This window comes from Labrenzia sp. 5N (genome assembly GCF_012395805.1).
Lineage (GTDB): Bacteria > Pseudomonadota > Alphaproteobacteria > Rhizobiales > Stappiaceae > Roseibium > Roseibium algicola.
On the sequence record NZ_JAAZTM010000006.1, the window covers coordinates 1 to 54,822 of the forward strand.

Below are 54,822 nucleotides of genomic sequence, written 5' to 3' on the forward strand. Positions count from 1 at the left end.
CTATGAACCTTCGTGCGTAGCGCAACAAACGGTGGCTTTGCAGATCGGACCGAAAAACCCGTGATAGTCCGCCTTGGCGACGCAAAGCAGCCCTTCCCGCGTCCTACCGCCCCAGAAACCGGAACGGTTCTGCTTCCTGGAAGTGCGCGTTGGCCATGCCGGAGTAGATGTTGGTCTGGTTGGGGCCGAGGTCTAGTTTCATGACCTTGCCGGTTTCCGGCGAAAAGTCGGCCTGGCTGAAATCGATCCAGAAGATGTTCGGGGTCACCACGGATTCGAAGAAGTAGAGCTTGCGCTTCTGGTCGGCGACGGTGCGCCAGCGGGTGGAGGAGATGTTCGGCTGGTCGGGCGTGGTGATGCCGAGCGGCACGGAGACATTGCGGATGACGCCGAAGACGCTGGCAATCGTCTCGACCGGGCTTTCGGTTCTCGGGATGGCGTCGACATAAAACGATGCGCGGGCAAAGCGGTCCGCCGCACGGTTGGTGCCCGGCAGCATGACGGTGCCGCCGATTTCCTTCCAGTACTGGTTCAGGGCCAGCTGCTCTTCGAAGGTCGGCGAGTTGGTCATCACCTGGTAGGCGCGGCTGTGGTGGATCACCTGCTTGCCGCCGATATATTCCACGATGGCGCTGTCGCCGCTTGCGTCCGACAGGGACAGGTGCAGGGTGGCGAGGCGTTCTTCGCCTGGAACATTGTCGCTGAAGAGCGTGAAGGGTTCGGCCTCCAGCGCGCGGACTGCCTCTTCAACGGTCGCGAAATTGTCGAGCACATATTGCGCCCAGGCGGCGATCGTCAGGCCGGGTTTGGAGCTGTCGTATTCTGGATACTCGGATTCCACCAGCCACAGTACATTGGCGACAAGCCCGGCTTCGTTCATGCCGTCAGTCGTTGAAATGTCGTAACCGGAGGCAATGACACTGCCGTACTTCGAGGTCCATTCCAGGGAGTTTTCACCGGCTTCGCCATTGCGCTTCATGCCGCGCGGGAACAGCCAGAGGTTCGTGCCGACATCGGTTTTCCAGTCCATCGAGCGGGCGGTGATCACCTGCTCGCTGGCACCGAGATAGACCACCCGGGTGCAGGCATCCGCAAGGCGTGGCGCCAGCAGGCCAGACGAGGCGATGGCCAATGCGCAGGCTGCCGTTACCGTGGTCTTGCCGATCTTCATGCGCCGTCTCCTTGCGGTTTGCCGATGGGGTGCCGAGTCGTCCCCGGCACAACTGGTGATATAGGGGCGGCCAGGTGTGACGCTGTCAAGACAGGCCGGCGATTGTGTGCCGGTTCGTCGGCAAACGGAAATGGCCCGCAGTGTTGCCACTGCGGGCCCCGGACACGGAGCATGGGCGAGTTGGGTGAAACCCGTCCGGTCAAAGCGTCCGAAACAGGTTGACCGTGAAAAAGGCAAGCCCGGCCGTGACCGCGATCGCACCAACCGCGATGACGGGTTCCATCGCCGTATGGCCAAGCGCATAGGCGGCCAGCGCCGCCATCATCACCGGCAGACCAAGCGCATGAAGCCAGAAGTGCAGGCGGGCAAACCTGTTGTCCGCCATGGCCGGGATCACCGTGTAGAGGAGCCCGGTCAGGGCCAGGGTTGCCCAGCCGAGAAGGTTGGTGTGCACATGAACCGGCGAGAGCGCGTGGTCATGGCTTGCCGCCATGACGATGCCGAGCACCAGTCCGATCAGCATCCAGAGAGCGGCAAGCCGGAACAGCCAGGCGGCCAGGGATGGGATGCGGGTGGTCAAGTCTTTCGTCCTTTCGAGGAAGGCTTTGCCTTTGGGTACAAGCGGGGTGATGAAACCGGTGCGGACCGGGGTAGAACGTGAGGGAGGAAGAAAGCCCGGGCAGGGCTTTCGTCAGGTGTCGAGGCTGGGGAGGTGCCGTCAGACCTGCCAGGCGAGGCGCAACCGCTCGCGGATATCGCCGAGCCTTTCTGCCGGCTCGTTGGCGAAGACGAAACGCAGGTAGCGTCCGGCGATGTCCGCGCTGCCCCAGCCGGCCATCGGTGTTGCCGCGATCCGCCCCTTTTCGAACAGCAGCCGGGAGGCTTCCACTGGGGAGTAACCAAGCTCGGCGGTGTCGATCAACAGAGACCATCCGCCATCCGGGCGCACGACGGGCAGGTCCGACAGTGCCTGCAGGATGATGTCCCGGCGGGCTTTCCAGGTTGCCGTCGCAGCGGCGATGCCGTCGTCTTTCGCGGTGATGGCGGCCGCAGCGCCGGGCATTGCGATGCCGACCTGGCAGACGACGTTGGTGAGGCTGACAAGGCCGATGTCCGCCATGATCGGGGCGGGGCCGACCGTCCAGCCGACCCGCCAGCCGATCATCCGGTATTCCTTGGAAACGCAGCCCACCGTTATCGTGCGCTCCGCCATGCCATCCAGGCTGGCCGGGTGGATCACCGGCTTGCCGGTGTAGAGAATCCGCTCCATGGCGGCGTCGTGCAGCAGGAACGCGCCGGTGTGCATCACGACTTCCGCAATGGCGTTCCATTCCTCGGCCGTGTGGACGATGCCAGTCGGCATGGACGGGCTCATGGTCAAAACGGCCCGGGTTCTGTCGCTGGCTGCGCGGCGCAGTTCTTCCAGATCAAGACGCCAGCCGCCGTCGACCACCCTTAGCGGAACCAGCTTCGGAACGCCGCCGGCAAGGCGGATGCGGTTGAGCAGGCCCGCGTAGGCGGGATCGGTGATGATGACCTCGTCGCCCGGCTCCAGGATTGCCAGCAGGGCATTGAGGATGCCGGACAGGCCGCCCGCCGAAATGACGCATTGGGTATTCCAGTCGTAGGGCTGGCCGGTGGTGGCCGATATCCGGCTGGTTGCGGCCCTGCGGATGTCATTCGTCCCCAGGACCGGCAGATAGCTGTTGGCGTCATCCCGGCCGATGGCAGCCAGCGTTGCTTCCAGCGCCTCCTCCGGCGGGCGAAGGTCCGTATCCAGGTTCTCCAGCCGAAGCATGTCGGAATTTCCGACGTCATCGGCGGCCTGTCCCATCTTGTCCACGCCAATTCCCGGAATGTCCTTCAATCGCGAGACGGTCATCTGCAATATCCATTTTTGTATCCAAATTTGAAAACTGGATACATATTTGCCGGATTGCAGTCAAGTCGCTGATTGTTTACGAAGGCGGTAGGACCCAGCCGGACGGACAGATGACAGAGCGGACAAGCGCAAAAAGAACCGGAGATCAGGCCATTCGGGTGGCCGATGCCCTGCGGGAAAAGATCGTCTCGGGCGAGCTGAAACCGGGCGAGGCGCTGCGCCAGGAACGGCTGGCGGTGTTGTTCGACACCAGCCGAATGCCTGTTCGCGATGCGCTGCGCCTGCTGGAGGCTGAAGGGCTGGTGCAGATGCCGCCGAACAAGGGCGCCATCGTTGCCCCGCTTGATCCGGAAGAATTCAGGGAAGTTTACGAAATGCGGGCGGCGCTGGAGACACTGGCCTTGCGCCTTGCCATTCCGGAGCTGACCAACAGCCAGATCGACCGGGTCGCAGCCATTCAGGACAAGGCCGAGGCGTCGGACCTGGAAAACTTCGGAGCCTTGAACAAGGCGTTTCATTTCGCGCTGTATGAGCCCTGCGCAAGACCGCGGTTGCTGGCACAGATTGCCGCGCTCAATGAAACCGGCGACCGGTACTTGCGGCTTGCGGCGGCGCAGCTCGACTACACCCGGCGCTCTCATCAGGAACACCGGGACCTGCTTGAAGCCTGCCGCCGCCGGGACGGCGCGGAAGCCTGCGAAATCCTGAGGCGTCATATCGAGGCTGCCGGAGAGGCACTGGTCGAGCGCCTGTCTGCAAGACTGCCCGCGCCGTGAAGGTGATCAGATGCGGCAGGTTGCGTCTGTCTCCCGCTGGCGAGGAAATGAATGTCTCGAAAAATCTACCGGATTGAAGCGGCAGCTGAGGCCGATGCGGAAAGGCTTGCCGACATTCGCGTCGAGGCAATGCGGCCAAGCCTCGAAGCCGTCGGGCGGTTTGACCCTCTCCGGGCCAGGGACCGTTTCCTGGGCAGCTTTGTTGCCACAGACACAAGGATCATCCTGGTGGAAGAAGGCATAGCCGGCTTTTTTGTCGTGCGCAGGCACGCCGACCATTTCTATCTCGACCATCTTTATGTCAGCCCGGCCTATCAGGGGCTTGGGCTTGGCCGAGATATCGTCGAGGGCCTGAAGGCTGAGGCAGAAGCGATGGGACTGCCGATCCGGCTGATGGCCCTCAACGGCAGTCCCGCCAATGATTTTTACCTCGCCTGCGGGTTCCGGTTCGTCTCGCAGGACGCATTGGACACTGTCTACGCCTGGATGCCCGGCGCTTGATCCCCGGCACTTGATCCCCGTCGGCCTGGCATCCGGATGTTGATGACAATCGGTCGGAGCCGCCGAAACGCTATTTCTTCAGGTCCACGACAACCTCTTCAAGCTCTCCCTGAAAATCGAATGGCGCCTGATAGTCGGTCGTGACCGCCGTTCCGGTGTCTGTTCCCACATCCTGGTTTTCCGACAGCGAGTATTTGAACGGAGTGGTCTGTGCGATCTGACCCGTGCCGACAGGGCTGCCGTCGACGGAAAGGGTCAAGGTGCCGCTCTTGCCCATTTCCTCGCCGCCCTCATAGGTGAAGTCCATCTTCAGCTCGCGCTCGCCGGCCGGCACCGCGTCATCGCTTTCAACGGAATAGACCGCAACATCGATATAGTTGTGGGCCGCCTTCAGCTTGCCGTCCTTGAGATAAAACGCCCAGCCTCCGGTGTTCCCGCCCTGGGTGAAGATCATGCCGTTGGCGTTGTCCTCGATTTTGACGCGGGCGGTTACAGAAAAGGATTTGTTCTTCAGGTCTGGCGCCGAGGATTCCGGCAGTCCTGCAAGAACGCCCGCGTAGGTGAAGCTCGTACGATCGCTGGCAAGGTTCGGCTTGCCGGTTTCCTCCGCGCTGAAGCGTTCAGCCCCGCGCCAGTCCAGCGGCAGAGCCTTGTTGGCGGAAGCTTCCGCCCACCAGAGGGCTTTCAGCTCTTCAAGCTTGTCCGGGTTGTCCGCAGCAATGTCCCGTGCCTGGCTGAAATCTTCATCGAGATTATAAAGCTCCCATTTGGCCTTGAAGGGATCGAACGCGCCGCGCACGGGATCCCAGGGTTCGAACGCCAGGGAAGCGGCCCACCAGCCATCCTTGTAGATGCCCCGGTTCACGAACATCTCGAAATACTGGCTGGTTCGGACTTCTTCGGCCCCGGCATCGTCCAGCGTGCTCAGGAAGCTCTTGCCCTGGATCGGTGTCTGGGTTGTTCCGTTGACGCTGCGCGGCTCTGGAATGCCGGCCGCTTCAAGGATGGTCGGGGCAATGTCGATGACATGCAGGAACTGCGTCCGCGTTTCGCCTTGTCTGGAGAAGCGGGCAGGCCATTTCACGATCATCGGGTTGCGTACGCCGCCCAGGTGGCTTGCTACCTGCTTCGTCCACTGAAAGGGCGCATCCACCGCCCAGGCCCAGCCGGCCGGGAAGTGGTTGAAATGAAGTTCCGTTCCGATCTCGTCCATCCGGCTCAGCATGTCGTCGGTGGTCATCAGATAGGCGTTGAAGAAAGCATTCTCGTTCAAGGTACCGTCAAAGCCGCCTTCCGCGGACGCCCCGTTATCGCCGACGATGTAGATGATCATCGTGTTTTCGGCATCCGGCAATGTGGCCACATAGTCGAGCACGCGTCCGACTTCATGGTCGACCTGCTGGCCGTAGGCGGCAAAGACCTCCATCATCCGCGTATAGAGCTTCTTCTGGTCGTCGTTCAGGCTGTCCCAGGCGGGCAGGCTGCCCGGGCGGGAGGTCAGCTCGGTGTTTTCGGGAATGATCCCCATGTCCTTCTGGCGCTGGAAGGTCTGCTCACGATAGGCGTCCCAGCCCATGTCGAACTTGCCCTTGAAGGTGTCGATCAGCTCCTTGGGAGCCTGGTGCGGCGCATGGGTTGCAGCCGGTGCCAGATAGGCGAACCAGGGTTTGCCTGGTTGAATGGCTTCCAGCGTCTTCAGCCAGTTGATTGTCTGGTCTGCGAGATCGGTGCTGAGGTAATAGTCGTCCCCGTCCGGCGTTCCGATCGGCGTCTGGTTCTCGAAAAGATAAGGACGGACCTGATTGGTGTCGCCAGCCATGAACCCGTAGAAATAGTCGAAGCCAAGGCCGTTCGGCCAACGGTCGAACGGGCCTGCCGCGCTTGTCTCGTAGATCGGCGTGTTGTGGTTCTTGCCGATCCAGGCTGTCGCATAGCCGTTCTGGCGCAGGATCTCGGCAACCGAGACGGTGTCTTTCGGAATGATGCCGGTATAGCCATCATAACCGGTGGCAAGCTCGGTGATGACACCGGTGCCGGCAACGTTGTGGTTTCGCCCGGTTAAAAGTGCTGCCCGGGTGGGGGAGCAGAGCGCCGTTGTATGAAAGCGGGTGAAGGTCAGGCCTTCCTCGGCAAGCTTGTCCATCGCCGGTGATGGCACTCCGCCGCCGGTGACGGTGAACTGGCCGAAACCGACATCATCCAGCAGGATCAGAAGCACGTTGGGAGCGCCTTCGGGAGCTGACACGGCTGCAGGAAACTCAGCCGGTGCTGCGTTCAGATAGGTCGTGCCCACATCACCGCGAAACTTCTGCTCCGCATAGGGGAGGGTTACCTGTCCATCCTCTGCTCCAATGGGGCCGTCGGCTGCCAGGGCGCTGCCGATTGCAAGACAACCTGCGGCCATCGCCGGAAGCATCAAGAAAGTTGAAAAAATGCCGGGTTTCTTCATCAGACCACTCCATGGGTTCAAGGCCGGTCAATGCAGTGAAATAGCGGGGCGCGGACCGCTGCGTAGAGGTTTCGCGACAACGGGCGACCACAAGGCAATAAGGAACGAAACGGAATGCAATTCCACCTTAGGAAGTATATCTGAAAACTGCACGCTTTTCAGGTGGAATTGGTAAATGCGGGCGACCCGGGCCGAGAGGCCGGCCGAATGGACCTGATATTGCCCGGTCCGGTGTTGTGATGTCAGCTCGTTGCCGGACTGCGCAGCTTGTCCGCCACGAATTCTCCGAATGCCTGCGTTGCAGCCGAGGGATTTGGCGACGCATAAGCCAGCGTGACGCCGATGCCGGGAAGTGGCGGCAGGCCGGCCTCCACGATGTGGAGATCGTGCGGCACCGCGGAGCGGGTCACCACACTGATGGCCTGGCCGGACCGGGCAATCGCCAACAGGCCCGCGAGGCCATTGCTGGCAAAGGCGATGCGATAGGCCTTGCCTGCCTGATCCATGGCGGTGCGGGCGGCGCGATGGTCCAATGTGTCCGGCGCCGAAAGCGCAAGCGGCACAACATCCTTTTGCAGGACCTCCGGATCGGGACGATTGGCCACCCAGACAAAGCTTTCCGGCCTCAGGATGCGGGCGGAGGCGTCTTCGCCGGGAACGGAAATCAGGGCAAGATCGACCCGCCTGCGCTGCAGCTGAAGGTGCAATTCCGTTGTCGGAGCACAGACCACCTCGATCTCGACATCGCCATGCCGCGCGCCAAACCCTTTCAGAAGATCGGGAAAGAAGGCGGTCAGATAGTCTTCCGGGCAGCCGAAACTGATTAGGCCATGCAGGCCTGCCCCCGGCAGGGTGGCAAGTGCTTCGTCGTGGACGGCAAGAATGCGTTCCGCCTGGACCAGAAACCTGTCCCCTGCTGCCGTCAGTTCCACACCCCCGCGTGTGCGGCGCAGGATCTGCTGACCGACAATCGCCTCCAGCCGGTTCATCTGCATGCTGACGGCGGATTGTGTCCGCCCCACTTGCCGCGCTGCGGTGCTGATCGAGCCGCTGCGGGCGACTTCCATGAAACTGCGCAGCAAGGCGATTTCCAGAACAGGCATGAGATATCAATCCAATTGAATATCATAATCTAAATTATGAATTTTATTGAATGCAAGGCTTCTCCTAAACTTGCTGCAGTCAATTCAGCCGGCCGGATCAGGAGACGCATCATGGCATTGGAAAGCGCCAGCAACAGCACGGATACCGGGTTCTGGTCCGACGTGTCGGATCACGTCCTGCGGTATGGCCCTGTGTTCGAACAACGTGTCATCGAACGTGCCGAAGGCAGTTATGTCTACGACAGCTCAGGCGCACCAATCCTCGATTTCACGTCCGGTCAGATGAGTTCCATCCTGGGGCATTCCCATCCGGATATCGTGCGCACCGTGCGCGAGCAGATCGGCCAGCTCGACCACCTGTTCAGCGGCATGCTGTCCCGCCCTGTCGTCGACCTGTCGAAGCGCCTCGGGTCTCTCGTGCCTGGTCTGGAAAAGGTGCTGCTCCTGTCCACAGGGGCGGAATCCAACGAGGCCGCCATCCGTCTGGCAAAGCTGGTTACCGGCAAGCACGAGATCGTGGCCTTTACCAAGAGCTGGCACGGCATGACCGGGGCAGCGGCTTCCGCCACCTACAGTCACAACCGGCGGGGTTACGGGCCGGTCAATCCGGGGTCGTTTGCAATTCCCGCCCCCAATGCCTACCGGCCGCGGTTTACCGATGCGAACGGCAATCTGGACTGGAAGACCGAGCTGGACGATGCCTTCGCGCTGGTCGACAGCCAGTCCACCGGCAATCTCGCTGCCTTCATTGCCGAGCCGATCCTGTCGTCAGGCGGCATCATCGAATTGCCGGAGGGCTATCTCGCGGCACTGCGCCAGAAGTGCGACGAGCGCGGGATGCTGCTGATCCTGGACGAGGCCCAGACCGGTATCGGCCGGACGGGGCATATGTTCGCCTTCCAGCGGGACGGCGTGACACCGGACATCCTGACCTTGTCCAAGACCCTGGGTGCCGGATTGCCGCTTTCCGCCGTGCTGACGAGCCGTGCCATCGAGGAAGAAGCGCACCGGAAAGGGTTCGTGTTCCTGACCACCCATGTGTCCGATCCTCTGCCCGCTGCTGTCGGACTGGCGGTGATGGATGTGGTGGAACGGGATGGACTGATCGGCCGTGCTGTTTCGGCGGGCCAGCGCCTGCAAGCCGGACTGGAAGGCTTGAAGCAGCGTTTTGAGAGTGTTGGCGATGTGCGCGGCCGTGGGCTGCTGCTCGGGCTGGAGATCGTGACCGACAGGGCCAGCCGCCAGCCGGATCTCGCGATGGCAGACCGGATCGGCGCCGAGGCAATGGCACGCGGGCTCAGCATGAACATCGTCAAACTGCCAGCCATGGGCGCGGTCTTCCGCATCGCCCCGCCATTGACGATCTCGGATGACGAGATCGATCAGGGGCTGGACATCATGGCGTCGGCGATTGAAGCGGCTCGGGCCTGAGATGGCCGCTTAGGGTATGAGGCGATGCAGGGGAGCGTCAGCGCTCCTCTGCGGTCTGGCTCCTGCCGGTGAAATCGCTGTGCGGGATCCGCTCAATAAAGCGTTTTCCGGTAGGTCTCCTCCAGCGCAGCATCCAGCTTCTGCATTTCCTTTTCATCCGGCGCGCCGGTCGTCTGGTCCAGAATGATCTTGGAAAGCGATGGCATTTCGCTGCGGTCCTGCTGGTGTTCGGGATCCCAGAGGTGTGAGCGCCGGAACGCCTTGGCGCAGTGCAGGAAGACCTCGCTCACCTTCACGACAATGGCGAGCCTGGGCGCACGGTCCTTCACGCTCATGGTTTGAAGAAGATCCGGATCGGTTACAAGCGTTGCCCTGCCGTTGACGCGCAAGGTCTCGTCATATCCCGGAACCAGGAACAGGAGCCCGACATTCGGGTTGGCGACAATATTTGCCAGACTGTCGAGGCGGTTGTTTCCCGGACGGTCCGGAATGGCAAGTGTTTGCGGGTCGAGAACCTTGACGAAGCCGACCGGATCGCCGCGCGGACTGACATCCGCCTTGCCGTCCGTGTTCTGCGTGCCGAGGCACAGAAACGGCGAGCGGGCGATGAAGTCCCGAGCATGCTTGTCCAGTGCGCTCAGGCACTTTTTTGCTGCCAGCGGCGATAGCTCGGAATAGTGGCTCCGGAGTGTTTCCTCGTCCGAAATGACGAACTCCGGTTTGATCTTGTAGGCTTCCATCACGCTATCCCTCGACCTTGATCCCTGTGTGGCCCAGCACTGCCGGTCTTGGCCCGGTGGCTGATCCTGCGTTCGACTTGGCGAACACTGGGCCAATCTGCGTGGAAGGTATCATAAACTGAGGTGCGTACATCAGAAATTGATGGGCCGCTCATCGTAAGGTGGCAAGGGGCGGGTGGGGCACGTGATGTCCAACCCGTTGTTGCCGTCTGACCCGTGCGATGAAGCGTTTGCAGGGGCTGGTGCTAGTCCAGTCTGACCGCCTCGATCCTGCCTTCCAGCATATGCGGCAGGTAAAGGACGTCATCGTGGGCGGAAATATCCGCAAGGCCGGCTGGCTCGCTCATGATCTCGTTCGATTTACCGTCAGCATCAATCTTGAAGACCTTGCCGTTGATCCAGTCGTTGAGGACGAGCTTGCCGTTCAGCCGTGCGATGCCATCGATGTTGCCGATGTCCCGCGCCACGACGCTGATAGCCTTGGTGGCAGGATCAATGGCAAGCAGGCTGCCGGGTGCTTCAGTGGTGAAATCGTTCTTGAGGCCCTTGCCCCAGGCCCCGACAAGCAGGCGGCCGTTGTCCCAGTAAAGGCCATTGGGGTGATTGAGCTCGGGGCTTTCCAGCCATTTTTCAAAAGCGCCATCCGCGTAGCGCCAGATGGTGTTCGTCATCATGTCGGAAACGAAGATTTCGTCGCCGCTGGTGGTCACATCATTCAGGAAGACCGAGCCTTCTGCAGGCAATGACTGCAGCAATTTGCCGGTCTGGGCGTCGACGACGCGCAAACTGGTGAGATCGGCAGCGAAGACCTTGCCGTTCATCAGCGCCAGTCCCTTGGGAGCGTCCATTCCGGTTGCCCATTTGGCGTCGATGATTTTCCCGTCCGTGGACAGAAGCGCCAGATGGCCGTTGCCGTCGACCGCATTCGGCGCGCCTTCCATGACACTGACGATGAGCCGATTGCCCGCAGCGTCAAAGGCTACGGATTCAGGCATGTCGAAGCCGTCCGTCGACCAGAGTGAACCGGCTGATGAGGGGAGCGTTGAAAGGCCGAGCAGCAGCGCTGCGGCCAAGGGTTTGAAGGTCTGCATGGGAAGTCCTTTCGCAAAGTTGAACTGGACCTCTCCTGCAGAAGGCGAACTTTTCTTGCAATTGATGATGATATGGTATCAAAAAACGATACTCAAACCGTCTAATTCGGGATCAGGAATATGCGCGGTGATACCTTCAAGATCTTGCAGGGTGTGCTGAAGGCACGTGGCATGACCTATGCGGATCTCGCAAGCCGGATGGAAATATCGGAACCGACAGTCAAGCGGATCTTCGCCGGGCACGATTGCAAGCTAAGCCGGTTGCTGGAGATCTGCGAAATTCTGGAGGTGCCGCTGGCGGACGTATTGCACCGGGCAGAGCGGAATTCGGAAGAGGCAAGCGTCCTGCCGGTGGCAACGGAAGCGCGGCTCGCTGCGGATCCGTCGCTTTTCTATCTCTTCATCCTGCTGCGTGAGCCGATCCCGCAACAGGAAATCGAGCGCCGTTTTGATCTCTCGGGAGAGGACATGTTCCGACTGGGGCGGGTGCTGGAGGCGCTGGGGCTGGCAGAAGTGCATCCAGGCAACCGCATCAAGATCACGCGCAAGGAGCCTTTCAGGTTCCGTCCGGACGGGCCGCTAATCCCGCTGCTGAAGGAAATCAACATGCGCTTCCTGGGGCAGGTGATTGCCAATCCGGGTGGCAATCAGTCCCTGTTCTTCACGCTCTCCCGCCGCATGCTGCCGGACACGGGGGCGTTCATCCTGCGCGAGATCGAAACCCTGAAGGAGACCATCGCCGAGCTGGCCCGTCAGGACCAGCTGGTCTCGCGCGAGGAAGACCTGACCACCTTCAAGCTGACCGGAGCCTTCGCCCCCGTTTCCTTTCCGGACATTCTGACGATCGAACCGGGCCGGTGATAAGCGTCAGGTCCAGAATTTAGGCGTTTCCCGGGTTGCTTCCCAATACCCTTTGGCGTGCAGCCACATGGCCTGGCACTGGGCCTCGTGCCAGCCGATGACAAAACCGATGGCCTGGTTGGTTGCCAGGGCATTTGCACCGCTGACCTTGCATTTCACCGGCAGTTGTTCAGCCATGGCGACATCGTTGAGATAGCCGAAGATATCCTGCAGCTTCTTCATCCGCTTCAGGAAGGGCTTCACGGTGTCTTTCGGATAGAGGCAGCCGAAGAATTCGATGCCGTAACGCATCTTCTTCATCGCCTTTCGCATTTCGTGGCGTTCGGGAACGGTAAGTTCTTCCAGTCGCTTGCCGTATTTCAGAACCTTCTTCCACTGCTTGGCAAGTGCTTCGCCGGCGTGAGTCTCCACGGGCTGGGCCAGAAGCTGCGTCTGGCCGAAGTTTTCCGGGTCCAGCCAGCCGCGCCCCTCGGTGTAGGCTGCAAGGTCGAGCAGGAAACCGTTGACCTCTTCCGATTTCAGGTGATCCGTCAGCGTGGTGCGGGTGCTTTCGTCCCGGAGGGCGTTGAGATTTTCCAGAAGAGCGTCAAAGGAAAGGGTTGCGGGCGCCCTGTCGACCAGGGGCATAACGATCTCATCGACCAGGACGTCGAGATCCCGCAGGGAACCGGCTTCGTTGGCAATGACCTTCGCGGTCCTGTCGAGCGGTGCCATGGTCGCCGGGTTCAGGATTGGCCGGAACAGGCGAAACGCACTGCGCAGGCGGCGCAGGCCCACCCGTAGCTGATGCGGGCCTTCCGGATCGTCCGACGACAGGACGGCAAGCCGGTTTTCGGAAATCTGGGTCAGGCAAGAACGCAGCACGTCGCGAAAGGCGTGCTCGGTGGTGATGCCGCTGTCGAAGGTAACCATCTCGGCAAAATAGGGTGCCCGTTCCGCAGGCGCGGTGCCCTCGGCAAAACGGTACCCGCGCTCGGCCTTGCTATAGGGCGAAAAGCGGAAGGGGATATCTTTCAAAAGAGCCTTGGCCGCCTCGAATAGGGCAAGGCTGGGGCCGGACTTCAGTTCCATTTCGAGTTCGGTCAGCGGCTGGCTGCCGCTGCCGGCCAGAATATTACCGCTGTCGAAGGCGAGTTCGATGAAGGTGCCGTCACTGTCCCGGGTCAGATTGCGCACGGTGCGCTTCATCACCGTTTCAAAGCACTCCGACAGGGGGGCATCGCCGATGATTTCCAGAAGACGGTCGTGGACGGCGGGGTCTTCGATGACGGAGAAATCGAGGGCACGGCCCTTGACCGGATGTTCGGCTTCCACCGGCGAGGACAGGCCGCCCATGACGCCCGTGCCGAGCTTGACGGTCTGAACCCAGCTGTTGCCGGACTTGCGCACGCGAAGGGAAATCCTGGCCTTGCGAAGCGCCTGGTCCGGCGTGTCGAAATAGATCGACTGCAACGTCTTGTTCACGGCGCGGCTGGCAGTGAATCCGTCTATGGAACCGGCGCGTTTCAAAGCGTCCTGTGCCGTCGTTTCCAGCTCGAGCTTAAGCTCGATTTCACGTCCTGATTTGCTCATGCTGAATTTCTAGCCAAGCCATTTCTGCTTGTCCAGAAAAAGCGCACAATTTGCGCCTTTGTTTGCAGGCTAACAAATTCGCCCGCCGAAAGGCGCAGGGCGCCTTTCTTTCAAGACTTCATTCGGGGACGCGAACCCGAAATTTTAGCCGAAAAGTTTCTTCCCGACGCCTTTCAATCTCTCGAGGATGCGGGACTGATAATGCAGATACCAGGGTACCGGCTTCTGATTGAACGCGAGCTTGCGAATGTAGGTCGGCACTTCCCAAACGGCGGAGGTGCCTGCCGGGAAGAACAGGGTCACGCCGGGCTTGCCTTCATAGACATGGCCGGCCTCGTCGGTGATCCGGACTCCGCCTTCCAGGAACATGACCGACTCATCCCAGCCGTAGTGCCAGCGGAACTTGCCGGCAGTGCACGACCAGTGGCAGGCATCTCCCCAGCCGAACTTGTGTCTGGCCAGCACGGCGCACATGGCTTTCGGGTCGCCTTCAAGCACCCATTCGGGTCGGATCGGCGCTGGCATCAACTGTGATTTGTCAACGAAGGACTGTGTGAAAGCCTGCCCGTGCCGAGCAGCTTCGTTCACAGCAGAAGTTTTCGTGCGTTTCGCCTCTTGAAGGCCGCCAGCCAGTGTCATCCGTTTCTCCCAAACTTGTCTGACTGTCCACTTGCGCGAGCAGCAGTTGCAAACAGCTTAAATATGCGCCGGATTTCACCCTCTGAGGCTGTGTGGCAGGCGAAATCGCAGCCCAGAGTTAAGGGGGCGTAAAGGGAGAAGCTCAAATTCGATCAAATGCAGCACCCGCCGCACTTGCTGGCGGAAAGCCGCGGCGCGCTGGAACCGCTTGCATCGGACAAGGCCCCATGATAGGCACCCAATCCGATACCGGATTGCCCCCCTGGCGGAACTGGTAGACGCGCCGGATTCAAAATCCGGTTCCTTCGGGAGTGCCGGTTCGATTCCGGCGGGGGGCACCATCTCCAGCGGTTTGAATTGCCGCAGGAATGCGACGGAGTGGTTCGAGGTTTGCCTCCCACCGGCACAGGTAACCAGCTACTTCAGCGTCACCGTGTCGAAGGCCAGGGAAGCGCTGGTCTGGTAGATGTCTTCCACTTTCTTGATGCGGCCCTGACGCGGGTGGCCGATTGCAATGCCGACGATGCCTCTCTGGCTGTCGGGCTTTGCCAGCGCGACCAGCCGCACGAGGAGCTGGTCGCCTTCCTTGTTGATGAAGTTGCCGACGATTTCGGACGCAGGCAGATCGCCCAGTGTGATCTGGCGGCGGACATTCAGCCGTGTATCGTCTGTGGTGCCGAGCTGTTTCAAGAGCTCGATGGCAATATAGTCGCCCACCTCGAGGCGCTTTTGAGGATCATCGGTCTTCATGGTGTAGGTGACGATCTGCAGGGACGAATAGATGCGTTTGGTTTCGTCGTCGGTGGTGAAGTAGATCTTGATCGGACCGCCGCCGGCCGGTTTCGCCTGGGCCAGAATTTGCTGTGCCTCGCGCCGGGGTGCGGCAAGACTGAACGGGACGGGAACCTCGACATCGTGTTTTGCGCCGAACGCCGCATCCACCGTGTAGACCGTCGACAGGGTTACGCCCTGGGCTTCAAAAGGCGTCAGCTTGACCGATCCTTCCAGCTCGACCTGCTGGGCAACTGCCGCAGCTGGCGCGCCCATCGCGAGAACCATTGCCAGTCTGGCGATGCTTGAGGCCGTTCCGTTCATGTCCCCCTCCCAACGTCGTGCGAAACCTGGCGAGGTTTCAATGCTACCAGATACGGGCGAAAAGTCTGCCCTGCGTCTCGTTGCGCGGTTTTGAGGTGGCTTCACATCAGGCTGGGATCGTATGTGCCGGTGGCTACGCGAAAACGTGCTGCTGGCGGCGCGCATTTCCCTAGGTGACTTTTTGCAGCGCAGCGGCTAAGGGAAGCGCCATGATCAGACGCCTCTACGACTGGACCTTGTCCCTTGCCGCCGGACCGCGTGCGCCTGCCGCACTCGGCACCGTATCCTTTGTCGAAAGCTCGGTGTTTCCGATCCCGCCGGATATCCTGCTGATCCCGATGGTGATTGCCCGGCGCGAGAAAGCCTGGTGGTACGCGCTGCTGTGCACGCTGACGTCGGTCGCCGGCGGTATCCTGGGATATCTGATCGGCCTGTTCCTGTTCGAACAGGTGGCGGTGCCGATCCTGACTTTCTACGGCAAGATGGGGTTTGTCGAAGAGTTCAAGGACATCTATCATCAGTACGGCTGGTGGTTCGTCTTTATCGCCGGGCTGACGCCGTTTCCCTACAAGGTGATCACCATTGCCTCCGGTGCGCTGGGGCTCAGCCTGCCGGTGTTCATTGCCGCGAGCATCGTTTCTCGGGGGATCCGGTTCTTTGTCGTCGCCGGATTGCTCTATCTGTTCGGCCCGCCGATCCGCGATTTCATCGAAAAGCGGCTTGGTCTCATGTTCACCATATTTGTGGTGCTGCTGGTCGGCGGATTTGTTGTGCTTAGGTATATCTGACAATAAGAGGGTGAGATGACAGCCGACCGGATTTCGCGCAATCTGACGAGGCTCTTGCTGGTGGGCGGCCTGGCGGCGATCGCGACCGCCTGGGGCTTTCAGCTGATTGGCGGCTATGTGCCCTGCAAGCTGTGCCTCGAGCAGCGCATTCCCTATTACGTCGGCCTTCCCCTGGCCTTGCTAGCTCTTTTCCTGATGCAGGCCAGGCGGACCGGGTTGGCGTTGGCTCTGCTTCTGGTCGTTGCGGCCGTGTTTGCCTATGGTTCCGGCCTCGGTATCTACCAGTCCGGCGCCGAGTGGCAGTTCTGGGACGGCCCGAGCGATTGCGGTGGCGGCACCTCGACGCCAACGTCTGCGGCCAACATGCTGCAGGCGTTGAAATCGACGCGCGTCGTCAGCTGCACCGAGGCTAGCTGGCGCATGTTCGGCCTGTCCTTTGCCGGCTGGAACGCGGTTGCATCCGGCGGGCTTGCCCTTCTGGCGCTTTTGGCCGCTTTCGGGTTGAAACGCCGTGGCAACACGGCCAGTGTAGGTGCATGAGCGAGAACAAGCACCCGAAGGAAAAACTGCGCGATGAAGCGCTCCGCACACTCGACCGGGTGAATGCGGAGAGCGAGACCGTTGCCGGTTCAACCTTCGTCCGCATGGCCGACCGGGCAAAGGATCACCTGAGCGCCGCCGACAAGGACGAAGACGACCGGATCGAGGTTTGGGGCAGCCGGATCGGCCGAGGTCTCGGGCTTGTGTTCGCAATCGGACTGGCGATTTATCTACTGGTCACCTACGTACTGCCCAACACCTGAATGAACCGATCCGTCAAAGGAACCGATATGGCATCCGTCCGGCCGGTCAGCCACAGCAGCTGGACCGAACGCAAAGCACCTGACCTGGAAGACTTCGAGGCGATGGCGAGCGAGATCCTCTCCGGGCTTCCGGATGATCTTCTGCTGCGCTGTGGTCACCTGCAGATCAGCCTTGCGGACTATGCGCCCGACGACGTTCTGGATGAACTGCGCATCGAGGATCCGCACGACCTTCTGGGCCTGTTCGAAGGCCAGGGGCTGAGCGAAGGCGAAGAAACCGTGATGACCGGGCAAATGCCCAATCGCATCTGGCTCTTCCGCCGGCCGATCCTCGACTACTGGGCCGCGATGGACGAGACGCTGGGCGATGTGGTTGCCCATGTGCTGATCCACGAGATCGGGCATCATTTCGGCCTGTCCGACCAGGATATGGAGCGCATCGAGGCGGCAGCGGAACGCTAATTCTGACCCTTGCAACGAAAAAGGCCTCCCGCGTCTTGCGACACTCGGGAGGCCTTTTGGTTTCGTCCGTTTGGAAGCGCTTATTCAGCGGCTTCCTTCTGGGCGCGTGCGATCGATTCAACGATCAGCCGCTTTGCGGATTCGACACCTTCAACACCGGTGATCTTCACCCACTTGCCCGGCTCCAGATCCTTGTAGTGTTCAAAGAAATGCTTCACCTGGGCAACGGTGATTTCCGGAAGGTCGGTCACGTCGTTGATGTTGTCGTAGCGCTTGCTGAGCTTGTGGGACGGAACCGCGAGGATCTTTTCGTCCTGGCCGGATTCGTCTTCCATCAGCAGTACGCCGATCGGACGGCAGCTCATGATGGCGCCCGGAACGATCGGGCGCTGGTTGACCACGATCACGTCGATCGGGTCGCCATCGCCACACAGGGTGTGGGGAACGAAGCCGTAGTTGCCCGGGTACCGCATCGGAGTGTACAGGAAGCGGTCGACGTACATCGCACCGGCTTCTTTATCCATCTCGTATTTGATCGGCTCGCCGCCAACGGAGACCTCGATAATGACGTTGATGTCTTCCGGCGGATTCTTGCCAATCGGCACAGCGTCGATACGCATTTAGGAAACTCCTGTTATTCGTTGCTGCGTCTATCGCAATCCCGCCGAAGAAGTTCAAGTCCTTTATTTTTGCATTGCACCTAATTGATTAACATGCGTCTATTCGCGCGGCAGGCTCTGGAGGAGATAGATTTATGAAACGGCTTACTGTTTCCCTTTTGATGCTCGGCGGATTGCTTGTGTCTCTGCAGGCCGCAGGGGCAGCGTCGATCGACAGTGCCTATACCAAGATCCTGCTGGACAGCTGCCCGCTGATAGAAGCCGGGGACGAGGAAGAAGGCACCTTCGGCGGTGCCTGGCAGTGCCCCGGCTACAAGGGAGCAGGCGTCTATGTTGCCGAGGGCGACCTGCGCATGTTCGTCTCCTTCGGTCCCGACGCCGCCAACGAGCCTGCGGCAGGCCAGACCCTGCCCAATTTCAACACGGTCAACGAAACGCTGGAATGGCGCCTCAGGGGTGGTGTTCCGTTTGCGACCATCCTGCGCTGGTTTCCGAGCCTCGATGAGGGGTCCAGGACTGGCAGCGTGCTGATCGTGACCCAGCTGCAGCCCGGCGGCGGCACCTGCCAGATTGCCCGGATCGATGCCCAGGCCAACAAGAATGCCAACGATTTGGCGCGCCAGGCTGCCGATACCATGGCCGGTTCTTTCGACTGCACGCAGCCGCCGCAGATCCTCGGCAATCCCGGAATTCTCTATTAGGCAGGTGCCCTGCGGCTCAGGTGCTGATTTGCGGCCAGGCGTAGATGCTGAGCTCCAGCCTGCGACCGCCGATCCTGTACCAGGACTTTGCCGCGAGCTTGCCACCGACGGCCTTGTAGAAAGCGCGCGCGGGCTCGTTGGCGCTCAATACCTGCACCGCGACACCGGGCATGCTCTTCGCCGACAGCGTTTCCCGCACATTCTGGAAAAGGGCCCGGCCGAAACCGAGGCCCTGATATTCCGGCTTCAGATAAAGCTCGTAGATTTCGCCATCCATGCCGGTGTCCCTCAGTCGGCACGGCCCATAGGTCGCGTAACCGGCGGGAATTTCGGCGATGCTGAGGATCTTGATGTCGACACCCCTGGCAAGGGCGCCACGCCACCAGCTGCTGCCGCGGCGCGAAATCATCTTCTGAAGATCGACACCGTGCAAGACGCCGCGATAGGCGCCCAGCCAGGCTTCGCTATGGATGCCGGCGAGTGCCTCACAATCGGCGGTTCGGGCCGCGCGCAGATCTATCAGGTCGGTTGTCATGCTTTTAGAAAGATACAACAAGCAATCCGACGGAAAAGAGGCAATCGCGTCGTAGAAACGCCAATTATGCCGATTTCATTGCGTTCGGCATCCGGGAGTTGATCGGCCGGAGGGGCAACACGGTAATAGTGCCGAGACCTCTCCGGTCGAACCTTGTCAAAAGGCCTCAGGCGTTGGCGCCCTGCCGCAGCCGGGCGAGAATTTCCTCGGCCAGATCCTGCCGCACCTTGCCAAGCGATTTCAGCTCGTTGGCCACCAGGTCGATTTCCTCGCCGGTCGCGCCCACCATCAGGGCAACGTTCTGGGCGTGCAGGGCCATGTGGCCCTTCTGGATGCCGGTGGTGGCAAGGGCGCGCAATGCGCCGAAATTCTGCGCAAGGCCGACGGCAACGATGATCCGGGCCAGTTCGTCTGCCGTGGTCACGCCGAGAATTTTCAGGTTCGCCTGCGCGGTGGGGTGGATCTTGGTTGCGCCACCGACCAGTCCGACAGCCATCGGCAGTTCCAGGATGCCGACAAGATTGCCGTCGCCGTCCTTTTCCCAGCGGGACATCGAGCGGTAGCGGCCATCTTTCGACGCGAACGCATGAGCACCTGCCTCCACGGCTCTGGTATCGTTGCCGGTTGCCAGAACCACCGCGCTGATGCCGTTCATGATGCCCTTGTTATGGGTGGCTGCCCGATAGGGGTCGGCATCGGCAAAGTGATAGGCCGACAGCATGTCGTCCCGAACCTTTTCACCTCCGATTTCCTCCAGCGGCCAGACAGCACGCACGCGTGCCACGCGGCGGTCGGCGAGGTTGGTCAGGATGCGCAGGAGACTGCGGGCGCCGGTCCATTCTTCCAGCTTGGGTGCAAGGGCCTCGGCCATGCTGTTGACGGCGTTGGCGCCCATCGCGTCGCGCGTGTCGACGATGATGTGAACGATGGTCATCGGCCCTTCGGCAGTGTCGATGACCCTTATGTCGAGGTCACGGAAGCCGCCGCCGAGCTTCACCAGAAGCGGATCGATCTCTTCGCAGATGGTGCGGATGTCGTCGATGCGTTCAAAAACCTGCAGGCGGACGTTTTCAGGGTCGCTGGCGCCCAGAAGCTGGATCTGGGCTGCCATCAGCGGGCCGCTTGTGGAGGTCTTGAAGCCACCGGTCGGCCGGCAGCGCTTGGCCGAGTTGCACACGGCGGCGATGACGGAGGATTCCTCGCTGGCCATCGGCACCAGAACGTCCCGTCCGTCCACGGTCATGTTGGTCGCGATACCGACAGGAATGGACATGGAAGAAATGGCGTTTTCGACAAGGCGGTCGGCCAGTTCGATGTTTCCGGATGCCGCTTCCACAAGGTCGGAGACGGACTTGTTGTCGAGATTCGCCTGGCGCTGGACTGCCTGGAGCCGGCCGGCCGGGTCCAGCTTGTGAAAACCTTCAATACGGGACGAAGTGACGTCACTCATCGGGGGAAACCTGTCTGTCAATTGATCATGGATTGCGGCAGCCACAACACCAGCTCCGGAAACAGGGCGCAGATGAAGATACCGATGGCTTGCAGCAGGATGAAGGGAACGATGGCACGGTAGACCGTGCCCATGCCGATGCCGGTGGGCAGGACGCCCTTCATGTAGAAGAGCGTGTAGCCGAAGGGCGGGGAGATGTAGGCCATCTGTGCCGAAACGAGGAACAGGATGCCGAACCAGAGCCGGTCGAACTCGAGGAAGTCGATCACCGGCAGGAAGACGGGCACGCACAAGAGGATGATGCCCATTTCGTCCAGGAACATGCCGAGGAAGAACAGAATGCCCAGCATGATGGCGAGGACGATCCAGCGGTTGGCATCGAGATCCTGAATGAAGGACAGGAGGAAGTCCGCGCCGCCGGTGCCGGTGAAGATCGCCACAAAGGCCCGCGCACCGATGGTGATCCAGAGGATCATGGCCGTTACCTTGACCACGTCGAGGGCAACGCCGGATATGAGCTCCCAACCGAACCGGCGCTCGATGAGCGACGACAGGAACGCCAGAAAGACGCCGACGGCGGCTGCTTCCGTGGGTGTTGCAATGCCCATGTAGATCGTGCCCAGGACGCCGACGATGATCAGCAGCGGCAGGATGAGGGATTTCAGCGAGGCAATGCGCTCTTCCCAGGTGGCCGGGGCGTCGTTGTCCGGACGCGGGGCGATGGACGGGTTGAGTGCGGACCGCAGAACGATATAGCCGATATAGAGCGAGGCGAGCAGCAGGCCCGGCACCACGCCGGCGATGAACATCTGGCCGATAGAGGCCTGTGCGGTCACGGCATAGACGATGGTGATCACCGAGGGCGGGATCAGGATGCCGAGCGTTCCGCCGGCGCAGATCGTCCCGATCGCGAGCTCCGGACTATATTTGCGCTTCAGCATGGAGGGCAGGGCCAGCATGCCCATGGCAGCAACCGCGGCACCGACGATGCCCGTCATGGCGGCGATGATCGTGCAGATGGCGATGGTGCCCACCGCCAGGCCACCCGGCAACCGCCGCGACCAGAGTTCCATGGCCCGGTAAAGGCTTTCGATAACACCGGAACGCTGAAGGATGCTGGCCATCATCACATAAAGCGGGATCGCGAGGAGCGATTCCGACGTCATGGTGGAGTAGAGGTTGAGGACGGTAACGGAGAGGGCGGCGGGGCCCCACAGCGTTAGCGTGAAAACGAGCGCAAGTGCGCCGAGCGTGAAGGCAAGCGGCAGGCCGGTGAGCAGCAGGCCCACAAGGCTGGCGAACATGATGGCAAGAACGAATTCGGAGCTCATGCGCTTGCTCCCGTCTGTTCCTGCGCCGGGCGCGTTGCGTTGCAGGCTTCAACAAGGGCCTGCAAAAACAGGAGCGCAAAGGACAGCGGCACGACGAATTTCAGCCACCAGACGGGTGGGTTCCAGGCGGAAAAGCTGGTTTCGCCGAGGGAGTAGGCGTTGATTGCAAGCGGCCAGCTGACCCAGGCAAAAACGCCTGCAAACACAGCAATGACGGCATAGGAGAACACGTCGAGAGCCACTTTCGGCAATCCCGTCAGTTTTTCGCTGAAGATGTCGACGGCGACGTGGCCCTTCAGGTGCAGAAGGTAAGGTCCGGCCAGCATGAAATGCGGACCGAAGATCAACGTGCTGGCTTCCATGGCCCACACCGTCGGCGCATCGAACAGGTATCTTGCGACCACTTCGAAAAGCAGGATCGGCACCACCGCGAAGATGAGCGCCGCCGCAAGGAGGAAGAACAACCGGTTGACGCCGGTGACGATGGAACTGACGGATTTCATGAAGCTGAGCATTTGCCGATCGAAAGGACGACCGGACGGCAGACGGCAGGGAGGTGCCGTCTACCGTCCGGTGGGAGGAAGGGTCAGATCAGCCCGAGAGCTGTCATGAACTCAATCTGGCTCGCAAGCACGCGATTCGCCAGATCGTCTTCCTTGGTAGCCTTTTTCCAGGACTCGACAGCCTTGGACCGGTTGGCCGCGACATCGGCCGGGTCGAGCTGGATGATCTCGACGCCTTGTTCGCCGTATTTCTTCAGGACGTCGACATTCTGCACCATGATGTGCTGGCGCAGCGATCCGGAGATCTCCCGAGCCGCAACGGCAAGCGCCGCCTTGTAGTCGTCTGGCAGCGCGTCATAGGCGCCCTGGTTGGCGACATAGCTGGTGGCGGTGGTCGGCTGGTGCACGCCCGGCAGGATGATGAACTTGGCGACTTCGCCAAGGCCTGCTTCGTAGTTGGCGGTGAGATCGCCGCGGTCAGCAAAATCGATCAGGCCTTTTTCAAGCGCCGTATAGACTTCCGCCGTCGGCAGCGGGGTCACGGAAACGCCCTGGTCGGCCATGACCGCGGAAGCGAGCCCGACAAAGCGGCCCTTCTTGCCGGCCATGTCGGCGATGGTTTCCATCTTGACGGTCGAGTGGATCGGTTCTTCGCCATAGACGGTGGGGGCAATGTAGAAGAGACCGGCCCTTGCATAGGCTTCGCGGGCGAGATCCAGACCACCCTTTTCGTAGAACCAGGCTTCATACTGGTCGGACTCGGGGAAGCCGAACGGGATGGTGGACGTGAAGGCGAATGCCGGGATCTTGCCGGCTTCGTAGCCGTCGAAGGTCTTCATCAGCTGGAAGGCGCCGGCGCGAACGGCATCGAATGCCTGGTTGGCAGGCACGAGCTGGCCGGCGGAGAACAGTGTGATCTTGAAGTTGCCGTCGGTCAGTTCGCTGACGCGCTCGACAAATTTCTTCTCGAATTCGAAAGGTGTGGTGCCGGCGTCCCAGAGAGCCTGCATGCGCCACTCGACCGCATCCTGTGCCTTGGCCGCAATCGGTGCTGCGAGGGCGCTGCCGCCAACGGCTGCACCTGCAAGAAGGCTGCGTCTACTTACTTTGGTCATTTTTCCCTCCCAAGGAAATTGCCATTTGCTGGCGTAATGGGGCAAACTGTCATAAAAATGATTGGGACAATCAAGGGACAGTTGTTGGATTTATGGGCAGCACTGTCCCAGTAAATTTTGAGGGACAATGAGGGTTACAGGTAGCGGTCGGAAACTGTCTCGCGTCGATCAGATCGTCGAGAAAGTCGCGCTGATGCTGGAGGCAGGGGCGTACAAGACGTTTGAGCGGTTGCCTTCCATTCGTCAGGCCGCGCGGGAGAACGGCGTTTCGAAAAACACGATGGCGGAAGCTTACGACCGGCTGGTCGCCCGGGGGCTACTGGAAGCGCGGGCCGGCTCCGGATACTACATGTCACAGGTCGGACCGGCTTCCAAGACCCCGCCAGCGCCACATGTCACGGCTGCTGTCGACGGCATGTCGTTGCTGCGGGAGCAGCTGGAACAGCATTATGAAGTGCGTCCGGGAGATGGGCGCCCGCCGCCGTCGTGGATGGAGGGGGCGGAGCTGCGCCGCCATTTCGCCAACGCCAAGACGCCCTTTCCCGAAGCGATCGAATTCGGCTACGGCAGTTCGTGGGGATATGGTCCGCTGAGGGACCGGCTGCGGATGCAATTGCTGGAGCGGTCGATCCCGGCCGATCCACAAGGGCTTCTTTTGACCCATGGCGTCAACCATGGACTGGATCTGATCATCCGGCATCTGACGGAGCCTGGCGATACGGTTTTTGTCGATGAGCCGGGCTATTATCCGCTCTTTTCCAAGCTGACCTTCGCCAAGGTGCAGATTGTCGGTATCCGGCGGGACAGGGACGGTCCGGACCTGGAAGACCTGACCGCCAAACTCGCTCTTTACCGGCCGAAGATGTTTGTCACCCAGTCCCACGGCCACAATCCGACCGGCGGTTCCCTGTCACCTTCGCGGTCATTCGGGTTGATGCAGCTTGCCGAGCGCTGGGGGTTCCTCCTGGTTGAAAACGACGCGCTTGCCGACATTCTTCCGGCCACGCTGCCAAGGCTGGCAGCGCTGGACCAGCTGGAGCGAGTGCTTTATCTCGGCACCTTTTCCAAGACACTGTCGGCCAGTCTCAGATGCGGTTACGTGGCTGGAAATCCGGACATCATCCGCCAGCTTGCCGATATCAAGATGCTGACGGTGGTCAATTCATCCGACCACGTCGAACGCTTCGTGTTCAATCTGATGCAGGCCGGCCATTATCTGAGACATCTGCGGCGTCTCAGGAACCGGGTGGAAGATGCCTACAAGGCATCCTTCGGGACACTGGAGGCGATCGGGTTGTCCGTGCGGGAGTGCTCCATTCCCGGGTTCTATCTCTGGGTGGAGTTTCCCGATGATGTGGATGAAAGGGAACTGTGCGCCGCTGCCAGCAAGCAAAGCATCTTCATTGCACCGGGCGCCGTCTTCTATCCGAACCGCGAGACCCGGCAGAAACCGGCAATGCGGGTCAATGTGGCCTATGGAACCGATGCGCGGTTCCTGTCGTTCCTCAAGGATTTTCTGAAGTAGTTTGAAAGCAGAAGAACAGGCAGGTCCACAAATGAAAAGGGCCGGCATAATGCCGGCCCTTCAGTTGCCCTGATGTTTGACTCACTAAATCTGGTTGGCCAGTAAAAACCCCGGGGGGCTGGGGGGCTAATGCATTCCGCGGCTTCTACGGGCCATACCCATCAGGGTATGGTCCTAATATGGGTGTCTAAAATGGCTGGCCAAGGGCTGGAATGCGGCAAAATCAAGGAAATTTATGCATTCTTTCTTGGCAAAGTGCCGTTGCGTTCGTTTTTGCACTTCTTCCCGTAAAACTTATTGGCAAAATTACTCTGGTTTCGGACCTCTGTCTGTCAATATGACGTTGCGGGCTTGCCAGAATGGCTAAAGAAGACGCATCATGACAGCCAGGTGACAGGCGTCTCCCGACGATTCTCTTGTCGGTTACCTGTCAGCAGCGAAACCGCGAACGGAATGGAGGCGGAATGAGCGAAGCCGACGACAGCGCGTTTCAGCGTGGTGCGGGTGCAAGCCCGTCGCCACAACATCAACCGGCTCCCCCTCCCAAACCCATTGTTGCATTCAACAGGCGCGAACTCGATGTCATTCTGAGGCTCTACGGGCGCATGGTCGCCGACGGCGAGTGGCGGGACTATGCCATCGACCTCCTGAAGGACCGGGCAATCTTCTCCGTGTTTCGCAGATCTTCCGAAATGCCGCTTTACAGGATCGAGAAGGACCCGAAGCTGGCCCGCCGCCAGGGCGCTTATTCGGTCGTGGCGACCGGGGGCATGATCCTGAAGCGTGGCCACGATCTGGCGCAGGTGCTGAGGGTTCTGGAGAAGAAAAAACATCTTCGGGTGGTCGACGCCTGACCAGGCATCCGGTCAGTCAGCTGATGACCGGGTGAGGTTCATTTCCCCTGCGTTGATCCGGTCACAGGCATTTCCTTGATGGTCGCGTCAATGACCGGCTAATGCTGGTCGGTTACCCGCTGGCCGCGGACCAGACGATTGGTTCGGCCAAGCCTGGCAGCGCAGTGTTCTGCCGCTTCATTCCATTGATTTGCGCAAGGCTGGCGTTGACGCCCATTGACGCAAGTGTCGGCGTGCGATGTGTCGGACAGTCGTTCGGCCACAAAAAAGCCCGGCACAAGGCCGGGCTTTTCCGTTTGTTCAGTTTGGCTGCGCTTAGTCGCGGTTGCCGAACAGCTGCAGCAGCATGATGAACAGGTTGATGAAGTCGAGGTACAGACGCAGCGCGCCCATGACGGACTTCTTCGTAGCGACTTCACCGCTATCGCCTTCGTAGTACATTTCCTTGATCTGCTGGGTGTCGTAGGCGGTCAGGCCGGCGAACACCAGAACACCGATCACGGAGATGGCGAACTGCAGGGCGGAAGATGCCATGAAGATGTTGACCAGCGACGCGATCACGATACCGATCAGGCCGATGAACAGGAACGAGCCCCAGCCGGAGAGGTCCTTCTTCGTGGTGTAGCCGAACAGGCTCAGCGCGCCGAAGGTACCGGCGGTGATGAAGAAGACCTGAGCGATCGAGCCCGGGGTGTAAACCAGGAAGATCGAGGACAGGGAGATACCCATTACGGATGCGTAGACCAGGAAAAGGGTCCGCGCTGCGCCGGCACTCATGGACTGAATGCGGAAGGACAGCCAAAATACCATTCCGAGCGGTGCGAGCATGACAACCCATTTCAGCGGGCTGCCGTAGATGGCAACACCCAGCTGGGTGAGCATGCGGCCGTTGCCAAGGCTGGCGACAGCAGAGTTCGGATCGGTTGTCGTTGCAAGCATGACCGTTGCCAGCGCAAGAAAGCCGGTCAGCGCAAGGCCGATGGTCATGTAGTTATAAACGCCCAGCATGTAGGAGCGCAGGCCCTGATCGATGCCGGCCTCGGCGCGTGCGCCGGCGACGGTATACGCGCCTTGAGATTGACGGTCATAGGTCGACATGGTCGTAAAAATCCCCTTCTAGATAGACGTGCGCATGCAATCGCGCATGCAACACAACTCCCTCAACATATGGGAAAAGCCTATCCCGAGCACAAGTCGAATTCGATGAAAAATTCGTAATCTTTGCGCTCAGGACGTATTATTTGAACCTATCCTTAAAAACAGGCTCAGATTCAGTCGTATTATTTCATGGCTTTCAGTCGGGATTCGATCTGCCGGTCGCAGGTGCCGCCGGGGTTGCGAACGATTTCTTCCGACGCGAAATCGAGGATTTCCTTGTCCGGATCCTGCATCTGCTCGACAGTCACACCGGGTTTGAACCACTGCAGAACCGCATAGTCGCCGCCGGCATCGGTGAGGAAAGCGATCGGCTTGCCATTTTCGGTAATGCCCATGCGGCCGACGCGGACTTCCGCAATCGATACCTTGCGCGCTTCGCCGTCGATGGTCAGCCGGTTTTTCGACACGTTCAGTTTCTTCAGCTTGGAGCCTTCAGTGCCGACCCAGTTACCGTAGAAGCGCTTGCCTTTTTTCTCGACGGAAAGGCAGGAGTTCTCGAAATTCGGGATGGAGAGACGGACGGCGGAAACCTCGATCGGATCCTCGCCCTTGGGCGCCAGCGTGTATTTCATCGCGTTGTCGCCGGTGCGGTACACCCGGATGCCGACCGGCGTATAGCCGGAATCGTTCATCGAACGGGTGAAGAAATCGAACTGGTTGGCGTCGTTGGTGCCGGCCCGGCGATAGAGCCAGCGCTTCGGCAAGCCGTTTTCGAAGACCAGCCAGTCACTGACGACGAGGCCACGCGGGCCTTCCGGTGTGTTCAACTGCCAGACCCCGGTATGAAACGGGCTTTCCGCCGACGCGGCAGGGGCGAAAGCCATAACGGCGACTGCGGACAGGGCAGCAGCCCCGGCAATGGTCTTCAAACGAATTTTCGGGAGAAACTTGAACATGGAATGGCCCCTTCTTAACAAACTGCCCGGAGCTGAACCGGATAGCCAAGATCAATTCAGTATGCAAGTTGTGTGGAGCTGAAGTTTGTCGCGATTTGGTTGTATTTCGGGATTTTTCCCTGAACGAAGTTTGCCAAGAGCTGTGGGCGCCGGATCGAAATAGATCAGCGCCCGCCAAGAATTCGTTCGATCTTGTTTTCGGAAGTCTACCGGTTCACCGGAAATAGCCTTGCTGATCAAAGGAGACACGACCGAAGCCGGCAAACGTCCTTTGATCAGCTATTTTCTGTGTGCACGTTGGCCGCTACAGCAGCTGACCGCATTTTGCGCTAGAGATTTCGCAGGACAGGTGCGGGCTTTTCACCCAGCACCCGCCATGTGCCGACGAGGCCGAAACCTACCGTCAGCACCAGCGCGATCAGCGCGGCACCTGCTGCGGTCACCGGCATCATCACGAACGACCCATCCATGATCTGCGTTATCACGTACCAGGCGGCGACCCCTCCGGCCAGCAGGGCGAACACCGCCGTTGCAAGGCCCAGAATGGCGTATTCGAGTGCATAGGCGAAGATCAGGCGAGCCCGTGTCGCGCCAATGGTTTTCAGAATGACCGCATCGTAGATCCGGCTGCGATGACCGGCGGCAAGTGCACCTGCCAGAACCAGAACGCTGGCGATCAGCGTGATCGAGCTTGCGCCGCGGATGGCCCAGGCGAGCTGTGCCACCAGATCGTTGACCTGAGAGATCGCGTCCTTCACCCGGATTGCCGTCACTGTCGGAAAGGCGTTCGAGACAGTCTTCAACAAGGCAAGTTCCGTCTCTTCCGGCACATCATCGTCCCAGCCAAGGGTCATCAGATGGGCATGCGGGGCACCGACAAAAGTGTTCGGCGAAAAAACCATCACGAAATTGATCGCAAGGGACTGCCATTCCACCGTACGTGTGTTGGCAATTTCCGCCGTGATTTCCCTGCCGAGCACATTGACCGTGATCCGGTCTCCGATCTTGAGGCCGAGATCGGTGGCGGCCTCTTCATCGAAGGACACCAGCGGAATGCCTGTGTAGTCCTCCGGCCACCAGGAGCCTTCTTCCAGCTTCGAGTTCTTGGGCAGGCTTGCGTCATAGGTAATGCCGCGATCACCGCGCAGCACCCAGCCGGAGCCTTCCTGGGCGGGGACGAACTTGTCAGCTGCAATACCGTTCAGCGAGACAATGCGTCCGCGCAGCATCGGGACGCTTTGCAGGTTGGCGTCGGATGCTTCAGCATTCAGCAAGGCCTCGAAGGCATCGCGTTCATGGCTCTGGATATCGATGAAGAAGAAGCTCGGAGCCTTGTCGGCAATGGTTGCGGTCAGCTCGCGCCGCAGGTTTCCGTCGATAAGGGCAAGCGCGACCAGCAGCGACAGGCCAAGTCCGAGCGACAACACGACTGACGGGGTCAGCGCTCCGGGGCGGTGAATGTTTGCAATCGCCAGCCTGAGCTCGGTCGAGCGGACGCTGGGCAGGCGCCTGGCTATGGCCATGATCGCGCGTGCGACCAGCACCAGCAAAACGAACGCACCGGCGGATGCGGCGATGTAAGTGCCGGCCATGCGCTGGTCGTGGGCAAGCAGAATGGCGATGGCGGCAAGGGCAAGCACTGTTGCCGCGGTGGCAAACAGGTAGCGTTTGCGCGGCAGCTTGGCGCCGCCGGTCACGATATCCCGGAAAAGGGCCGTCGGCGGTACGTCATGAGCCCGCCCCAACGGCCAGATTGCAAAGGCGAGAGCGGTCAGGAGGCCGTAGACGAGGCCAAGGGCAAGCTCGGTCGGATAGATGCTGGCCGCGAGCTTGACCGGTAGAACCGGCGCCAGTGCGGCAGCCGCGGCAAAGGGGATCAGGGCACCCAGCACAAGGCCGACGACGATGCCGAGAAGCGCAAGCACCAGCATTTGAACCAGATAGATCTTGAAGACGAAGCCGCCCGTCGAGCCCAGGCACTTGAAGCTGGCGATAACCTCACGCTTGGTTTCCAGATAGGCGCGGATGGCATTGGCCACGCCAACGCCGCCAACAACCAGCGCGGTGAGGCCAACCAGTGTCAGGAATTGTGCGAAGCGATCAATGCTGCGTTGAAGGCCTGGGGACGCATTGGCGCGGGAGCGGATACGCCATCCCGCGTCCGGTTGGGCGGATTTCGCCTCTTCGACGATCCCTTCCATTGCTTCCAGGTTGGGAGCCGGGGCCATTCGAACGCGGTAATGCCAGCGCACCAGGCTGCCGGGCTGGATCAGGCCGGTTTCAGGCAGGGCGGCATCGGAAATCAGAAGGCGTGGACCGAATTCCATGCCCCCGGCCAGTTTGTCAGGTTCGTTGGCAATGGTGTCGGCAATTCGGATGGTGGCTCGCCCGAGGGAGAGCGTATCTCCGACATTCGCACCAAGCCGCGCCAGAAGAGAAGGGTCCACAACGGCGCCCCAGGTCCCGTCTTTCCGGGCCAGGGCCGTTTCCAGGGCCTCTCCGGAGGCAAGTTCAAATGTGCCGTAAAGGGGATAGGGACCGTCGACGGCTTTCAGCTCTACCAATGCCTGATCGCCGGTCTCAGGTCTTCTTGCCATGGCCCGCGTGGTCGCAACGCGGGAAAGGTCACCAAGGCCGTTCAGATAGGCAAGTTGATCGGCGTCGGCCTGCCGGTGGATCAGGGAAAAATCGAGATCACCGCCCAGGATGGACTGACCTTCGCGCGAAATTCCTTCTGTAAGAGCCCGTGAGACAGACGTGACGCCTGCGATTGCCGCTACGCCGAGCGCGATACAGGCAATGAAAATGTAAAAGCCCTTGAGGCCGCCGCGCAGTTCACGAAAGGCGAACCGGGCAGCAAGGCGCATCGTCTGGTGGTTTGCCGGTGTGCTGCCCGGGACAAACGCGCTCATGCAGACACCTCGCGGCGGGCGCGGTCAGACGTTTCTTCTTCGATTTCTCCGGAGCGAACGCGGATCATGCGGTCGCAGCGGGCGGCAAGGCTCGGGTCGTGGGTGACCAGAACCAGCGTCGTGCCCCGGTTCTTCTGGGCGGTGAACATCAGGTCGACAATCTGTGCGCCGGTGCTTTCATCGAGGTTGCCAGTCGGTTCGTCTGCGATCAGGATCGCGGGTTCGACGACCAGCGCCCTTGCCACGGCGACACGCTGCTGTTCGCCGCCGGACAGTTGCGCCGGGTAGTGGTGCATGCGGTGGCCGAGCCCGACGGCATCCAGTTCCGCCTTGGCCTTGTCGAAGGCGGCGGTATCCCCAACAAGTTCCAGCGGCACGGCCACGTTTTCCAGCGCGGTCATGTTGGGAACAAGGTGAAACGACTGAAAAATGATCCCGACATTGCGGCCGCGGAACCGGGCCAGCTGGTCTTCGGACAGGGGGCCGAGTTCGGATCCGGCCACGTTGACCGAGCCTTCATCGGCGCGTTCCAGCCCCGCCATGACCATCAGCAATGTCGATTTTCCGGACCCTGATGGGCCGACAAGGCCGACGGAGGCCCCCTTCTCGATCTGAAGGTCGATCCCCTTCAGGATATGCACCCGCCCGGCGCCTTCGCCGAGGGTCAGGTGGACGTCTTTCAGGGCGATCGCGGGCGAATTTGTCATTCTCTGGCCTTTACAATGGACGTGTGATCGTCTTCCTGACAGTCACAAGCCCTCGACAATTGGACGCTCTGCGACCATATGGGCCTGTTGAAGAGCGTCTTCCAGTCCCAAAAGAGTGTTCACGTGAACCGGTTTATTGCCTGCCTGACGATAATCATCCTGTCTTTCCTGCCAATGGCCGCCCAGTCGGCCGATCTGAAACTGGTGGTGCTGGGGGACAGTCTGTCCGCCGGCTATCAGCTGTCGGCAGGTGAGGGCTTCACGGATCAGCTCCAGAAAGCGCTTGATGCGAAGGGGCAATCGGTCGAGGTCGTCAATGCCGGCGTGTCTGGCGACACGTCAAGCGGCGGGCTGTCGCGGCTGGACTGGTCGGTGGGACCGGACACCAGTGCCGTCATCGTGGAGCTTGGGGCAAACGACGCGTTGCGGGGGATCTCTCCGGAGCTGACGCGCAAGAATATCGACGAAATCGTCCGGCGCCTGACGGAACGCGGTGTTGCCGTGCTTGTTGCGGGCATGCTGGCTCCGCGCAATCTTGGGCCGGAATATGCCGAGGCATTCGATCCGATCTACTCCGATGTTGCCAAGGCGCACGATGCGTTGTTTTATCCCTTCTTCCTCGAGGGAGCCGCCCTCAATCCCGATCTCAACCTTTCCGACGGTATGCATCCCAACGCCAAAGGGGTGGAAGTCATCGTCGAAAACATTCTGCCGAAAGTGGAAGAGCTTTTGGCCAAAGCCCGATCCTAGGGGCTTTGCTCTGGACCTGGGGTGGAAGCCGATCCGGCTTCCGGGACGCCCCGTTTTCAAAATTTGAAGGATAGTCTTATGGAAAAGCGCCGTCTTGGCCGCACGGATATACAGGTCAGCGCCCTTTGCCTCGGTACCATGACCTTCGGGGAGCAGAACTCCGAGGCCGAAGGTCACGCCCAGATGGACCACGCCGTGGAAAAGGGCATCAATTTCTTTGACGCGGCAGAACTTTATCCGATCCCGCCGAAGAAAGAGACCCAGGGCCGGACCGAGCGCATCGTCGGCACGTGGTTCAAGAAAACCGGCATGCGGGACAAGATCGTCATGGCCACCAAGGTGGTCGGGCGGACCGACATGGACTGGTTCCGTGAAAACGGTGCGAAGGCGAAACTGGTTCGCGAAGAGATCGAATTTGCGGTCGACCGCAGCCTGAAGAACCTGGAAACAGACTATATCGACCTCTACCAGATCCACTGGCCGGACCGGAACGTCGGCGGCTTCGGTTCAAACCCGACGCGCTGGGCGGATGTCGAACCGGCTCCGGACGAAAACAGCATCCAGTCGACGCTGGAAATCCTTGGGGATCTGGTCAAGGCCGGCAAAATCCGTCACGTCGGTGTCTCCAACGAAAGTGCCTGGGGCACGATGCGCTACGTCGCCGCGTCCGAGATGTATGACGTGCCGCGGGTGGTCTCGATCCAGAACGCCTATTCCCTGGTCAACCGGACCTTCGAAACCGGCCTTGCGGAAGTTGCCCGCCGGGAAGATGTCGGTCTTCTGGGATATTCGGCACTGGCCCAGGGATATCTGACGGGCAAATACCGCAATGGCGCCCTTCCGGCAGGTGCCCGCAAGACGCTGTTCAACCGCCTGCAGCGCTATGAGCACCCGCGCGCCATCGAGGCGGTCGATGCCTATCTGGACCTGGCGCAGGAGGCGGGACTTGATCCGTCGCAGATGGCACTTGCCTTTGCCATGTCGCGGTCTTTCATGACATCGGTCATCCTGGGTGCGACGACCATTGAGCAGCTGGATACCGACATCGGAGCTGCGGACGTTACGCTGAGTGCCGATGTTCTGGAGAAAATCGATGCGCTGCATCAGAAATTCGGCAATCCGGCGCCGTAACGGGTGTAACTTCCTGATCGATAAATCTTTTTAGAGAATCATCTGCAGATCGGAGGCCGGGCTGGTTATGAACCAGCCCGGTTTTCATTTGAGTGCGGCGCTGAATTTTTGAACGCGCTCAAAAACTTAGCTTTTTGTCTTGCGATTTTCATGAAGTTGATTCCTCATGGGATTCATCAGCGACAGCGGAGGGAACACCCATGCCGCGCCTATTTACAGGCCTTGAGATTCCGTCCCAGACGGCACTCATGCTTTCGATGCTCCGGGGAGGCCTTCGGGGCGCCCGCTGGATTGATCCGGAGAACTACCACATCACCTTGCGCTTCATTGGCGACATCGACGACCGTACGGCCGACGAGATCGCCGCCGCGCTTGATCGTGTCCGCAGGGATCCGGTGGAAATCCGCCTCAACGGTCTTGGTTCTTTCGGCAACGGCAAGCCGCATGCGGTCTGGGCCCGGGTTGAGCCGACCGCTCAACTTGCCGAATTGCAGGCCGAGCAGGAACGCATCATCCAGCGTCTGCATCTGCCGGCCGAGCGGCGCAAGTATGTTCCGCATGTCACCCTTGCCCGTTGCAGGACCTCGACCAACGAGGACGTGGCCAAGTGGCTGAGCGAGCGCGGCAACTTCCAGGCGCAGCCCTTCATTGCCGGACGGTTTGTGCTGTTCTCGGCGAAATCGAGTGTCGGTGGCGGCCCCTATCTGGTGGAAGAGGCCTATCCGCTGGCAGCGTGACGTCCGCGTTCTGGTGGCGTGCAGCGAGGCCACAGAATTTGCGTATCGGCAGAATGAACCCAAGCCTTTGCCGGTTTCGGGTCGCTTTTGGCTGAAACCCTGAAAAAGATTGCACCGACGCGACGCGAAAAAATGACGCACGCTGGCGTCCGCACTCCTTTTGTGATGGTCAAAAGTGACAGGAGGGGGCCGAGAAACTGTGCGGTTTTTGGGCAGGCCGGAATTCCAGAGCAGTGAAAAAGGCTGTTTTGCCTAAATAATAAGTTGAATGAATTCTCTGAATGATTGAGTGGGTAGAAGTATAAACCTCTGGTTTAGAAGATTAGTCGGCTCAGTATTCAAGTTGCGTAAAGGAAAATTAATGGCTTGAGCGTTTTCTAGGCACACTGTGCAAGGCTCACAAGAGCTGCCCCAAAAAAACGAGACCATTATGAAGTTCTTTGCAGATCTGCCCATCGCGGTGCGTGTCGGAGCGCTGTCCGCAATCGCCGTGGTTGCCATTGGCGTATTGCTTGGCACGGCACTTTACAGCCAGCAAATCGTGTCGCACGAAATCGACAATCTGGCTGAATATTCGCAAATGGACTTCAAGGTGTCGCAGGTTCAGGCTCATGCGCAGAACATGCAGCGCAGCCAGAAGGACTTTCTTCTGAACAAAGACCTTGCCTTCGTCGAGGAATACAAGGCCGAGTTCGAGAAAGCCCAGAGTAACCTGAACGATGTCGATACGAAGCCGCAATCGGCTTCCATCAAGGATAACATCGCCAAGCTTCGTGATGTTCTTGACCAGCACAAGGCAAAGTTCGACGCTCTGACCAGTGAGCTTACCCGAATGGGGCTTGATGAGAGCACAGGGCTGCAGGGGTCTCTGCGCACTGCCGTGCATGACGTGGAAAGCAAGCTGGATGCCGCAAATCTGGATGCATTGACCGTCAAGATGCTGATGATGCGCCGTCATGAAAAAGATTTCATGCTGCGCGGTGACGAGAAATATATCGGCAGGATCGGCGAACGGCGGGCTGAATTCGCAGATCTGTTGCCGAAAAGCGGGCTGCCCGACGCCGAGCAGGCTGAAATCGGCAAGCTGCTGGATACCTACCAGGCCTCCTTCCAGGCTTATGCCGAATTGTCCCAGAAGATTGCTGCCGACCTGGCCGAGATCGAGGCAATCTACGCCCAGGTCGCTCCGGAATGGGCGGTGATGTCTGAAGCTGCCTATGCGGGCAAGCTGGCCGCCGGGGAAACGCTGGACACTGCCCAGGTCTTCTCCAAAACAACATTCCTGACCGTTTCCGCCATCGCGCTGGTGCTGTCTATCGGGCTTGGCTGGCTGATCGGACGCAGCATTACCAGGCCGGTGAAAACGCTTACCGGAACCATGGGAACGCTCGCTGGCGGATCCATCGACATCGACGTCCAGTACACCGACCGCAAGAGCGAGATCGGCAGCATGGCCCGCGCCGTGGAAGTTTTCCGCGCCAATGCCGTCCGGACCCGCGAACTGGAAGCGGAACAGAAGGAACAGGCAGCAAGAACCGCCGCCGAGCAGAAGCGGATGATGATGGAGCTTGCCGATAGTTTCGAAAGCTCCGTTGGTGAAATCGTCCAGGCGGTATCGTCCTCGTCGTCCCAGCTGGAATCGAGCGCAAGTTCCATGAGCGCCACCGCCGAGCAGACCCAGCAACAATCCTCGAACGTTGCCGCGGCTGCCGAGCAGGCATCTGCCAACGTTCAGACCGTTGCCTCCGCAGCCGAAGAGCTGTCGTCGACGGTTTCGGAAATTTCCCGACAGGTCGCCCAGTCTTCAAATGTTGCTGCCACGGCAACGGCGGAAGCCAAGAAAACCAACGACCAGGTTCAGGGGCTCGCCGAAGCCGCTTCGCGCATCGGTGAAGTGGTGAAGCTCATTTCCGATATCGCGGAGCAGACCAACCTTCTGGCGCTCAATGCCACCATTGAAGCGGCCCGTGCGGGTGAGGCCGGCAAGGGATTTGCCGTCGTTGCGTCGGAAGTGAAGGAACTTGCCAGCCAGACGACCAAGGCGACCGAGGAAATCTCCCAGCAGATTTCCGGTGTCCAGTCGGCGACCCGTGACGCGGTCTCTGCTATCGACGGCATCACCAAGACGATCTTCGAGATCAACGAGATTGCCGGCGGGATCGCGGCGGCTGTCGAAGAGCAGGGCGCGGCAACCACCGAGATCGCGCGCAATGTGCACGAAGCTTCCACCGGTACACGGGATGTGACCCGCAACATCAGCAGCGTCAGCGAAGCAGCCACCCAGTCGGGGCATGCGGCGGAAGAGCTGCAAGCGGCGTCCGGCACGCTTGCGAGCAATGCCCGGGCGCTTCAGGCGGAGGTCGACGGCTTCCTGGCACGCGTACGCGCCGGCTGAGATCAGGTGCCCAGCAGGCCGGCATAAACACCCAGCGTGCGGGCGCACATGGTTTCGACCGAGAAATTCTGGCGGACATGGGCGAGAGCCCGGTCCGCCATTTTGTTTTTCTCGTCCACGTCCTGGCCCAACACACGGACAATGGCATCCGCCAGAGCCTGAGGGTCGCCCGGTGCCACCCGCCAGCCGGTGCGTTCGCTTTCGGCCGCATCGGGCGGGGAGAGGACGGTTTCAGGTACCGCCCCGAGGTTGGAGACGATTACAGGCACCCTTGCGGCCTGTGCTTCAACTGCCGCCCGGCCGAAAGCTTCCGGTTCGACAGAAGCAACAATCGCAATATCGGCCAATGCCATGGCGGCGGGAACGTCGGCACAGTGACCGACGATCCGGACCTTGTCCTGCAGTCCGTTGTCGGCAATCAACTTTTTCAACTCCGCCAGATAACCATCGCGACCCTGGGCATCGCCCGCCAGAATGGCGATCGGGTCGGACGGCAGCCTGTCTTGCAGAAGCGCCATCGCCTCGATCACGACACGCTGTCCCTTCCAGGCGGTCAGCCGGGCCATGTTGAGAAGAATCGGGCGTCCCATCGGGATGCCCCACTGGTCCTTCAATGCCTGCAGCCGCAGAGCGCTGACATTGTCGGGTAGCAGGCCTTTCAGATCGGATCCGCGCTGGATGACGGTGATCTTGCCTTTTGCGAACGGGTGCCGGTCTTCGATCAGCCCGCATATGAAATGCGAATTGGCAATCACTGCATCCCCCCGTGCCATGACCGAATTGTACCAGCCCTTCAGCGCATTCGACTGGTTATAGGTGCCGTGGTAGGTGGTCACGAAAGGGGTTCGGGTGCGCCGTGCGGCCCACAGGCACGACCATGCCGGGGCCCGGCTGCGAGCATGAAGCAGGCTGACCTTGCGTGTGGTCACGATCTCCGCCAGCCTGGCTGCATTCTTCCAGAGGGTCGCCGGGTTCTTCGACTTGACGGGCAGGACAATGTGCTCCGCGCCAAGGGCTTCCAGTTCCGGCACCATCTGGCCGCCCTGGCTTGCAACGAGAGCCTTTCCGCCGGCTTCCACCACCGCTTTGGCAACGTCCAGCGTCGTGCGCTCGGCGCCACCGGAGTTGAGATCCGGGATCACTTGCAAAATCGTGGTCTCAGAAGGCAGATGAACCAAATCGGATCTCCGGTGAACTGGTCAAGGCGGGGCGTCTGTGCCAAATGGCATGGACAGAAAACATCTATCAGAACGAGAGCCTTAATATGGGTGATTCCGAACCGCAATTCATCCAGATCGGAAAAAACGACGTGAAACGCCGGATTGCCGTGCGGAACGCGCCGGGTTCCGGGGCAAGTTCGTTACCCGGCATCTTGTGGTTGTCCGGGTTCAAGTCGGACATGTCCGGGACAAAAGCCGAGGCATTGGCCCAGGAAGGGGCACGAAACGGGCAGGGTGTGGTGCGGTTCGACTATTCCGGCCACGGCCTGTCGGAGGGTGATTTCGAAGATGCCTGTGTTTCCGACTGGCTGGAGGAGGCACTTGCCGTTTTCGATGCTTGTTGCCCGGGCGAAACCGTATTGGTCGGGTCCTCCATGGGCGGTTGGCTCGCCTTGTTGCTGGCGCTCGCCCGCAAGGACTCTGGCCGTATCAAGGGGCTGGTTCTGATCGCTCCCGCGGTTGATTTTACCGAAGAGCTGATGTGGAAGCAGCGCTTCAGCGATGAGATCCGTGCCGCCATTCTTGCCGATGGCCGCTGGGAGCAGCCTTCCGCCTATAGCGACGCGCCCTATGTGATCACGCGCAAGCTGATCGAAGATGGCCGCAATCACCTACTGTTCGGGACGCCGCTTCATCTCGGTGCTCCCGTTACGATCCTGCAGGGCGCGCAGGACCCGGATGTGCCGGAAAGTCATGCACGCCGCCTGGTTGAGGCCTTGCCGCTGGACGATGTCACCTTTTCGCTGGTACCGGATGGCGATCATCGTCTGTCCCGGCCGGAGGACATTGATCTTCTGTTGCGGGCCGTTGCCGACATGTCGGCCCGATAGGGACCACACCCTAGACTGGCAGGGTTTCCCGGCCCTGTTTTTTGACCTTGTACCAAGCCCAGAAGAGACGGGCGGCAACGGCGCGGTGCGGTGTCCAGGCCTCGGCGATGACGTCGAGCTCTTTTGGTGCTGGACGTTCTGCCAGGCCGAGGGACTCCTGAACCGCGACTTGCAAGGCCAGGTCACCGCTCGGGAAGACATCAGGATGTCCCGCGCAGAACAGCAGGAAGATATCCGCGGTCCAGCGGCCGATACCCTTTATATCGCACAACACGCGGTGGGCTTCATCCGCCGGCGCCTGTGCCAGATGAGCCAGGTCGAGACCATTGCCGCAAGCTTCCGTCAGCGCGCGCAAGGTCCGGATTTTCGGTCGGGAGAGGCCGGCGCCTGCCAGTTCCTCGTCGGTGAAGGTTTCCAGGTTTTCTGCCGTCAGCGGCGCAATCAACACCTGAAGGCGCGCGAAGATGGCAGCCGCGCTGGCAACCGACACCTGCTGTCCGGTGACAATCTGTGCAAGACCTTCAAAATCGGCTACGCGGCGGCGCAAGGGGATCGGGCCTGCTGTTCCTGCAATTTCCTGCAGGCGCGGGTCGAGACGGATCAGCGCCTTGAGACCGGCTTCGATGTCTTCTTCGGTGGTAATCGGGGTCATGTCGGCGGGGCTTGTCCGGAGATGTCTTGAACTGCCGGGCGATACTGTCTCTTGCGCGGCGGCTGGGGAATGATAGGTAGGACTTCACTCATCAGCCCGCTCCGCGTCAACAGCCTTTGCCGATCTCATGACCCAGCCCGTGTTCCGCTTTGCTCCTTCGCCCAATGGGCACTTGCATCTGGGGCATGCGCTTTCGGCTCTCCTGAATGCGCGTGCAGCTGTTGCCCTCAGTGGCCGGTTTCTCGTGCGGGTGGAAGACATCGACCAGACCCGGTGCACGCCGGACCTGGAACGGGAGATGTTCGAGGATCTCGCCTGGTTGGGTGTGCCGCTCGATGAGCCCGTGTTGCGCCAATCGGAAAATTTTCCGCAATACCGGGCAGCCCTGGAAAAGTTGCAGGACATGGGCCTGGTATATCCCGCCTATCTGACCCGTGCTGAAATCAAGGCGTTCGTTTCAGCCAAGGAAGCTAATGGAGAAAGCTGGCCGCGGGATCCCGACGGTGCGCCGCTTTATCCTGGCGATGCCGCGGTTCTTTCGCCGGAAGAGCTCAGGAGCCGGGCGGCCAGCGATGCGCCGTTCTCACTGCGTCTCGACATGCAGCGCGCCCTCGCACAGATCGGAAGGGTGCTGTCGTGGCAGGAAACGGGGGCGGAAGGCGAAAGCCTGTTTGCCGAACCTGTCGCGGTGCCTGTCGAGGCAGCAGCATGGGGTGATGTGATCCTTGCCCGCAAGGACACGCCGACGAGCTATCATCTGTCGGTGGTGGTCGATGATGCCAGGCAGGGCATCACGGATGTGCTGCGCGGACAGGACCTTTATCACGCAACCAGCGTGCACAGGGTCCTGCAGGAACTGCTCGGCCTGCCGTCACCGGTCTACCGGCATCATAGGCTCGTCCTGGGGGCGGACGGACGCAAGCTCTCGAAGTCCAGCAAGGACACCAGTCTCCGGTCGTTGCGTGAGGCCGGCATGACCCATGCCGAATTGCGCAAGAGGATCGGGCTCTAGCGCGTTCAGGGATTAGCGCAGGCTCATGCCGAACCAATGGTCCAGGAACCAGATCCACAAGCTGGCAGTAACGATGGCGCAGAGCGTGGTCATGGTAATCGCATTTGCTGACATGGAATGGCCAGTGCCGTATCGGTTGGCGAAAATATAGGCGTTGACACCCGTCGGGCAGCTGGCCGTCAAGGTCGCAACGGCTGTCCACAGAGGCGGCAAGTGGAACACGAAAGCCCCGAAACTAAAAACGACGATCGGCATCAGCAGCATCTTGATGATGCTGAGGATCAGTCCGGGTACGATATTGCCGCGCATGCCGTATTGCACGAGGCTCATGCCCAGTGACAGCAGTGACAGAGGCAGTGCCGTGGCGGCGATGCGGCTGATTACGTCGAGACCGATCTCCGGCAGCTCCAGGCCTGTCTGCCGCCAGACAAAGGCGGCGACGATGGTGACGACGAGGGGGTTCTTCACCAGGCTTTTTCCGGCTCCCATCAACAGTTGGGAAATGGGAGGGGAGGCCGTGCCGTTGTCGATCGCAGCTGCCCGCTCCATCATCACTGCCATCAGCACTGTCATCGTGGCCAGGTGGATCGAGATGATCAGCAGCAGCGGGGCCAGGCCTTCGTCGCCGTATACCGAGGCGACCAGCGGCAGTCCGACCAGAATCGTGTTGGCGAAGGCGGCGGATATCCCGCCGATCGCGCTTGCCCGGGCATCGCGGCCGAAACCCTTGCGAATGATCAGCGATCCGAGCAGCCAGGCAAAGCCGACGCCGATGAAGTAGGTTGCCCAGAGCGCCAGCGGAACACCCGCGCTCAGGTCAGCGCCGATCAGCGATCGGAAGATCAGCACCGGGATCGCCACGATATAGACGAACTGCCCGAGTGCTTCGCTGATGCTCTGGTTCAGAATGCGGGTTTTGGCGAGGCAGTAGCCAATGCCGATCAGCAGGAAAACCGGGGCGACGATCGTAAGTGTTTGAGCAAGCATCTATGCGGCAACCCAAAGGCTGTTTCCGGTTGATTTGGGACTGGGTGCAGGTGGATGCCGGTCTGGATGGACAGCGGCCACACGGCAAGGTAAGCAGAATTTCGACCAACTTGGCTTTTTGGCGCGTGTCTGGCAAGCCCGGTTGAGACCCATTCAGGCGAAGGATCTCCGGCCGCATGGCAAATCATGACGAGGACAGCGTCAAACTTGCGCTTCTGGCCCACGATCTCAGAACGCCGCTTGCCGCCATGCGCCTGACGGCGGAGCTGATCGGCACCGGTCCGCTGAACGGTACACAGAAGGATCAACTGTCGATCCTCATTCGCTCCATCGATGCACTTACGCAGATGACGGGCGAGCTTGTCACGGCTGCCGAACCGGGATCGCAAGCGGAAACAAGACCCAGTCGGATCGCCGATGTCGTTTCGGAAATTGCCGACCTTTTCCAGGTCGCGGCCGAAGCAAAAAACCTGACCTTGACGCTGAAAATAGACGACGAGGCCCGCAAGGCGGTTACATCGAGTGGCGGGACACTGCGCCGGGTGATCACGACATTGCTGGACAATGCTGTCAAATACACTGCTGAGGGCGGGGTCACGGTTGATGTTCGCGCAGCCGGCCACAAATCGGAGGATGCATCCGGTCAGGGCGATCCGTCCTCCATCCTGATTTCCGTTGCAGACAGCGGCCCCGGCATCGAGCCTGAAGAAGGCGCACGGCTGTTTCGGCCCTTCGTCCGAGGCCGGCACGGCCGGGAAACCGCGCCTGGAACGGGTCTTGGTCTGTGGGGGACGGCGCAGTTCGTCCGGGACATGAATGGCCGGCTGACACTGGCGCGTTCCGAGACCGGCGGCAGCCGGTTCAACGTGGAAATTCCGCTCGGCGAGGGCGATGACGGCCTGTTGCAGGCCGAGGCAGACCAGCATGGAACGTCGACAACGTCCGAAGATGTGTCTGTCACCGGGCCTTTGTCGGCGCATGTGCTTATTGTCGATGACAACGAGACCAATTGCCGTCTGCTGGCAGCGCTGCTGGAATCCTTCGGCATTTCGTCGGAGGCCGCCAGATCGGGCGAGCAGGCTGTCGGTCTCGTTCAAAAGAGCGACTTCGATGCCGCGTTGCTCGATCTGCACATGCCCGGCATGAGCGGTGTCGAAACGGCCGAGGCACTCGGCTCCCTGCGCCCGGACCTGCCGCTGATAGCTGTGACGGCGGCTCTGGAGTCTGTTGGCGACACGCGTTTGCGGGATGCGGGGTTCCGGGAAATCCTGACAAAACCCCTGTCACCTGCCGCCCTTTTCGAGGCGATGAAACTGGCGAGCGGACGCAAAGCGGGCTGAGGGCCACACCTTACGGCCTCTATCCTGTCAGGGCTGTTTCATCTCGGCGCAGGGTCAGAACCTCGACACCATCGGCGGTAACGGCGACCGTGTGTTCGAACTGCGCTGACAGCTTGCCGTCTTTGGTCACAACCTTCCAGCCGTCCTCTTCGGTTGAAACCCGGCTGGTGCCCTGGTTGATCATCGGCTCGACGGTGAAGACCATACCTTCGCGCAATCTCATGCCCGTTCCGCGCCGTCCGAAATTCAGCACGTTGGGCTCCTCGTGCATTTCACGGCCGATGCCGTGCCCGCAATAGTCGCGCACCACCGAGTAACCGTTCTTCTTGGCGTGTTTTTCGATTGCATGGCCGATATCGCCCAGATAGGCGCCCGGCCTTACCTGCTCGATCCCTTTCCACATCGCTTTCTGGGCAACGCGCACCAGCCGCCTTGCGGCCGCACTGGCGTTTCCGACGACATAGGTCTTGCTGGAATCGGCAATGAAGCCGTCCTTTTCGAGCGTGATATCCAGATTGATGATGTCGCCGTCGCGGATGATTTCGTTCCGGTCCGGAATGCCGTGGCAGACGACCTGGTTGATTGAGCAATTCAGCACAAATTCAAAGCCGTATTGCCCCTTGCTGGCCGGACGGGCGGCAAGGTCCTCGGTTATGAAACGCTCCACCATGTCGTTGACAGCGAGTGTCGACATTCCGGCAAGGTCAACACCATCGAGCATCTCGAAGACGGAGGCGAGCAACCTGCCCGAGTTGCGCATAAGTTCCAGTTCTTCGGGGGTCTTGACCATGTCAGGCAACCGCCGCATCTGCCGAGGGAGCCTGCGCTGATTCGAGCTGCATCTTGATGATGTCGCTGAAGGACAGGGTCGGGTTGGCTTCGGCCAGCATGCCGATCTTCATCCAGAATTCGGCCTGCGCATTGATGGAGCGGCACATGACGGTGCTGGCCCGGCGGATTTCCTCGTGCAGACCCTCGTCGATCTTGACGATGCCCATGACTGGCTCCCGAAATGGCTGGTTATATGAAACGTATATGTTTCGTATATAGCCTTCGATCTCGGGTCCCGCAAGCCGGGTTTTGTGTTGGGATATCGGATGAATGCGATGCGGTCTTCAGGCGTCTGTTCCAACCAGGTTTCCGGCTGCCTCGAGGGCCTGTTCCAGCCGGTCGTCACCCCAGTAGAGGTCTCCACCTGGAATGACGAAACTCGGTGCGCCGAAGATGCCGAGTTTCTCGGCTTCGGTAACGGCTGCGCGCAGACTTATCTTGTTTTCCCGGCTGTGGGCGGTCGACAGGGCCGTCCGGGCCGGAGCGCCGATTTCCAGCAACAGTTCGGCCATCAGGCTTTCGTCGGCGATGTTCAGCCCCTGTCCGAATTCAGCGATGAAGACCGCACGGGTAAAGGCCCCTATCCAGGGCTGGTTCTGTGCTGCGTGTGCGATCCTGGCGGCCAGCAGCGCGTCCTGGGGAAAGGGAGATGGCAAGGTGAACGGCAGGCCGTATTGTCTGCAAAGCCTTTCCATGTCGCGCCACATGTAGTGGCCCTTGGCGGGATAAAGGTTGAAGGGAGAGGTTGGCCAGCCCTGCTTCTTGAAGATCGGACCGAGCAAAAATGGCCGCCAGGCGATCTCAACGCCATAGTCGCTTGCAAGCGTTTCGATCCGCATGGCCGAGAGATAGCTGTAGGTGGATGCAAACTCGTACCAGAATTCCACCACCGGTTTCCGGTCCTGCCGCAATGACACTATATTCGTGCCGGTAGGGGCCGCAGGCGGCTGACTGTTTTTCACATTCCGCATCTCCGCAAAATCTGAACCGGCCGGTTTCAGGAAGGGATTGGATCGGGCAATTGGATGCGTTAAAGAGCAGCCATGACGCAAACCCAGCCCCAGCAGCATAATCCCAAGACCGGACTGAGCAAACTATCCATCTGGTGCATTAACCATTCGATGGTGTGCGTTGGGCTCTATATCTGCCTTGTGTCCCTGTTCTTTCTGGCCTTTCCCGGCGTCGATCTCTGGGCGAGCGGGCTTTTCCATTTTGGCGATGAGGGCTTCAAGGCCGAGAACGTCGCGTTCTTGCGCGATGTCCGGCACCTTGGACCGTTTCTTGTCCGGGTGATCGCCATCGTCTGCGTGGCGGTTCTGCTCATCAAGCTGCTGGTGCCGGGCCGTCAGCCGCTGATGCCACTGCGTCAGCCGGTGTTCCTGCTGTCGACGCTGATCCTTGGACCGGGGGTTCTGGTCAACCTGATCCTGAAAGACAACTGGGGCCGCCCGCGGCCCCGCAATGTCGAGATCTTCGGTGGGGATCTGCCGTACCAGCCGGTCTGGAAAATCTCGAACTATTGCGACAGCAACTGTTCGTTTGTGTCCGGGGAAGGGTCGGCTGCCATGTGGCTGTTGGCGGCAGTTACCTTGCTGGTGCCCGCAACCTGGCGCAAGGGCGCACTCGTCTTTCTGATCCCGCTCGGCCTGATCCTGTCAGCCAACCGGGTGGCTTTCGGCGGGCACTTCCTGTCCGATACGCTGTTGTCCTGGGGCGTGACGCTGCTCCTGATCCTGGCGATCCACCATCTGCTTTATCGCAAGACCCCACCGCTGGTGAGCGATCGCCAGCTTGACGAGTGGTTCACCGTGAAGGGGCGGCGCTTGCAGCGGGTGTTGCAGCGGCTGGCGGTTCGGGGCCGACGGGCACTTCGCGGCATCGGTCGCGTTTTTGCCGAACGCTGACGAACACTCTACTTCTTGCGTGGTCTTGTGCGTTTCAGGATGCGGGCAAAGCGCAAGGGCGAGCGGTCTTCCACCCAGGTAATGGCATCATTGAGCGGCGGCGTCTTGCGTCTTCGGCTGCGCAGCATGCGTGCCGCGCTCCGGTTCGTGCCGACAATGACAATCATGCCGAGCGCAAGCAGGGGGACGCCGGTCGGGATCGGCAGCCAGACCGTTACCAGCCCGGCCAGGATCAGCGCAGCCGCAAGAGACCACCACAGAATTTTCATTTTGGTGCCAAGGAAGTCGTGCAGATCAGACACCCATACACCGGTGTCTGAGACGGATTTATGAACCCGTGCCCGGCAATCCCCGGCTTGTCGTGTGGTCAAGCAGCGTGCCTGGCTTTGTCAGGCGCTCGTCATCAGGTCCTGAAAGAGACGTTGACCACCAGTGCGCACGAGCTGGTACACCTGTTCAAAGCCGTCCGGGCCGCCGTAATAGGGATCGGGAACATCCTGCGGCGGTCTGTTCAAAAGCAATCGTAGCCGGGGGCTGCTCGCTCCGCCCATGCGCTTGAGGGCCGCGAGATTGTCCCTGTCCATGGCGACGATGGTGTCGAAGCGGCGGAAATCATCTGCCCGCACCTGCCGTGCCCGTTGGGCGGAGATATCGACCTCATGCCGCGCGGCTATCTCGATGGAGCGTGGGTCCGGTGGATTGCCGATGTGCCAGGCACCGGTTCCCGCGCTATCGACCACGAAACTATCTACCAGTCCTGCCTCCTGCAGGATGTCCCGGAAGACGCCTTCCGCAAGTGGCGACCGGCAGATGTTGCCAAGGCAAACGAAGAGGACGGCGTGGGGCAAGCGGGTTATCCTTGAAACAGGCGCCAAGCGGATGCTGGCAGCCCGCCATTGGGCTGACACAGAACTGGATTAGGTGCACGGCAGGCAGACGGCTCGTTTTCGAGCCGGGCCGTTACGCAAAACAGGAGGACCAGATGGTTGAACGACTGAAGCCGGAAGACCGCGCCGCCGGATTGAACGATCTGCCGGGCTGGCACATGTGCGAAGACCGGGAGGCGATATCGAAATCCTTCAAGTTTCACAATTTCCGCGAAGCCTTTGCCTTCATGACCCAGATCGCGCTGGTGGCGGAAAAGATGAACCACCATCCCGAATGGTTCAATGTCTATCGCAGTGTCGATATCACCCTGTCGACCCATGACGTTGGCGGTCTCAGCAAACTGGACCTCCAGCTTGCGGCGGATATCGACAAGATTGCCGGCAAGATGCAGTGACGCTTCAAGCCGGGTGCTGATCGTTTGTTGATCTAGCCGCCCTTGGTCAGCACGAAACGGTGGCCGCCCTCTATGCGCTCTGCTTCCAGCAGGGTATGGCCCTGCTCGTTGCAGAAATGGGGAATGTCGATTTCCGCCATCGGGTCGGTGGTCAAAACGGTCAGTTGCTCGCCGCTGGATAACCGGGTGAGGGCCTTGCGGGTCTTGAGCACGGGCAGCGGGCATTTCAGGCCCTTCAGATCGAGTGTCGTTCCGGTCGTCAACAAAGTCTCCGTTTCAGGGGCGTCGGTGGCGGGTCGAAATTTCTTCCCTTTGTTGGCCATTCATACAAGATTAGGAAGTCAAAACTAGCCTGATTTGCCGGTGTCATCGGGGTACAGGGATGAAAACCGTCCCAGACTTGAGGCCAGGTGGGTCCGGTTCCGGATTGACGGCTGTCGCAAAAGCGCACCCGCAATCCGCCGGCAGGGTTTAACTGCGAGAAACGGCTTTTTCAAAGGTGCGGGACGATTGCATGGTGCAGGAATGAAAGCAGGACTCCGGAGCGCAATCATGCTTGCGGCCGCGGCCCTTTCGCTTGTTGCCGGCCCGGCAAAGGCAGACCCCGCCGAAATCCAGATCGTCACCCAGAGTTTCGCACCGCTGCAATGGGACAACGCGGGCAAGCCGGACGGTTATGTCACGGCCTATATGCTCGAAGTTGCCAGGCGGGTCGGGGAAACAATCCCGCTGAAGATCGGCGCTTACGAATTCCTGCCTTGGAAGCGGGCAATGCTCCTGGCCGAAACCATGCCGAAAGTGCTTTTTTTCTCGCTATCGCGAACGCCGGAGCGAGAAGATAAATTCATCTGGCTGGGCGAAGTCTCGCCCTATGGGCAGAATTTCTACCAGCTCTCGACCAGACCGAAGATCGAAGCCGACACGGTTGAGGACCTGCGTGATCAGAAGGTGCGGATCGGTGTTCAGGACGGCTCCAATCTTCTGTCCCACCTCAAGCAGCTCGGGTTCGAGAAAACCGGGAACCTGGTGCCGATCACCGATTTTCACCAAGGTATCGAGATGCTCTATCTGGAGCGGATCGATGTCCTGCCGCTGACCGGGTTCCTGGCAGAGGCCAGCGCCTGCAAGCAGGGATATGACGGCGGCCTGCTGCAGCCGGTGGTCTTTGTCGAAGCACTTGCCAACCCGCTGTGGGCCGTGTTCAGCCAGGGAACGGATCCCGCGCTGGTCGAGGCGTTCAGGCAGGAAATGACCGCCCTGAAGGACAGTGGCTTTCTGGATGCCCAGACACGGCAACACCAGGTCAACTGGCAGACATTGGCCTGCGGCGCGTTGACAGCGGGCAAGTGAAGCTGGCAGGAACGGATCGCACCCGTTCCACTCCTTCATCTCCGGAAATTGCCGCCATGACAGATCAGCCGATCACCTCCCTCAACGTTCTTGATTTCTGGTGGAACGCCGGGCCGGCGAAATGGTTCGCAAAGGACGACAAGTTCGACAAGCTGTGCCGGGACAGGTTCCTGGCCGCTATCGAGGACGCGGCTGAGGGCAAGCTCGATGGCTGGGCGGATACGGCCGATGGTGCGCTCGCGCTCCTGATCCTGCTTGACCAGTTCCCGCGCAATGTCTTCCGCGGCAGCCCCAAGGCTTTCCGGGCCGACCCGAAGGCCGTAGAGGTCGCCGAAAAAGCGCTTGATCGTGGTTTTGACAGGGCGTTTCCCAAGGAGGCGCGCGGCTTTTTCTACCTGCCGTTCGAGCACGCAGAAGACATGGCGCATCAGGAAAGGTCTGTTGATCTGTGCCGCGTCCTTGGTGACACGGAACTCTATCACTACGCGCTGATCCACCTCGACGTCATCCGCCGCTTCGGCCGCTTTCCGCATCGCAATGCCGTTCTCGGCCGGCAATCGACACCGGAAGAAATCGCCTATCTGGAAAGCGGCGGCTTCTCAGCCTGAGGATCTGCCCGGGAGCTGCTTCTGCGGTTGAGGCATTGACCGAGTTGCCCTGTCTTCAGGACGGCCTTCGGAGGCCGTCCCGACGCAGCATGCGGTCTGCTTACTGATTGGAAGCGCCGCTCAAGCCGTCATACATTGCATGCATCAGATGATGCGCTGCTTCCGGATTGCCGAAGACCGGAAATTGCGGGGAGAGGTCGCCCCGACGGCTGTCTTTCTGTGCGTCATAGACTAGATTGCCGCCTTTCACTGTCCCTTCGATCTTTATCCCGGCCAGCTTCTCCGGATCGATCGCCGTCGGGTCTTCGGACAGCAGAACGAAATCGGCCAACTTGCCGACTTCGATCGACCCCTTGTCGTTTTCCTCGAATTGTTGCCACGCGGGCCAGATTGTCATGGCCTTCAAGGCGGTCATGACGTCTACCCGCTGGCTCGGGCCAAGGATGTCGCCCGAGCGGGTGCGCCGTGTGACCGTCGCTGAGAGAATACGCATGCTGTCCGGGAAGGCGACGGGAGCATCGTGATGGGAGCCGAACTTCATGCCGCGTTCGCGCACCCAGCCAGTTGGCGAAATATTGTCCGCGTTCACCGGGCCAACCGTGTGGTCTCGGTGCCAATCGCCCCAGTAGAAGGTGTGCATGGGAAACAGGGACATGAAGACGCCAAGCCGCTTGTAGCTGTCCACCTGGTCTTCACGCAGAAACTGGCCGTGGATGAGCACCGGCCGGTTGCCGGGGTCTCCATATTTTTTCTGGGCCGCGCCAATGGCGGCAATCAGCATGTCGGAGGCGCCTTCGCCATTGGCATGCGTGATGATCTGGATGCCGTTTTCGTAGCACCAGTTCACGGCGTCCTGAACCTTTTCCATCGTCACCGACGCATAACCGGCATAACCGGGAGGATAATCGCCGACGGGATCGTAGTAAGGCCGGTCTCGCAAGGCGGTAAAGCCTTGTGGCGAGCCATCGATTGTCAGCTTGCATCCGCCCACGCGCACTTTGCCTTCGTAGTCGCGCGAAACATGCTGGGCAATGTATTCCTTCGCTTCGAGCACGTCGGGATAAGCGATAACGTCCACCGGAAGGCCCTTGTCCGCGTCCACCGCCTTCAAGGCTTCGACCACCGCCCCGGAAGAGCGGCCATCCTGTGCGGTCGTATATCCGTAGCGCATCCAGAGGTCTGCTCCGGCTTCTGCGAAAGCAGACAGTCCTTCCGGCCCCAGAGTTCCGAGCAGCGGTATGAGCACATTGAAAAAGGCATATTCTTCAAGAACGCCATTGGGAGTTCCATCTGAAGTGCGCTGAATGACACCGCCTTCCGGATTTTCGGTCGAGGCGCTGATCCCCGCGAGTTCAAGCGCCTTGGAATTGGCAACACCGAGGTGGCCTGACTGATGCACGATCACGATCGGGACTTCCGTCGAGACCGCGTCGAGATCCTCACGCGTTGGATGGCGGAGTTCGGCCAGTTGTGCGTTGTCGTAGCCGAAGCCGATGATCATCTTCACCTTGTCGACTGTCGCAGCGTTCTTTTCCGCCCAGGCTTTCAGCGTTGCCTGCAAGCCGGCGATATCCGTGACTTTGCCGTCCGGCGGCGCAAGTAAGTTCGCCGAAAGGGCCTGAATTCCGCCCATGACCACGTGTCCGTGGCTATCTACGAACCCCGGTAGCATCGTCCGGCCGTTCAAATCGAACGCCTCCGTCGTTTCGCCCTTAAAGGTCGAAATATCGGCCAACGTTCCTGCCGCAAGTATTCGCCCGTCTTTCACCGCGACGGCTTCGACCTTGGGCTGGCTGTCATTGATGGTCAGTATGGGGCCGCCGGAATAGATGGTGTCGGCCACGTCCTGCGCGTTCGCAAGACCCGGCAAGAAGGAAAGGGCGATGGCCGCTAGCTTGGCACTGTGTCTCATTTCAGCCTCTGCCGGTTGGTCCGTTGGGATGGGGTCATTGAAAGACAGAGCAACTAATGGCTGCATCTGCCGGGGTTGCGTCTGAAAAGTATACTCCAGGATCCCGAACAAGCTCGAACTTATTCGATGTGGCGGCCCTTTCTCTGGGGGGTTGGAAAACAGGCGTGCAGCGCCAATCCTCCATCTGGAACTTGAGATACGGATTGTGCCTCCGCACTGAGACGGTAGCTGCTTTCGCGGCGGGCTGCCGCCGCAGTGGCGAAGCACGGCCATTTGCACTGCCGTAACTTTGTTGACCGGTTCAGGTGCCGCATTTTTATGCGAGGAGCGATTGCCAGTCTTTTGTGCACAATTTTTAACCCTCAAAGTATGCGATGTGCAAAAAATAGGCAGAAAAACTGCCTGAAAAGCCGCCATCCCATTTATGCCACAAAGTTGGCTCTGGCGTTTTTTGCACTGCAAAACCGCGGGATTCCGCGAAAGACTCACCGAAAAAGCCAAGTTGGCACGGTCCTTGATTAGTAAGAGCCGACACCGGCCCGGGGCCACGACACGTGGTGAAGCCGAAGACCTGAGAAGATCCTTCCAGAGGGGGACAGAACCAGGCGCAGTTTCCGGGGTGGTAGGCCGAGCTTCTTCGACGGGAAGGGGCGCTAAGAAGGGGAATGGAACGAGCAATGAAAATAGTGATGGCCATCATCAAGCCGTTCAAGCTCGACGAAGTGCGCGATGCCTTGACCAGCATCGGCATCCAGGGGCTGACGGTGACTGAAGTGAAGGGCTATGGCCGCCAGAAGGGGCACACCGAAATCTATCGCGGCACCGAGTATGCCGTCAGCTTCCTGCCGAAGCTGAAGATTGAAGTCGCTGTGGATGCCGCCTCCGTCGACAAGGTCGTCGAAGTGATTTCCGGCGCTGCCAAGACCGGCCAGATCGGGGATGGGAAGATCTTCGTCCATTCGATCGATCAGGTCGTGCGCATCCGTACCGGCGAAACCGACGCCGAAGCTCTGTGATTTAGGTAAGGAAACGTATCATGAAAAAACTAGTCGCTAAGGGCGCGACGGCGCTGGCTCTGCTGAGCCTTACGGCTCTGCCGGTGCTTGCGCAGGATACCGAGGCTGCCGCTGCAGCTCCAGCCGCAGTCTCTCCCGAGGTTGCCTATATCTTCAATACGCTGCTGTTCCTCATCGGTGGTTTCCTGGTCATGTGGATGGCCGCCGGCTTCGCAATGCTTGAAGCTGGTCTCGTCCGCTCCAAGAACGTTTCGATGCAGTGCCTGAAGAACATTACGCTCTACGCCATCGCTGGCCTGATGTTCTGGATCACCGGCTACAACCTGATGTACACCGGCGTTGACGGCGGTTTCATGGGTTCCTTCGGTCCTTACGCGTTTGACGCCGTCGGCGGCGACGCACTCGACACCGGTTACTCCACGGCGTCCGACTGGTTCTTCCAGATGGTCTTCTGTGCAACCACTGCGTCGATCGTGTCCGGTACGCTCGCCGAGCGCATCAAACTGTGGCCTTTCCTGGCTTTCACCGTTGTCCTGACGGGCATCATCTACCCGATCACCGGTTCCTGGGAATGGGGCGGCGGCTGGCTCAACGGCGAAGCCGTGAAGGCTATCGGCGGCGCTGAGTTCTCCGACTTTGCCGGTTCCACTCTCGTTCACTCCGTCGGTGGCTGGGCTGCTCTGGCCGGTGCGGTTATCCTCGGTGCCCGTAAAGGCAAGTATGGTGCGGATGGCTCCGTGCACCCGTTCCCGGGTTCCTCCATGCCGCTCGCAACCCTCGGCACGTTCATCCTGTGGCTGGGTTGGTTCGGCTTCAACGGTGCGTCCCAGCTCGCCATGGGTTCCATCGGTGACGTCTCCGACATCTCCCGCATCTTCGCCAACACCAACATGGCTGCTGCTGCCGGTGTCGTCGTCGCGGTTGTTCTCACCCAGATCCTCTACAAGAAGGTCGACGTGACCATGGCTCTGAACGGCGCTCTGGCAGGTCTGGTTGCTATCACCGCAGAACCGCTTGCCCCGAGCGTGTGGGTTTCCGTCTTCGTCGGCGGTGTCGGTGGCGTGATCGTGGTCTTCGCGGTTCCGATGCTCGACAAGCTGAAAATCGACGACGTCGTTGGCGCCATCCCGGTTCACCTGCTGGCAGGTATCTGGGGCACGCTCATCGTACCGCTGTCCAACTCCGACGCTTCCTACGTCACCCAGCTGATCGGTATCGTTTCCATCGGTGCGTTCACCCTGGTCGTAAGCTCGGTGATCTGGTTCGTCCTCAAGGCCACCATGGGTATCCGGGTGTCCGAGGAAGAAGAGGCCCTTGGTCTCGACAAGGTCGAAATCGGTGTGGAAGCCTATCCGGAATTCGGAACCGGCTCCGGCCGCCTCTAAGGCGGCACCGACAAAAATCTCCCAGGCGGTCTATTGGCTCAGACCGCAAACTTGGAAAGCCCGGGGGCAACCCCGGGCTCTTTTTTGGTTGGTTGCCCTGAGTTTCTGTTTTTGCCTAAAAAAATTGCGAATGATTACAAAATAATCGATCCACACGTTCCCTTTGGTGGGGCCTCCAAAGGTTTCGATTAAAAAATCGGCTGACTTCCGGGTCTTTTTTGAGCTTTTGCCCGCTTGGCATGCAGTTTGAATGCTGTGCGCTCCGAAACGCAAAAACAAACGGCAAATTGCCTATCTGGGGGTCAATATGAATGAAACCGGGGTCGGGGCGGACGTCTTTTTCGTCCTTGTGGGAGCTATTCTCGTTTTCGCCATGCACGGCGGCTTCGCTTTTCTGGAAGTCGGCACCGTCCGTCAAAAGAACCAGGTCAACGCGCTGGTAAAAATCCTTGTCGACTTTGCCCTGTCGACAGTGGCGTATTTCTTCGTCGGATATGCGGTTGCCTACGGCACCACGTTCCTGGTGAACGCGGCGACCTTGTCAGGTGGTGGTGAAGGCTTCGAACTTCAGGGCCTGAGCCTGGTGAAGTTCTTCTTCCTCACAACATTTGCCGCCGCAATTCCGGCGATCATCTCCGGCGGCATCGCGGAACGCATGAAGTTCTGGCCGCAATGTCTGGCCACCGTTGCGCTGGTCGGTATCGTCTATCCGTTGTTCGAAGGTCTGGTCTGGAACGGCAATTTCGGGTTCCAGGGCTGGCTGGAAGTGACCTTCGGCGCGCCGTTCCATGACTTTGCAGGCTCTGTGGTGGTGCATGCGGTCGGCGGCTGGATCGCGCTCGGCGCCGTTCTGCTGCTGGGTGCCCGCATGGGCCGTTACGACCGCAACGGCCGTCCCATCGGTATTCCGCCCTCATCGCTGCCCTGGCTCGCCATGGGATCCTGGATGCTTTGTGTCGGCTGGTTCGGTTTCAACGTGATGACGGCTGCCTCTCTTGAGAGCATTTCCGGTCTTGTGGCGATCAACTCGTTGATGGCCATGGTTGGCGGCATTCTTGTGGCGCTGGTCGTCGGCCGGAATGATCCGGGCTTCGTGCACAACGGTGCGCTGGCCGGTCTCGTTGCCGTCTGTGCCGGTTCGGACGTCATGCACCCGATCGGCAGCCTGATTGTCGGAGGTGTCGCCGGCGGCGTCTTCGTAACCGGTTTCGAGATCTGCCAGAACAAGCTGAAAATCGACGACGTTCTGGGTGTCTGGCCGCTGCATGGCATCTGCGGAGCGTGGGGTGGTATCGCCGCTGGTTTCTTCGGGCTCGAGGCCCTGGGCGGCCTTGGCGGTGTGTCTCCCGTTTCGCAGGTTATCGGTACGGTTCTGGGGGCGGTCTACGCCCTTGGGGCGGGTCTAGCCGTCTACGGTATCCTGAAAGCGACGATGGGTCTGAGGCTGTCTCAGGAAGACGAGCACCGCGGAGCGGATCTTTCGATCCACAAGATCAGCGCAAATCCGGAACACGATCTCGGACGCTAGAATGGCCTGCCGCGCGCCGGTAACGGCGCGCGGATCTCTCAGAAGTATTCGGGTTCTGTCAGATTTTTGGATCGACTCAAAACAGCCTCAGGCTGCTGTGCTTTCACTGATCAGCAGAGCGGCCAGGTTGTCGTGGCTGTCGACGATCCGATGTGCACCGGCGCCAAGCAGCTGTTCCGCGTGGCCATCGTGACAATGACCGCCGCCGACAAAACCCCAAACCGTCATGCCGGCGGCAAGGCCCGCCTTCACGCCGTTGACACTGTCTTCCACGACAAGCG

Annotated in this window: 56 protein-coding genes and 1 tRNA gene (1 of these 57 only partly in view); 26 read left to right on the top strand and 31 right to left on the bottom strand. The window is 60.2% G+C overall.

Features of this window, described 5'->3' with window-relative positions; translation table 11 throughout:
* Nucleotides 1-103: 103 nt before the first annotated feature.
* From HEP89_RS09220 to HEP89_RS09230, 3 genes are all read right to left on the bottom strand, one after another.
* Nucleotides 104-1,171, bottom strand: a complete 1,068-nt coding sequence (locus HEP89_RS09220; protein ID WP_075282190.1) for a linear amide C-N hydrolase — start codon at nt 1,169-1,171, stop codon at nt 104-106.
* A gap of 199 nt (nt 1,172-1,370) precedes the next feature.
* On the bottom strand, nt 1,371-1,751 hold the full coding sequence (locus tag HEP89_RS09225) for a hypothetical protein (protein WP_197923181.1): 381 nt from the start codon (nt 1,749-1,751) through the stop codon (nt 1,371-1,373).
* Nucleotides 1,752-1,889: 138 nt separating this feature from the next.
* Nucleotides 1,890-3,053, bottom strand: coding sequence for a pyridoxal phosphate-dependent aminotransferase (locus HEP89_RS09230; protein WP_168691864.1), 1,164 nt, complete (start codon nt 3,051-3,053; stop codon nt 1,890-1,892).
* Between the two features lie 110 nt (nt 3,054-3,163).
* Here HEP89_RS09230 and HEP89_RS09235 point away from each other — a divergent pair, with 110 nt between their 5' ends.
* Both HEP89_RS09235 and HEP89_RS09240 read left to right on the top strand, forming a co-directional pair.
* Nucleotides 3,164-3,829, top strand: coding sequence for a GntR family transcriptional regulator (locus HEP89_RS09235; RefSeq protein ID WP_168691865.1), 666 nt, complete (start codon nt 3,164-3,166; stop codon nt 3,827-3,829).
* 51 nt (nt 3,830-3,880) lie between these two features.
* Nucleotides 3,881-4,330, top strand: coding sequence for a GNAT family N-acetyltransferase (locus HEP89_RS09240; protein WP_168691866.1), 450 nt, complete (start codon nt 3,881-3,883; stop codon nt 4,328-4,330).
* 70 nt (nt 4,331-4,400) lie between these two features.
* On the opposite strand, the gene HEP89_RS09245 is transcribed toward HEP89_RS09240, so the two are convergent.
* Together HEP89_RS09245 and HEP89_RS09250 are read right to left on the bottom strand one after the other, a co-directional pair.
* The gene (locus HEP89_RS09245; protein ID WP_197923182.1) at nt 4,401-6,779 is read right to left on the bottom strand and encodes an arylsulfatase; all 2,379 of its coding nucleotides are present in this window, start codon (nt 6,777-6,779) and stop codon (nt 4,401-4,403) included.
* Between the two features lie 242 nt (nt 6,780-7,021).
* Nucleotides 7,022-7,882, bottom strand: coding sequence for a LysR family transcriptional regulator (locus HEP89_RS09250; RefSeq protein ID WP_168691867.1), 861 nt, complete (start codon nt 7,880-7,882; stop codon nt 7,022-7,024).
* Nucleotides 7,883-7,993: 111 nt separating this feature from the next.
* On the opposite strand from HEP89_RS09250, the gene HEP89_RS09255 reads away from it, so the two are divergent.
* Nucleotides 7,994-9,313, top strand: a complete 1,320-nt coding sequence (locus HEP89_RS09255; protein WP_062486380.1) for an aspartate aminotransferase family protein — start codon at nt 7,994-7,996, stop codon at nt 9,311-9,313.
* A 92-nt stretch (nt 9,314-9,405) separates the two neighbouring features.
* Here the strand turns inward: HEP89_RS09255 and HEP89_RS09260 are convergent, their stop codons facing one another.
* The gene (locus HEP89_RS09260) at nt 9,406-10,053 is read right to left on the bottom strand and encodes a pyridoxamine 5'-phosphate oxidase family protein (RefSeq protein WP_168691868.1); all 648 of its coding nucleotides are present in this window, start codon (nt 10,051-10,053) and stop codon (nt 9,406-9,408) included.
* A gap of 245 nt (nt 10,054-10,298) precedes the next feature.
* Nucleotides 10,299-11,144, bottom strand: a complete 846-nt coding sequence (locus HEP89_RS09265) for an ATP/GTP-binding protein (RefSeq protein WP_168691869.1) — start codon at nt 11,142-11,144, stop codon at nt 10,299-10,301.
* Between the two features lie 120 nt (nt 11,145-11,264).
* On the opposite strand from HEP89_RS09265, the gene HEP89_RS09270 reads away from it, so the two are divergent.
* A complete protein-coding gene (locus tag HEP89_RS09270) occupies nt 11,265-12,005 on the top strand; it encodes a helix-turn-helix transcriptional regulator (RefSeq protein WP_023002679.1) in 741 nt (246 codons plus the stop codon).
* 6 nt (nt 12,006-12,011) lie between these two features.
* Here HEP89_RS09270 and HEP89_RS09275 read toward each other — a convergent pair whose 3' ends face one another.
* Entirely contained in the window at nt 12,012-13,577 is a 1,566-nt protein-coding gene (locus HEP89_RS09275) for a CYTH and CHAD domain-containing protein (RefSeq protein WP_168691870.1), read from the bottom strand.
* 144 nt (nt 13,578-13,721) lie between these two features.
* Entirely contained in the window at nt 13,722-14,216 is a 495-nt protein-coding gene (locus tag HEP89_RS09280; RefSeq protein ID WP_023002681.1) for a cupin domain-containing protein, read from the bottom strand.
* Nucleotides 14,217-14,472: 256 nt separating this feature from the next.
* On the opposite strand from HEP89_RS09280, the gene HEP89_RS09285 reads away from it, so the two are divergent.
* Nucleotides 14,473-14,557, top strand: a tRNA-Leu gene (locus tag HEP89_RS09285).
* A gap of 76 nt (nt 14,558-14,633) precedes the next feature.
* On the opposite strand, the gene HEP89_RS09290 is transcribed toward HEP89_RS09285, so the two are convergent.
* A complete protein-coding gene (locus HEP89_RS09290; protein ID WP_168691871.1) occupies nt 14,634-15,311 on the bottom strand; it encodes a hypothetical protein in 678 nt (225 codons plus the stop codon).
* 209 nt (nt 15,312-15,520) lie between these two features.
* On the opposite strand from HEP89_RS09290, the gene HEP89_RS09295 reads away from it, so the two are divergent.
* The 4 genes from HEP89_RS09295 to HEP89_RS09310 are packed head-to-tail and all read left to right on the top strand — an operon-like array spanning nt 15,521 to nt 17,364.
* The gene (locus HEP89_RS09295; protein ID WP_055659975.1) at nt 15,521-16,099 is read left to right on the top strand and encodes a YqaA family protein; all 579 of its coding nucleotides are present in this window, start codon (nt 15,521-15,523) and stop codon (nt 16,097-16,099) included.
* 15 nt (nt 16,100-16,114) lie between these two features.
* Nucleotides 16,115-16,639 (top strand): disulfide bond formation protein B, encoded by a 525-nt coding sequence (locus tag HEP89_RS09300; RefSeq protein WP_168691872.1) that lies wholly within the window; start codon nt 16,115-16,117, stop codon nt 16,637-16,639.
* Nucleotides 16,636-16,902, top strand: a complete 267-nt coding sequence (locus HEP89_RS09305; RefSeq protein WP_023002685.1) for a hypothetical protein — start codon at nt 16,636-16,638, stop codon at nt 16,900-16,902. The genes HEP89_RS09300 and HEP89_RS09305 overlap by 4 nt, the downstream gene beginning before the upstream one ends.
* Nucleotides 16,903-16,929: 27 nt before the next feature.
* Nucleotides 16,930-17,364, top strand: a complete 435-nt coding sequence (locus tag HEP89_RS09310) for a metallopeptidase family protein (RefSeq protein ID WP_031270101.1) — start codon at nt 16,930-16,932, stop codon at nt 17,362-17,364.
* An 80-nt stretch (nt 17,365-17,444) separates the two neighbouring features.
* On the opposite strand, the gene ppa is transcribed toward HEP89_RS09310, so the two are convergent.
* Nucleotides 17,445-17,984, bottom strand: a complete 540-nt coding sequence (ppa, locus tag HEP89_RS09315) for an inorganic diphosphatase (protein ID WP_023002687.1) — start codon at nt 17,982-17,984, stop codon at nt 17,445-17,447.
* A 134-nt stretch (nt 17,985-18,118) separates the two neighbouring features.
* Between ppa and HEP89_RS09320 the strand changes: the two genes are divergently transcribed.
* Nucleotides 18,119-18,685, top strand: coding sequence for a hypothetical protein (locus HEP89_RS09320; RefSeq protein ID WP_168691873.1), 567 nt, complete (start codon nt 18,119-18,121; stop codon nt 18,683-18,685).
* 16 nt (nt 18,686-18,701) lie between these two features.
* Here HEP89_RS09320 and HEP89_RS09325 read toward each other — a convergent pair whose 3' ends face one another.
* From HEP89_RS09325 to dctP, 5 genes are all read right to left on the bottom strand, one after another.
* On the bottom strand, nt 18,702-19,238 hold the full coding sequence (locus HEP89_RS09325) for a GNAT family N-acetyltransferase (RefSeq protein ID WP_208984635.1): 537 nt from the start codon (nt 19,236-19,238) through the stop codon (nt 18,702-18,704).
* A gap of 148 nt (nt 19,239-19,386) precedes the next feature.
* The gene (locus HEP89_RS09330; RefSeq protein WP_023002690.1) at nt 19,387-20,670 is read right to left on the bottom strand and encodes a hydroxymethylglutaryl-CoA reductase, degradative; all 1,284 of its coding nucleotides are present in this window, start codon (nt 20,668-20,670) and stop codon (nt 19,387-19,389) included.
* A gap of 17 nt (nt 20,671-20,687) precedes the next feature.
* Entirely contained in the window at nt 20,688-22,001 is a 1,314-nt protein-coding gene (locus tag HEP89_RS09335; RefSeq protein WP_168691874.1) for a TRAP transporter large permease subunit, read from the bottom strand.
* Nucleotides 21,998-22,504 carry a TRAP transporter small permease subunit gene (locus HEP89_RS09340; RefSeq protein ID WP_209010023.1) on the bottom strand — a complete coding sequence of 169 codons (507 nt, stop codon included), beginning with the start codon at nt 22,502-22,504 and terminating at the stop codon, nt 21,998-22,000. The genes HEP89_RS09335 and HEP89_RS09340 overlap by 4 nt, the downstream gene beginning before the upstream one ends.
* An 83-nt stretch (nt 22,505-22,587) precedes the next feature.
* On the bottom strand, nt 22,588-23,619 hold the full coding sequence (dctP, locus tag HEP89_RS09345; protein ID WP_168691875.1) for a TRAP transporter substrate-binding protein DctP: 1,032 nt from the start codon (nt 23,617-23,619) through the stop codon (nt 22,588-22,590).
* Between the two features lie 127 nt (nt 23,620-23,746).
* Here dctP and HEP89_RS09350 point away from each other — a divergent pair, with 127 nt between their 5' ends.
* Both HEP89_RS09350 and HEP89_RS09355 read left to right on the top strand, forming a co-directional pair.
* Nucleotides 23,747-25,144: a PLP-dependent aminotransferase family protein gene (locus HEP89_RS09350; RefSeq protein WP_168691876.1), complete on the top strand. Its 1,398-nt coding sequence runs from the start codon at nt 23,747-23,749 to the stop codon at nt 25,142-25,144.
* 464 nt (nt 25,145-25,608) lie between these two features.
* Complete coding sequence (locus HEP89_RS09355; RefSeq protein ID WP_023002696.1) at nt 25,609-25,998, top strand: DUF2794 domain-containing protein; 390 nt, start codon at nt 25,609-25,611, stop codon at nt 25,996-25,998.
* A 315-nt stretch (nt 25,999-26,313) separates the two neighbouring features.
* Here HEP89_RS09355 and HEP89_RS09360 read toward each other — a convergent pair whose 3' ends face one another.
* The 4 genes from HEP89_RS09360 to HEP89_RS09375 form a co-directional block, all read right to left on the bottom strand.
* Complete coding sequence (locus HEP89_RS09360) at nt 26,314-27,096, bottom strand: Bax inhibitor-1/YccA family protein (RefSeq protein WP_023002698.1); 783 nt, start codon at nt 27,094-27,096, stop codon at nt 26,314-26,316.
* A gap of 182 nt (nt 27,097-27,278) precedes the next feature.
* Nucleotides 27,279-28,052 (bottom strand): hypothetical protein, encoded by a 774-nt coding sequence (locus HEP89_RS09365; RefSeq protein ID WP_077291479.1) that lies wholly within the window; start codon nt 28,050-28,052, stop codon nt 27,279-27,281.
* A gap of 329 nt (nt 28,053-28,381) precedes the next feature.
* Nucleotides 28,382-30,964: an ABC transporter permease gene (locus HEP89_RS09370; protein WP_209014570.1), complete on the bottom strand. Its 2,583-nt coding sequence runs from the start codon at nt 30,962-30,964 to the stop codon at nt 28,382-28,384.
* On the bottom strand, nt 30,961-31,671 hold the full coding sequence (locus HEP89_RS09375; RefSeq protein ID WP_168691877.1) for an ABC transporter ATP-binding protein: 711 nt from the start codon (nt 31,669-31,671) through the stop codon (nt 30,961-30,963). The genes HEP89_RS09370 and HEP89_RS09375 overlap by 4 nt, the downstream gene beginning before the upstream one ends.
* 123 nt (nt 31,672-31,794) lie before the next feature.
* On the opposite strand from HEP89_RS09375, the gene HEP89_RS09380 reads away from it, so the two are divergent.
* The 4 genes from HEP89_RS09380 (at nt 31,795) to HEP89_RS09395 (ending at nt 36,684) form a co-directional block, all read left to right on the top strand.
* Nucleotides 31,795-32,421: an arylesterase gene (locus HEP89_RS09380; protein WP_031270103.1), complete on the top strand. Its 627-nt coding sequence runs from the start codon at nt 31,795-31,797 to the stop codon at nt 32,419-32,421.
* Between the two features lie 78 nt (nt 32,422-32,499).
* Nucleotides 32,500-33,552, top strand: coding sequence for an NADP(H)-dependent aldo-keto reductase (locus HEP89_RS09385; protein WP_168691878.1), 1,053 nt, complete (start codon nt 32,500-32,502; stop codon nt 33,550-33,552).
* A 200-nt stretch (nt 33,553-33,752) separates the two neighbouring features.
* Nucleotides 33,753-34,289 carry an RNA 2',3'-cyclic phosphodiesterase gene (thpR, locus tag HEP89_RS09390; RefSeq protein WP_023002705.1) on the top strand — a complete coding sequence of 179 codons (537 nt, stop codon included), beginning with the start codon at nt 33,753-33,755 and terminating at the stop codon, nt 34,287-34,289.
* 430 nt (nt 34,290-34,719) lie between these two features.
* Nucleotides 34,720-36,684, top strand: coding sequence for a methyl-accepting chemotaxis protein (locus HEP89_RS09395; RefSeq protein WP_168691879.1), 1,965 nt, complete (start codon nt 34,720-34,722; stop codon nt 36,682-36,684).
* Nucleotides 36,685-36,686: 2 nt separating this feature from the next.
* On the opposite strand, the gene HEP89_RS09400 is transcribed toward HEP89_RS09395, so the two are convergent.
* Entirely contained in the window at nt 36,687-37,862 is a 1,176-nt protein-coding gene (locus HEP89_RS09400) for a glycosyltransferase family 4 protein (protein WP_353622307.1), read from the bottom strand.
* A 44-nt stretch (nt 37,863-37,906) separates the two neighbouring features.
* On the opposite strand from HEP89_RS09400, the gene HEP89_RS09405 reads away from it, so the two are divergent.
* Nucleotides 37,907-38,734 carry an alpha/beta hydrolase gene (locus tag HEP89_RS09405; protein ID WP_197923184.1) on the top strand — a complete coding sequence of 276 codons (828 nt, stop codon included), beginning with the start codon at nt 37,907-37,909 and terminating at the stop codon, nt 38,732-38,734.
* Nucleotides 38,735-38,744: 10 nt separating this feature from the next.
* Here HEP89_RS09405 and HEP89_RS09410 read toward each other — a convergent pair whose 3' ends face one another.
* The gene (locus HEP89_RS09410; protein WP_168691880.1) at nt 38,745-39,386 is read right to left on the bottom strand and encodes a DNA-3-methyladenine glycosylase 2 family protein; all 642 of its coding nucleotides are present in this window, start codon (nt 39,384-39,386) and stop codon (nt 38,745-38,747) included.
* Between the two features lie 127 nt (nt 39,387-39,513).
* Between HEP89_RS09410 and gluQRS the strand changes: the two genes are divergently transcribed.
* Complete coding sequence (gene gluQRS / locus HEP89_RS09415; protein WP_168691881.1) at nt 39,514-40,398, top strand: tRNA glutamyl-Q(34) synthetase GluQRS; 885 nt, start codon at nt 39,514-39,516, stop codon at nt 40,396-40,398.
* A gap of 12 nt (nt 40,399-40,410) precedes the next feature.
* Here gluQRS and HEP89_RS09420 read toward each other — a convergent pair whose 3' ends face one another.
* Nucleotides 40,411-41,385: an AEC family transporter gene (locus HEP89_RS09420; RefSeq protein WP_055659947.1), complete on the bottom strand. Its 975-nt coding sequence runs from the start codon at nt 41,383-41,385 to the stop codon at nt 40,411-40,413.
* A gap of 176 nt (nt 41,386-41,561) precedes the next feature.
* Here HEP89_RS09420 and HEP89_RS09425 point away from each other — a divergent pair, with 176 nt between their 5' ends.
* Nucleotides 41,562-42,725, top strand: coding sequence for a hybrid sensor histidine kinase/response regulator (locus HEP89_RS09425; protein ID WP_168691882.1), 1,164 nt, complete (start codon nt 41,562-41,564; stop codon nt 42,723-42,725).
* Between the two features lie 19 nt (nt 42,726-42,744).
* Here HEP89_RS09425 and map read toward each other — a convergent pair whose 3' ends face one another.
* The 3 genes from map to HEP89_RS09440 form a co-directional block, all read right to left on the bottom strand.
* Complete coding sequence (gene map / locus HEP89_RS09430; protein WP_168691883.1) at nt 42,745-43,515, bottom strand: type I methionyl aminopeptidase; 771 nt, start codon at nt 43,513-43,515, stop codon at nt 42,745-42,747.
* Between the two features lies 1 nt (nt 43,516).
* Complete coding sequence (locus tag HEP89_RS09435; protein WP_168691884.1) at nt 43,517-43,723, bottom strand: ParD-like family protein; 207 nt, start codon at nt 43,721-43,723, stop codon at nt 43,517-43,519.
* 117 nt (nt 43,724-43,840) lie between these two features.
* Nucleotides 43,841-44,443, bottom strand: a complete 603-nt coding sequence (locus HEP89_RS09440) for a 2-hydroxychromene-2-carboxylate isomerase (RefSeq protein WP_286201041.1) — start codon at nt 44,441-44,443, stop codon at nt 43,841-43,843.
* A gap of 156 nt (nt 44,444-44,599) precedes the next feature.
* On the opposite strand from HEP89_RS09440, the gene HEP89_RS09445 reads away from it, so the two are divergent.
* Nucleotides 44,600-45,460 carry a phosphatase PAP2 family protein gene (locus HEP89_RS09445; protein ID WP_209014574.1) on the top strand — a complete coding sequence of 287 codons (861 nt, stop codon included), beginning with the start codon at nt 44,600-44,602 and terminating at the stop codon, nt 45,458-45,460.
* Between the two features lie 8 nt (nt 45,461-45,468).
* Here the strand turns inward: HEP89_RS09445 and HEP89_RS09450 are convergent, their stop codons facing one another.
* Together HEP89_RS09450 and HEP89_RS09455 are read right to left on the bottom strand one after the other, a co-directional pair.
* Entirely contained in the window at nt 45,469-45,729 is a 261-nt protein-coding gene (locus tag HEP89_RS09450; protein WP_023002717.1) for a hypothetical protein, read from the bottom strand.
* 120 nt (nt 45,730-45,849) lie between these two features.
* Nucleotides 45,850-46,317 (bottom strand): low molecular weight protein-tyrosine-phosphatase, encoded by a 468-nt coding sequence (locus HEP89_RS09455; RefSeq protein ID WP_209014586.1) that lies wholly within the window; start codon nt 46,315-46,317, stop codon nt 45,850-45,852.
* Nucleotides 46,318-46,442: 125 nt separating this feature from the next.
* On the opposite strand from HEP89_RS09455, the gene HEP89_RS09460 reads away from it, so the two are divergent.
* Nucleotides 46,443-46,742, top strand: a complete 300-nt coding sequence (locus tag HEP89_RS09460) for a 4a-hydroxytetrahydrobiopterin dehydratase (RefSeq protein WP_023002719.1) — start codon at nt 46,443-46,445, stop codon at nt 46,740-46,742.
* A 32-nt stretch (nt 46,743-46,774) separates the two neighbouring features.
* Here HEP89_RS09460 and HEP89_RS09465 read toward each other — a convergent pair whose 3' ends face one another.
* Entirely contained in the window at nt 46,775-47,008 is a 234-nt protein-coding gene (locus HEP89_RS09465; RefSeq protein WP_055660494.1) for a sulfurtransferase TusA family protein, read from the bottom strand.
* Nucleotides 47,009-47,294: 286 nt separating this feature from the next.
* Between HEP89_RS09465 and HEP89_RS09470 the strand changes: the two genes are divergently transcribed.
* Together HEP89_RS09470 and HEP89_RS09475 are read left to right on the top strand one after the other, a co-directional pair.
* On the top strand, nt 47,295-48,092 hold the full coding sequence (locus HEP89_RS09470) for an ABC transporter substrate-binding protein (RefSeq protein ID WP_168691887.1): 798 nt from the start codon (nt 47,295-47,297) through the stop codon (nt 48,090-48,092).
* A 56-nt stretch (nt 48,093-48,148) separates the two neighbouring features.
* Nucleotides 48,149-48,700: a DUF924 family protein gene (locus HEP89_RS09475; RefSeq protein ID WP_168691888.1), complete on the top strand. Its 552-nt coding sequence runs from the start codon at nt 48,149-48,151 to the stop codon at nt 48,698-48,700.
* A gap of 100 nt (nt 48,701-48,800) precedes the next feature.
* Here HEP89_RS09475 and HEP89_RS09480 read toward each other — a convergent pair whose 3' ends face one another.
* Nucleotides 48,801-50,612, bottom strand: coding sequence for an amidohydrolase family protein (locus HEP89_RS09480; protein WP_168691889.1), 1,812 nt, complete (start codon nt 50,610-50,612; stop codon nt 48,801-48,803).
* Between the two features lie 677 nt (nt 50,613-51,289).
* Here HEP89_RS09480 and HEP89_RS09485 point away from each other — a divergent pair.
* From HEP89_RS09485 to HEP89_RS09495, 3 genes are all read left to right on the top strand, one after another.
* Entirely contained in the window at nt 51,290-51,628 is a 339-nt protein-coding gene (locus HEP89_RS09485) for a P-II family nitrogen regulator (protein WP_006938248.1), read from the top strand.
* 20 nt (nt 51,629-51,648) lie between these two features.
* Nucleotides 51,649-53,013, top strand: coding sequence for an ammonium transporter (locus HEP89_RS09490; RefSeq protein ID WP_055659930.1), 1,365 nt, complete (start codon nt 51,649-51,651; stop codon nt 53,011-53,013).
* 307 nt (nt 53,014-53,320) lie between these two features.
* Entirely contained in the window at nt 53,321-54,541 is a 1,221-nt protein-coding gene (locus HEP89_RS09495; RefSeq protein ID WP_168691890.1) for an ammonium transporter, read from the top strand.
* 87 nt (nt 54,542-54,628) lie between these two features.
* Here HEP89_RS09495 and HEP89_RS09500 read toward each other — a convergent pair whose 3' ends face one another.
* A protein-coding gene (locus HEP89_RS09500) for an HAD family hydrolase (protein WP_168691891.1) crosses the window boundary here: on the bottom strand, nt 54,629-54,822 show its final stretch. The gene runs 490 nt beyond the window's last position; 194 of the gene's 684 nt are visible here — the last part of the coding sequence; its start codon lies beyond the right edge, outside the window — the gene reads right to left on this strand; the stop codon is at nt 54,629-54,631.

What these genes read in the sequence shown, in the direction of transcription:
- HEP89_RS09275 (WP_168691870.1), bottom strand. Translation starts at nt 13,577, where the DNA reads ATGAGCAAATCAGGACGTGAAATCGAGCTTAAGCTCGAGCTGGAAACG.
- HEP89_RS09240 (WP_168691866.1), top strand. Translation starts at nt 3,881, where the DNA reads ATGTCTCGAAAAATCTACCGGATTGAAGCGGCAGCTGAGGCCGATGCG.
- HEP89_RS09355 (WP_023002696.1), top strand. Translation starts at nt 25,609, where the DNA reads ATGAGCGAAGCCGACGACAGCGCGTTTCAGCGTGGTGCGGGTGCAAGC.
- HEP89_RS09480 (WP_168691889.1), bottom strand. Translation starts at nt 50,612, where the DNA reads ATGAGACACAGTGCCAAGCTAGCGGCCATCGCCCTTTCCTTCTTGCCG.
- HEP89_RS09300 (WP_168691872.1), top strand. Translation starts at nt 16,115, where the DNA reads ATGACAGCCGACCGGATTTCGCGCAATCTGACGAGGCTCTTGCTGGTG.
- HEP89_RS09290 (WP_168691871.1), bottom strand. Translation starts at nt 15,311, where the DNA reads ATGAACGGAACGGCCTCAAGCATCGCCAGACTGGCAATGGTTCTCGCG.
- HEP89_RS09405 (WP_197923184.1), top strand. Translation starts at nt 37,907, where the DNA reads ATGGCATGGACAGAAAACATCTATCAGAACGAGAGCCTTAATATGGGT.
- HEP89_RS09295 (WP_055659975.1), top strand. Translation starts at nt 15,521, where the DNA reads ATGATCAGACGCCTCTACGACTGGACCTTGTCCCTTGCCGCCGGACCG.
- HEP89_RS09395 (WP_168691879.1), top strand. Translation starts at nt 34,720, where the DNA reads ATGAAGTTCTTTGCAGATCTGCCCATCGCGGTGCGTGTCGGAGCGCTG.
- HEP89_RS09490 (WP_055659930.1), top strand. Translation starts at nt 51,649, where the DNA reads ATGAAAAAACTAGTCGCTAAGGGCGCGACGGCGCTGGCTCTGCTGAGC.
- HEP89_RS09450 (WP_023002717.1), bottom strand. Translation starts at nt 45,729, where the DNA reads ATGAAAATTCTGTGGTGGTCTCTTGCGGCTGCGCTGATCCTGGCCGGG.
- HEP89_RS09435 (WP_168691884.1), bottom strand. Translation starts at nt 43,723, where the DNA reads ATGGGCATCGTCAAGATCGACGAGGGTCTGCACGAGGAAATCCGCCGG.
- HEP89_RS09230 (WP_168691864.1), bottom strand. Translation starts at nt 3,053, where the DNA reads ATGACCGTCTCGCGATTGAAGGACATTCCGGGAATTGGCGTGGACAAG.
- HEP89_RS09470 (WP_168691887.1), top strand. Translation starts at nt 47,295, where the DNA reads ATGCTTGCGGCCGCGGCCCTTTCGCTTGTTGCCGGCCCGGCAAAGGCA.
- HEP89_RS09330 (WP_023002690.1), bottom strand. Translation starts at nt 20,670, where the DNA reads ATGAGTGACGTCACTTCGTCCCGTATTGAAGGTTTTCACAAGCTGGAC.
- HEP89_RS09445 (WP_209014574.1), top strand. Translation starts at nt 44,600, where the DNA reads ATGACGCAAACCCAGCCCCAGCAGCATAATCCCAAGACCGGACTGAGC.
- HEP89_RS09280 (WP_023002681.1), bottom strand. Translation starts at nt 14,216, where the DNA reads ATGACACTGGCTGGCGGCCTTCAAGAGGCGAAACGCACGAAAACTTCT.
- HEP89_RS09425 (WP_168691882.1), top strand. Translation starts at nt 41,562, where the DNA reads ATGGCAAATCATGACGAGGACAGCGTCAAACTTGCGCTTCTGGCCCAC.
- HEP89_RS09260 (WP_168691868.1), bottom strand. Translation starts at nt 10,053, where the DNA reads ATGGAAGCCTACAAGATCAAACCGGAGTTCGTCATTTCGGACGAGGAA.
- HEP89_RS09360 (WP_023002698.1), bottom strand. Translation starts at nt 27,096, where the DNA reads ATGTCGACCTATGACCGTCAATCTCAAGGCGCGTATACCGTCGCCGGC.
- map (WP_168691883.1), bottom strand. Translation starts at nt 43,515, where the DNA reads ATGGTCAAGACCCCCGAAGAACTGGAACTTATGCGCAACTCGGGCAGG.
- HEP89_RS09475 (WP_168691888.1), top strand. Translation starts at nt 48,149, where the DNA reads ATGACAGATCAGCCGATCACCTCCCTCAACGTTCTTGATTTCTGGTGG.
- HEP89_RS09410 (WP_168691880.1), bottom strand. Translation starts at nt 39,386, where the DNA reads ATGACCCCGATTACCACCGAAGAAGACATCGAAGCCGGTCTCAAGGCG.
- HEP89_RS09270 (WP_023002679.1), top strand. Translation starts at nt 11,265, where the DNA reads ATGCGCGGTGATACCTTCAAGATCTTGCAGGGTGTGCTGAAGGCACGT.
- thpR (WP_023002705.1), top strand. Translation starts at nt 33,753, where the DNA reads ATGCCGCGCCTATTTACAGGCCTTGAGATTCCGTCCCAGACGGCACTC.
- HEP89_RS09335 (WP_168691874.1), bottom strand. Translation starts at nt 22,001, where the DNA reads ATGAGCTCCGAATTCGTTCTTGCCATCATGTTCGCCAGCCTTGTGGGC.
- HEP89_RS09220 (WP_075282190.1), bottom strand. Translation starts at nt 1,171, where the DNA reads ATGAAGATCGGCAAGACCACGGTAACGGCAGCCTGCGCATTGGCCATC.
- HEP89_RS09365 (WP_077291479.1), bottom strand. Translation starts at nt 28,052, where the DNA reads ATGTTCAAGTTTCTCCCGAAAATTCGTTTGAAGACCATTGCCGGGGCT.
- HEP89_RS09235 (WP_168691865.1), top strand. Translation starts at nt 3,164, where the DNA reads ATGACAGAGCGGACAAGCGCAAAAAGAACCGGAGATCAGGCCATTCGG.
- HEP89_RS09245 (WP_197923182.1), bottom strand. Translation starts at nt 6,779, where the DNA reads ATGAAGAAACCCGGCATTTTTTCAACTTTCTTGATGCTTCCGGCGATG.
- HEP89_RS09305 (WP_023002685.1), top strand. Translation starts at nt 16,636, where the DNA reads ATGAGCGAGAACAAGCACCCGAAGGAAAAACTGCGCGATGAAGCGCTC.
- HEP89_RS09370 (WP_209014570.1), bottom strand. Translation starts at nt 30,964, where the DNA reads ATGAGCGCGTTTGTCCCGGGCAGCACACCGGCAAACCACCAGACGATG.
- HEP89_RS09495 (WP_168691890.1), top strand. Translation starts at nt 53,321, where the DNA reads ATGAATGAAACCGGGGTCGGGGCGGACGTCTTTTTCGTCCTTGTGGGA.
- HEP89_RS09310 (WP_031270101.1), top strand. Translation starts at nt 16,930, where the DNA reads ATGGCATCCGTCCGGCCGGTCAGCCACAGCAGCTGGACCGAACGCAAA.
- HEP89_RS09250 (WP_168691867.1), bottom strand. Translation starts at nt 7,882, where the DNA reads ATGCCTGTTCTGGAAATCGCCTTGCTGCGCAGTTTCATGGAAGTCGCC.
- HEP89_RS09340 (WP_209010023.1), bottom strand. Translation starts at nt 22,504, where the DNA reads ATGAAATCCGTCAGTTCCATCGTCACCGGCGTCAACCGGTTGTTCTTC.
- HEP89_RS09485 (WP_006938248.1), top strand. Translation starts at nt 51,290, where the DNA reads ATGAAAATAGTGATGGCCATCATCAAGCCGTTCAAGCTCGACGAAGTG.
- HEP89_RS09320 (WP_168691873.1), top strand. Translation starts at nt 18,119, where the DNA reads ATGAAACGGCTTACTGTTTCCCTTTTGATGCTCGGCGGATTGCTTGTG.
- HEP89_RS09265 (WP_168691869.1), bottom strand. Translation starts at nt 11,144, where the DNA reads ATGCAGACCTTCAAACCCTTGGCCGCAGCGCTGCTGCTCGGCCTTTCA.
- dctP (WP_168691875.1), bottom strand. Translation starts at nt 23,619, where the DNA reads ATGACCAAAGTAAGTAGACGCAGCCTTCTTGCAGGTGCAGCCGTTGGC.
- ppa (WP_023002687.1), bottom strand. Translation starts at nt 17,984, where the DNA reads ATGCGTATCGACGCTGTGCCGATTGGCAAGAATCCGCCGGAAGACATC.
- HEP89_RS09375 (WP_168691877.1), bottom strand. Translation starts at nt 31,671, where the DNA reads ATGACAAATTCGCCCGCGATCGCCCTGAAAGACGTCCACCTGACCCTC.
- HEP89_RS09385 (WP_168691878.1), top strand. Translation starts at nt 32,500, where the DNA reads ATGGAAAAGCGCCGTCTTGGCCGCACGGATATACAGGTCAGCGCCCTT.
- HEP89_RS09460 (WP_023002719.1), top strand. Translation starts at nt 46,443, where the DNA reads ATGGTTGAACGACTGAAGCCGGAAGACCGCGCCGCCGGATTGAACGAT.
- HEP89_RS09255 (WP_062486380.1), top strand. Translation starts at nt 7,994, where the DNA reads ATGGCATTGGAAAGCGCCAGCAACAGCACGGATACCGGGTTCTGGTCC.
- HEP89_RS09350 (WP_168691876.1), top strand. Translation starts at nt 23,747, where the DNA reads ATGAGGGTTACAGGTAGCGGTCGGAAACTGTCTCGCGTCGATCAGATC.
- gluQRS (WP_168691881.1), top strand. Translation starts at nt 39,514, where the DNA reads ATGACCCAGCCCGTGTTCCGCTTTGCTCCTTCGCCCAATGGGCACTTG.
- HEP89_RS09420 (WP_055659947.1), bottom strand. Translation starts at nt 41,385, where the DNA reads ATGCTTGCTCAAACACTTACGATCGTCGCCCCGGTTTTCCTGCTGATC.